This window comes from Ramlibacter sp. (assembly GCF_050250995.1).
Lineage (GTDB): Bacteria > Pseudomonadota > Gammaproteobacteria > Burkholderiales > Burkholderiaceae_C > Ramlibacter.
Genome location: NZ_JBFWNP010000039.1, coordinates 1 through 49,650, shown reverse-complemented (window position 1 = coordinate 49,650; position 49,650 = coordinate 1). Strand labels below are relative to the sequence as shown.

Annotated in this window: 49 protein-coding genes; 18 read left to right on the top strand and 31 right to left on the bottom strand. The window is 68.2% G+C overall.

Going from position 1 to position 49,650, the window contains the following annotated elements; all coding sequences use genetic code 11:
- From AB7E83_RS20785 to AB7E83_RS20745, 9 genes are all read right to left on the bottom strand, one after another.
- Window positions 1-136, bottom strand: a 136-nt coding sequence (locus tag AB7E83_RS20785; protein WP_428570107.1) for a GTP-binding protein, incomplete at its 3' end; no start/stop codon positions are given.
- A 104-nt stretch (window positions 137-240) separates the two neighbouring features.
- A complete protein-coding gene (fusA, locus tag AB7E83_RS20780; RefSeq protein WP_428572714.1) occupies window positions 241-2,343 on the bottom strand; it encodes an elongation factor G in 2,103 nt (700 codons plus the stop codon).
- A 68-nt stretch (window positions 2,344-2,411) separates the two neighbouring features.
- The gene (rpsG, locus tag AB7E83_RS20775; protein ID WP_428572713.1) at window positions 2,412-2,885 is read right to left on the bottom strand and encodes a 30S ribosomal protein S7; all 474 of its coding nucleotides are present in this window, start codon (window positions 2,883-2,885) and stop codon (window positions 2,412-2,414) included.
- A 148-nt stretch (window positions 2,886-3,033) separates the two neighbouring features.
- Window positions 3,034-3,411, bottom strand: coding sequence for a 30S ribosomal protein S12 (gene rpsL / locus AB7E83_RS20770; RefSeq protein ID WP_028249584.1), 378 nt, complete (start codon window positions 3,409-3,411; stop codon window positions 3,034-3,036).
- A 148-nt stretch (window positions 3,412-3,559) separates the two neighbouring features.
- Window positions 3,560-4,723 (bottom strand): D-alanyl-D-alanine carboxypeptidase family protein, encoded by a 1,164-nt coding sequence (locus AB7E83_RS20765; RefSeq protein WP_428572712.1) that lies wholly within the window; start codon window positions 4,721-4,723, stop codon window positions 3,560-3,562.
- A gap of 6 nt (window positions 4,724-4,729) precedes the next feature.
- Window positions 4,730-5,350, bottom strand: a complete 621-nt coding sequence (locus AB7E83_RS20760; RefSeq protein ID WP_428572711.1) for an alpha/beta hydrolase — start codon at window positions 5,348-5,350, stop codon at window positions 4,730-4,732.
- 17 nt (window positions 5,351-5,367) lie between these two features.
- Entirely contained in the window at window positions 5,368-5,697 is a 330-nt protein-coding gene (locus tag AB7E83_RS20755; protein WP_428572710.1) for a (2Fe-2S) ferredoxin domain-containing protein, read from the bottom strand.
- Window positions 5,694-6,827, bottom strand: a complete 1,134-nt coding sequence (locus AB7E83_RS20750; protein ID WP_428572709.1) for a VanZ family protein — start codon at window positions 6,825-6,827, stop codon at window positions 5,694-5,696. The genes AB7E83_RS20755 and AB7E83_RS20750 overlap by 4 nt, the downstream gene beginning before the upstream one ends.
- A 5-nt stretch (window positions 6,828-6,832) precedes the next feature.
- Entirely contained in the window at window positions 6,833-7,261 is a 429-nt protein-coding gene (locus AB7E83_RS20745) for a CopD family protein (RefSeq protein WP_428572708.1), read from the bottom strand.
- Window positions 7,262-7,544: 283 nt separating this feature from the next.
- On the opposite strand from AB7E83_RS20745, the gene hemB reads away from it, so the two are divergent.
- Both hemB and AB7E83_RS20735 read left to right on the top strand, forming a co-directional pair.
- A complete protein-coding gene (gene hemB / locus AB7E83_RS20740; protein WP_428572707.1) occupies window positions 7,545-8,546 on the top strand; it encodes a porphobilinogen synthase in 1,002 nt (333 codons plus the stop codon).
- A complete protein-coding gene (locus AB7E83_RS20735; protein ID WP_428572706.1) occupies window positions 8,543-9,640 on the top strand; it encodes a magnesium transporter CorA family protein in 1,098 nt (365 codons plus the stop codon). Before hemB ends, AB7E83_RS20735 begins: the two co-directional genes overlap by 4 nt.
- A 10-nt stretch (window positions 9,641-9,650) precedes the next feature.
- On the opposite strand, the gene AB7E83_RS20730 is transcribed toward AB7E83_RS20735, so the two are convergent.
- Genes AB7E83_RS20730 through AB7E83_RS20720 form a run of 3 tightly spaced genes read right to left on the bottom strand, consistent with a single transcriptional unit; the run spans window position 9,651 to window position 11,855 of the window.
- Window positions 9,651-10,301 carry a glutathione S-transferase family protein gene (locus AB7E83_RS20730; RefSeq protein ID WP_428572704.1) on the bottom strand — a complete coding sequence of 217 codons (651 nt, stop codon included), beginning with the start codon at window positions 10,299-10,301 and terminating at the stop codon, window positions 9,651-9,653.
- Window positions 10,301-11,182 carry an amidohydrolase family protein gene (locus AB7E83_RS20725; RefSeq protein WP_428572703.1) on the bottom strand — a complete coding sequence of 294 codons (882 nt, stop codon included), beginning with the start codon at window positions 11,180-11,182 and terminating at the stop codon, window positions 10,301-10,303. Before AB7E83_RS20725 ends, AB7E83_RS20730 begins: the two co-directional genes overlap by 1 nt.
- On the bottom strand, window positions 11,172-11,855 hold the full coding sequence (locus AB7E83_RS20720) for a dienelactone hydrolase family protein (protein ID WP_428572702.1): 684 nt from the start codon (window positions 11,853-11,855) through the stop codon (window positions 11,172-11,174). The genes AB7E83_RS20725 and AB7E83_RS20720 overlap by 11 nt, the downstream gene beginning before the upstream one ends.
- Before the next feature lie 86 nt (window positions 11,856-11,941).
- Here AB7E83_RS20720 and AB7E83_RS20715 point away from each other — a divergent pair, with 86 nt between their 5' ends.
- Window positions 11,942-12,688 (top strand): SDR family oxidoreductase, encoded by a 747-nt coding sequence (locus tag AB7E83_RS20715; RefSeq protein ID WP_428572701.1) that lies wholly within the window; start codon window positions 11,942-11,944, stop codon window positions 12,686-12,688.
- Between the two features lie 13 nt (window positions 12,689-12,701).
- Here AB7E83_RS20715 and AB7E83_RS20710 read toward each other — a convergent pair whose 3' ends face one another.
- Genes AB7E83_RS20710 through AB7E83_RS20690 form a run of 5 tightly spaced genes read right to left on the bottom strand, consistent with a single transcriptional unit; the run spans window position 12,702 to window position 16,820 of the window.
- Window positions 12,702-13,253, bottom strand: a complete 552-nt coding sequence (locus AB7E83_RS20710; protein WP_428572700.1) for a Crp/Fnr family transcriptional regulator — start codon at window positions 13,251-13,253, stop codon at window positions 12,702-12,704.
- A gap of 4 nt (window positions 13,254-13,257) precedes the next feature.
- Window positions 13,258-13,884: an ABC-type transport auxiliary lipoprotein family protein gene (locus AB7E83_RS20705; RefSeq protein WP_428572699.1), complete on the bottom strand. Its 627-nt coding sequence runs from the start codon at window positions 13,882-13,884 to the stop codon at window positions 13,258-13,260.
- Window positions 13,881-14,858 (bottom strand): MlaD family protein, encoded by a 978-nt coding sequence (locus AB7E83_RS20700; protein WP_428572698.1) that lies wholly within the window; start codon window positions 14,856-14,858, stop codon window positions 13,881-13,883. Before AB7E83_RS20700 ends, AB7E83_RS20705 begins: the two co-directional genes overlap by 4 nt.
- An 18-nt stretch (window positions 14,859-14,876) precedes the next feature.
- Complete coding sequence (locus tag AB7E83_RS20695; RefSeq protein WP_428572715.1) at window positions 14,877-15,653, bottom strand: ABC transporter ATP-binding protein; 777 nt, start codon at window positions 15,651-15,653, stop codon at window positions 14,877-14,879.
- 48 nt (window positions 15,654-15,701) lie between these two features.
- Window positions 15,702-16,820, bottom strand: coding sequence for an MlaE family ABC transporter permease (locus tag AB7E83_RS20690; protein ID WP_428572697.1), 1,119 nt, complete (start codon window positions 16,818-16,820; stop codon window positions 15,702-15,704).
- A gap of 119 nt (window positions 16,821-16,939) precedes the next feature.
- Between AB7E83_RS20690 and AB7E83_RS20685 the strand changes: the two genes are divergently transcribed.
- Entirely contained in the window at window positions 16,940-18,481 is a 1,542-nt protein-coding gene (locus AB7E83_RS20685; protein WP_428572696.1) for a CoA-acylating methylmalonate-semialdehyde dehydrogenase, read from the top strand.
- Window positions 18,482-18,494: 13 nt separating this feature from the next.
- Window positions 18,495-20,120 carry a GMC family oxidoreductase gene (locus AB7E83_RS20680; RefSeq protein ID WP_428572695.1) on the top strand — a complete coding sequence of 542 codons (1,626 nt, stop codon included), beginning with the start codon at window positions 18,495-18,497 and terminating at the stop codon, window positions 20,118-20,120.
- Between the two features lie 12 nt (window positions 20,121-20,132).
- On the opposite strand, the gene AB7E83_RS20675 is transcribed toward AB7E83_RS20680, so the two are convergent.
- From AB7E83_RS20675 to AB7E83_RS20660, 4 genes are all read right to left on the bottom strand, one after another.
- The gene (locus tag AB7E83_RS20675; protein ID WP_428572694.1) at window positions 20,133-20,459 is read right to left on the bottom strand and encodes a hypothetical protein; all 327 of its coding nucleotides are present in this window, start codon (window positions 20,457-20,459) and stop codon (window positions 20,133-20,135) included.
- Between the two features lie 30 nt (window positions 20,460-20,489).
- Window positions 20,490-21,743: an ammonium transporter gene (locus tag AB7E83_RS20670; RefSeq protein ID WP_428572693.1), complete on the bottom strand. Its 1,254-nt coding sequence runs from the start codon at window positions 21,741-21,743 to the stop codon at window positions 20,490-20,492.
- Between the two features lie 240 nt (window positions 21,744-21,983).
- Window positions 21,984-26,588, bottom strand: a complete 4,605-nt coding sequence (locus tag AB7E83_RS20665; protein ID WP_428572692.1) for a tetratricopeptide repeat protein — start codon at window positions 26,586-26,588, stop codon at window positions 21,984-21,986.
- 9 nt (window positions 26,589-26,597) lie between these two features.
- Entirely contained in the window at window positions 26,598-27,956 is a 1,359-nt protein-coding gene (locus AB7E83_RS20660; protein WP_428572691.1) for a tetratricopeptide repeat protein, read from the bottom strand.
- Between the two features lie 160 nt (window positions 27,957-28,116).
- Here AB7E83_RS20660 and AB7E83_RS20655 point away from each other — a divergent pair, with 160 nt between their 5' ends.
- Window positions 28,117-28,290 carry a hypothetical protein gene (locus AB7E83_RS20655; protein WP_428572690.1) on the top strand — a complete coding sequence of 58 codons (174 nt, stop codon included), beginning with the start codon at window positions 28,117-28,119 and terminating at the stop codon, window positions 28,288-28,290.
- A gap of 9 nt (window positions 28,291-28,299) precedes the next feature.
- Here the strand turns inward: AB7E83_RS20655 and AB7E83_RS20650 are convergent, their stop codons facing one another.
- Window positions 28,300-28,782: a MaoC family dehydratase gene (locus AB7E83_RS20650; RefSeq protein WP_428572689.1), complete on the bottom strand. Its 483-nt coding sequence runs from the start codon at window positions 28,780-28,782 to the stop codon at window positions 28,300-28,302.
- 207 nt (window positions 28,783-28,989) lie between these two features.
- On the opposite strand from AB7E83_RS20650, the gene AB7E83_RS20645 reads away from it, so the two are divergent.
- Window positions 28,990-29,745 (top strand): hypothetical protein, encoded by a 756-nt coding sequence (locus AB7E83_RS20645; RefSeq protein WP_428572688.1) that lies wholly within the window; start codon window positions 28,990-28,992, stop codon window positions 29,743-29,745.
- 83 nt (window positions 29,746-29,828) lie between these two features.
- Here the strand turns inward: AB7E83_RS20645 and AB7E83_RS20640 are convergent, their stop codons facing one another.
- Window positions 29,829-30,650: an outer membrane beta-barrel protein gene (locus AB7E83_RS20640; protein WP_428572687.1), complete on the bottom strand. Its 822-nt coding sequence runs from the start codon at window positions 30,648-30,650 to the stop codon at window positions 29,829-29,831.
- 187 nt (window positions 30,651-30,837) lie between these two features.
- On the opposite strand from AB7E83_RS20640, the gene AB7E83_RS20635 reads away from it, so the two are divergent.
- From AB7E83_RS20635 to AB7E83_RS20595, 9 genes are all read left to right on the top strand, one after another.
- Entirely contained in the window at window positions 30,838-31,089 is a 252-nt protein-coding gene (locus tag AB7E83_RS20635) for a type II toxin-antitoxin system ParD family antitoxin (protein ID WP_428572686.1), read from the top strand.
- A complete protein-coding gene (locus tag AB7E83_RS20630) occupies window positions 31,086-31,406 on the top strand; it encodes a type II toxin-antitoxin system RelE/ParE family toxin (protein WP_428572685.1) in 321 nt (106 codons plus the stop codon). The genes AB7E83_RS20635 and AB7E83_RS20630 overlap by 4 nt, the downstream gene beginning before the upstream one ends.
- A 203-nt stretch (window positions 31,407-31,609) precedes the next feature.
- Window positions 31,610-31,957 (top strand): nucleotide pyrophosphohydrolase, encoded by a 348-nt coding sequence (locus tag AB7E83_RS20625; protein WP_428572684.1) that lies wholly within the window; start codon window positions 31,610-31,612, stop codon window positions 31,955-31,957.
- Between the two features lie 329 nt (window positions 31,958-32,286).
- A complete protein-coding gene (locus tag AB7E83_RS20620) occupies window positions 32,287-34,356 on the top strand; it encodes a DNA/RNA helicase domain-containing protein (protein WP_428572683.1) in 2,070 nt (689 codons plus the stop codon).
- Window positions 34,357-34,510: 154 nt separating this feature from the next.
- Window positions 34,511-35,752, top strand: a complete 1,242-nt coding sequence (locus tag AB7E83_RS20615) for a 3-isopropylmalate dehydratase large subunit (RefSeq protein WP_428572682.1) — start codon at window positions 34,511-34,513, stop codon at window positions 35,750-35,752.
- Between the two features lie 14 nt (window positions 35,753-35,766).
- A complete protein-coding gene (locus AB7E83_RS20610; RefSeq protein WP_428572681.1) occupies window positions 35,767-36,279 on the top strand; it encodes a hypothetical protein in 513 nt (170 codons plus the stop codon).
- A gap of 26 nt (window positions 36,280-36,305) precedes the next feature.
- Window positions 36,306-37,298 (top strand): Bug family tripartite tricarboxylate transporter substrate binding protein, encoded by a 993-nt coding sequence (locus AB7E83_RS20605; protein WP_428572680.1) that lies wholly within the window; start codon window positions 36,306-36,308, stop codon window positions 37,296-37,298.
- A 1-nt stretch (window position 37,299) separates the two neighbouring features.
- Window positions 37,300-38,175 (top strand): isocitrate lyase/PEP mutase family protein, encoded by an 876-nt coding sequence (locus AB7E83_RS20600; protein WP_428572679.1) that lies wholly within the window; start codon window positions 37,300-37,302, stop codon window positions 38,173-38,175.
- A gap of 49 nt (window positions 38,176-38,224) precedes the next feature.
- The gene (locus AB7E83_RS20595; protein WP_428572678.1) at window positions 38,225-39,958 is read left to right on the top strand and encodes a sensor histidine kinase; all 1,734 of its coding nucleotides are present in this window, start codon (window positions 38,225-38,227) and stop codon (window positions 39,956-39,958) included.
- Window position 39,959: 1 nt separating this feature from the next.
- Here the strand turns inward: AB7E83_RS20595 and AB7E83_RS20590 are convergent, their stop codons facing one another.
- Window positions 39,960-40,811, bottom strand: coding sequence for an SAM-dependent methyltransferase (locus AB7E83_RS20590; protein WP_428572677.1), 852 nt, complete (start codon window positions 40,809-40,811; stop codon window positions 39,960-39,962).
- A 151-nt stretch (window positions 40,812-40,962) separates the two neighbouring features.
- Here AB7E83_RS20590 and AB7E83_RS20585 point away from each other — a divergent pair, with 151 nt between their 5' ends.
- Entirely contained in the window at window positions 40,963-41,661 is a 699-nt protein-coding gene (locus tag AB7E83_RS20585; protein WP_428572676.1) for a class I SAM-dependent methyltransferase, read from the top strand.
- Here AB7E83_RS20585 and AB7E83_RS20580 read toward each other — a convergent pair.
- From AB7E83_RS20580 to AB7E83_RS20550, 7 genes are read right to left on the bottom strand one after another with little or no spacing between them, the layout of a single operon-like run.
- Complete coding sequence (locus tag AB7E83_RS20580; protein ID WP_428572675.1) at window positions 41,618-42,829, bottom strand: FAD-dependent monooxygenase; 1,212 nt, start codon at window positions 42,827-42,829, stop codon at window positions 41,618-41,620. The genes AB7E83_RS20585 and AB7E83_RS20580 overlap by 44 nt on opposite strands.
- The gene (locus tag AB7E83_RS20575) at window positions 42,826-44,943 is read right to left on the bottom strand and encodes an acetate--CoA ligase family protein (protein ID WP_428572674.1); all 2,118 of its coding nucleotides are present in this window, start codon (window positions 44,941-44,943) and stop codon (window positions 42,826-42,828) included. The genes AB7E83_RS20580 and AB7E83_RS20575 overlap by 4 nt, the downstream gene beginning before the upstream one ends.
- A 3-nt stretch (window positions 44,944-44,946) precedes the next feature.
- On the bottom strand, window positions 44,947-45,867 hold the full coding sequence (locus AB7E83_RS20570; protein WP_428572673.1) for an HpcH/HpaI aldolase/citrate lyase family protein: 921 nt from the start codon (window positions 45,865-45,867) through the stop codon (window positions 44,947-44,949).
- A gap of 20 nt (window positions 45,868-45,887) precedes the next feature.
- On the bottom strand, window positions 45,888-46,541 hold the full coding sequence (locus AB7E83_RS20565; RefSeq protein ID WP_428572672.1) for an RraA family protein: 654 nt from the start codon (window positions 46,539-46,541) through the stop codon (window positions 45,888-45,890).
- Window positions 46,542-46,543: 2 nt separating this feature from the next.
- Window positions 46,544-47,533: a Bug family tripartite tricarboxylate transporter substrate binding protein gene (locus tag AB7E83_RS20560; protein WP_428572671.1), complete on the bottom strand. Its 990-nt coding sequence runs from the start codon at window positions 47,531-47,533 to the stop codon at window positions 46,544-46,546.
- 35 nt (window positions 47,534-47,568) lie between these two features.
- On the bottom strand, window positions 47,569-48,573 hold the full coding sequence (locus AB7E83_RS20555; protein ID WP_428572670.1) for a D-2-hydroxyacid dehydrogenase family protein: 1,005 nt from the start codon (window positions 48,571-48,573) through the stop codon (window positions 47,569-47,571).
- Window positions 48,574-48,604: 31 nt separating this feature from the next.
- Window positions 48,605-49,024 (bottom strand): VOC family protein, encoded by a 420-nt coding sequence (locus tag AB7E83_RS20550; RefSeq protein WP_428572669.1) that lies wholly within the window; start codon window positions 49,022-49,024, stop codon window positions 48,605-48,607.
- A gap of 115 nt (window positions 49,025-49,139) precedes the next feature.
- On the opposite strand from AB7E83_RS20550, the gene AB7E83_RS20545 reads away from it, so the two are divergent.
- A partial coding sequence (locus tag AB7E83_RS20545) for a TetR/AcrR family transcriptional regulator (RefSeq protein ID WP_428572668.1) occupies window positions 49,140-49,650 on the top strand: 511 nt, incomplete at its 3' end.

The following is a 49,650-nucleotide window of genomic DNA, read 5'->3' as shown; positions in this document are numbered from 1 at the left end:
CCTTGGCTTCGCCGCCGAACTTGGTCGCCAGCACCGAGGTGATTGCCGCCGTGAGCGTCGTCTTGCCATGGTCCACGTGACCGATGGTGCCCACGTTCATGTGCGGCTTGGTCCGCTCGAATTTACCTTTTGCCATTTCAGATCCTTGAAAAAGAGCATTACCCGTGTCTGTTTAACGTCTCCGGCACGACCTCGCCACGGGCAGCGGGTCACCCCATAGGGCGCCGAAGACGAATCCAACTACTTCGTGCGAGCCGAGATGATGGCTTCGGCGACGTTCTTCGGAGCTTCGCTGTAGTGCTTGAACTCCATCGTGTACGTCGCGCGGCCCTGCGACATGGAGCGCAGGGTCGTCGAATAGCCGAACATTTCGGACAGCGGCACTTCCGCCTTGATGGCCTTGCCGCCGCCGGGCATGTCTTCCATGCCCTGCACCATGCCGCGACGGGACGACAGGTCGCCCATCACGTTGCCGGCGTAATCCTCGGGCGTCTCGACTTCCACCGCCATCATCGGCTCGAGGATGACCGGGTTCGCCTTGCGGCAGCCTTCCTTGAAGCCGAAGATGGCCGCCATCTTGAACGCGTTTTCGTTCGAGTCCACCTCGTGGTACGAGCCGAAGGTCAGGGTGACCTTGACGTCGACCACCGGATAGCCCGCCATCACGCCGGTATTGAGCGCCTCGACGACGCCCTTCTCCACCGCGGGGATGAACTCGCGCGGCACCACGCCGCCCTTGATGGCGTCGACGAATTCGAAGCCCTTGCCGGTTTCCTGCGGCTCGACCGTGAAAACGACGTGGCCGTACTGGCCCTTGCCGCCCGACTGGCGAACGAACTTGCCTTCGACGTCCGTGACCTTCTTGCGAATGGTTTCGCGGTAGGCGACCTGCGGCTTGCCCACGTTGGCTTCCACGCCGAACTCGCGCTTCATGCGGTCGACGATGATTTCCAGGTGCAGCTCGCCCATGCCGGCGATGATGGTCTGGCCCGACTCCTCGTCGGTCTTGACGCGGAAGGACGGGTCTTCGGCGGCCAGGCGGTTGAGCGCGATGCCCATCTTCTCCTGGTCCATCTTGGTCTTGGGCTCCACCGCCTGCGCGATCACGGGCTCGGGGAAGACCATGCGCTCGAGCATCACGATCGAGTTGGGGTCGCACAGCGTCTCGCCCGTCGTGACGTCCTTCAGGCCCACGCACGCGGCGATGTCGCCGGCACGGATCTCGTCGACTTCCAGGCGGTTGTTGGCGTGCATCTGCACGATCCGGCCGATGCGCTCCTTCTTGCCGCGAATCGGGTTGTAGACGCTGTCGCCCTTGGACAGCACGCCCGAGTAGACGCGCACGAACGTGAGCTGGCCCACGAACGGGTCGGTCATGAGCTTGAACGCCAGCGCCGAGAACTTCTCGTTGTCGTCGGCCTTGCGGCTGACTTCCTGCTCGTCCTCGTCCATGCCCTTCACCGGGGGGATGTCGATCGGGGACGGCATCAGTTCGATGACGGCGTCGAGCATGCGCTGCACGCCCTTGTTCTTGAAGGCGGTGCCGCACAGCATCGGCTGGATCTCGCCGGCGATCGTGCGCGTGCGCAGGCCGAGCGTGATTTCTTCCTCGGTGAGGTCGCCCTCTTCGAGGTACTTGTTCATCAGCTCTTCGTTGGCCTCGGCAGCCGCCTCGACCATCTTCTCGCGCCACTCCTTGGCCAGCTCCACCAGGTCGGCGGGGATGTCCTCGAAGGTGAACTTCATGCCCTGGGATGCTTCGTCCCAGACGATGGCCTTCATCTTGCGCAGGTCGACCACGCCGGTGAACTTCTCCTCGGCGCCGATCGGGATGACGATGGGCACGGGGTTCGCCTTCAGGCGCGCCTTCATCTGGTCGTAGACCTTGTAGAAGTTGGCGCCGGTGCGGTCCATCTTGTTGACGAACGCAAGGCGGGGCACGCGGTACTTGTTGGCCTGGCGCCAGACCGTCTCGGACTGGGGCTGCACGCCGCCCACGGCGCAGTACACCATGCAGGCGCCGTCGAGCACGCGCATGGAACGCTCCACCTCGATCGTGAAGTCCACGTGGCCGGGGGTGTCGATGATGTTGATGCGGTGCTCGGGGAAGGAAAGATCCATGCCCTTCCAGAAGCACGTCGTCGCGGCGGACGTGATCGTGATGCCGCGCTCCTGCTCCTGCTCCATCCAGTCCATCGTGGCGGCGCCGTCATGCACCTCGCCGATCTTGTGGTTCACGCCGGTATAGAACAGGATGCGCTCGGTCGTCGTCGTCTTGCCGGCGTCGATGTGCGCCGAGATGCCGATGTTGCGATAGCGCTCGATTGGCGTTTTGCGGGCCATGGTGATCTTTCGTTAAAAGCGGGAAAGGCCCGCTCGTGGCGGGCCCGTTCTCCAAGTGGGGACGGTTCTTAGAAGCGGAAGTGGCTGAAGGCCTTGTTGGCCTCGGCCATGCGGTGGACTTCGTCCCGCTTCTTCATCGCGCCGCCACGGCCTTCCGTGGCTTCCATCAGTTCGTTGGCCAGGCGCATGGCCATCGACTTCTCGCCGCGCTTCTTGGCGGCTTCCTTGATCCAGCGCATGGACAGCGCGAGCCGGCGCACGGGTCGGACTTCGACCGGCACCTGGTAGTTCGCGCCGCCGACGCGGCGGGACTTCACTTCGACCATCGGCTTCACGTTGTTGATGGCCATGGTGAACGCCTCGACCACATCGCGGCCGGGGTTCTTCTTCTCGATCTGCTCGAGCGCGCCGTAGACGATGCGCTCGGCGATCGCCTTCTTGCCGCCTTGCATGATCACGTTCATGAACTTGGCGAGCTCGACATTGCCGTACTTGGGATCCGGCAGGATTTCACGCTTAGGGACTTCGCGACGACGTGGCATTTCTATTCACCTCTCAATTTGCTTCAGCTGGCTCTCTCTCGGAGCCCAGGCAGCCATTCAGGCTGAACCGCTTACTCGACCCGACAGTGGGTCACTACGCTCGAACCGCCCTGCCGAGGCGATCAAGCACCGACAAAACGAACAACTCTTAGGCCTTCTTCGGCCGCTTCGCGCCGTACTTGGAGCGCGACTGCTTGCGGTCTTTCACGCCTTGCAGGTCGAGCGATCCGCGCACGATGTGGTAACGCACGCCGGGCAGATCCTTGACGCGTCCGCCGCGCACGAGCACCACCGAGTGCTCCTGCAGGTTGTGGCCTTCGCCGCCGATGTACGAGATGACCTCGAAACCGTTGGTCAGGCGCACCTTGGCGACCTTGCGAAGCGCGGAGTTCGGCTTCTTCGGCGTCGTGGTGTAGACCCGGGTACAAACGCCCCGGCGCTGGGGGCTGTTCTGCATCGCGGGGGACTTGGATTTGATCTTCTCGACCTCCCGCCCCTGACGCACAAGCTGATTGATGGTTGGCATTCAACGTCCCTAAACGTTCAAAATGAAAATGAAAAAGCTTCCCCGCCCCAAATCGCGGGAAAGCCCTCGAGTATATCCCGGGTGGTGAAATCCCGCTACCGCGGATCCTGCGGCACTGGCTGCACAGCGTCGCCGGGCGTTTCGCCCGTCATTTCACCCAGAGCCGCACCGCGTCCCAGGCGCGGCTCAGCACGCCGGCCTGTTCGACCGGCTCCAGCGCCACGAGGGGCACTTCACGAAGCACCTGCTCGCCGGACGTCACCTTGAGGGTGCCGATCTGCTGGCCCCGGTTGAAGGGCGCGATCAGCGGGTCCGCGCGGACGACCTGCGTCCTGACCCGGGACGCCGTGCCGGCGGGCACCGCGATGACGATGGGCATGGCCTGGCCGAGCTTCACGGTCTTGCGCGCGCCCTTCCACACCGGGGGCTCGACCACCGCCTGGTTCGCGTCGAAAAGCTTCAGGCCCTCGAAGGCGGTGTAGCCCCAGTTCAGCAGCTTCTGCGCCTCGTTGGCTCGCGCGGTCTCGCTGTTCGCGCCGAGGACGACGGCCAGCAGCCGGCGACCCTGCATATTGGGAAAGTCGCGTTTGGCCGTCGCGACCAGGCAATAGCCCGCCGCCGCCGTATGGCCGGTCTTCAGCCCATCCACGGTCGGGTCGCGGAACAGCAAGGTGTTCCGGTTGGTATCGTTGGCGGTCGGCGTCCCCTCCAGCCGGTACTTTCGGATCGAAAAGAAGTGCATGTACTCCGGGAATTCCCGGATCAGGCGCACGGACAGGAGGCTCAGATCGCGCGCGGTGGTGGTGTGGCCCGGGGCGGTCAGGCCCTCCGGGTTGCGATAGCCCGTGTTCCTGAGGCCCAGCGCCTTCGCCTGCTGGTTCATCAGTTCCACGAATCGTTCGGCGGTGCCGCCGACGCCTTCGGCCAGCGCCATCGTCGCGTCGTTGCCCGACTGCACGATCATTCCCTTGATGAGCTCCTCGACCGGAACGCGCATCTTCGGGTCGATGAACATGCGCGAGCCCTCCATCTTCCAGGCGCGTTCGCTCACCGGCAGCGCCTGCTTCAGGTCGATCTTCTTCGCCCGCAGCGCATCGAAGACCAGGTAGGCCGTCATCAACTTGGTGAGCGATGCGGGCTCGACCGCGGAGTCGATGTCCTTTTCCGCCAGGATCTGGTTGGCGCCGACGTCCATCAACAGATAGCTTCTGGCCGCGATCTCGGGCGGCTGCGGCGACTGGGCGTGGGCCGTGAAGCACAGCCAGAGGAACGCGGACGCCAGCAGCGTTCGCACGATGCGCAAGGGATTCATCGGACTTCAGCGAAGGTGGCGAAGCACCAGCGATTTGAGGAGCGGCAACTGCCCGTGGAAGAAATGACCGCCGCCGGGAACGACGGTGACGGGCAGCGACTGCGGCCGCGCCCAGTCCATCACGGAGGCGAGCGGCACGGTGTCGTCCTGCTCGCCGTGGACCACGAGCGTCCGTTCGTGGAGTTCGGCCGCGATGGTGGCGACACCGAAGCGCGAGGTCGCCGTGCCCACGAGCACGATGCGCTGCAGATCCCGCGTCGCGGCCAGGGGTTCGACGAGCTTCGAGGCGACGAAGGCGCCGAAGGAAAACCCGGCCAGGGCCAGCGGACCCTCGGGCGCTTGCGAGCGCACCACCTCGAGCATGTCGTCGGCCTCGCCGCGGCCTTCGTCATGGACGCCTTCGCTCGTGCCGACCCCGCGGAAGTTGAATCGCACCGCCGACCAGCCCGACTGGACGAACGCCCGGGCCATCGTCTGCACGACCTTGTTGTCCATCGTGCCGCCGAAGAGCGGATGCGGATGCGCGATGACCGCCACGCCTCTCGGCGCGCCCTCGGGCGAGTCGTGCAGCACCTGGATCCGGCCCGCGGCTCCGGCGATGTCCAAGCGGCGCGTGTACGAATTCATCGCAGGCGCAGGGCCGGTCAACGCCCCACGTGCGGCGGCGTGAGCAGCCGCTCGACGACCTGCCCGTTCTTCAGGTGCGACTCGACGATTTCGTCGATGTCGTGCGCGTCGACGTAGGTGTACCAGACGGCCTCGGGGTAGACGACGGCGATGGGGCCGCCCGCGCAACGGTCGAGGCAGCCCGCCTTGTTCACGCGGACCTGGCCCGGCCCCGCGAGGCCCTGCGCCTTGACCTGCGACTTGCAGCGCGCGAAGGCGGCGTCCGCGTCGTGGTCGGCGCAGCATGCCTCGCCGTTGTCGCGCTTGTTGAGGCAGAAGAAGATGTGCCGCTGGTAATACGAACTCATAGCGAGATTCTAGGATGCGGGTCGCGGCGGGAGACGCGAAGCAGCACGTAGGCCAGGGTCGCGTAGGGCCACAGCCAGCCCAGCCACTGGGCGAGGCCGTGGAAGTGGATGAAGCGGCCCTGCTCCCAGGTCTGCAGGGTCTGCGCGAAGTAGGCGCTGGTCGGCGCCTGGTTGAGCACGCTCAGGTGCAGCACCAGCCCGACGAGCCCGAGGGCCGCGCACCCCCGGCGCGGCACGGGCAGCACCATCAGGGCCAGCAGCAGGCCGAGGCCGAAGCCATAGCGCACCGGCGGCGTCACCCAGGCCCACGCATGAACCGGCCCCCAGCTCAGCGCGGCCGACAGGGCCGTCGCGGCCGCCCCCACGAGCACCACCACGAAGGCCACCGCCGCGCGCCGCCCGGTCGAGGCGATGATCGAATAGGCGAGCAGGCATGGCGCCAGTACGCCCAGCGTCACGCACATCAGCTCCGCGGCGGGCACCAGCGGCTGCAGTTCCATGTCGCGCATTGGCAGCCATTCGAGAAATGGCGTGTCGGCGAGCCATTCCGCGAGGGACTCTTCCAGCCGCTCGAGCACCTGCCCCAGGCCGAGCGGCACGGCCGCGGGGAAGAGAAGCGCGAACGGCCACAGGGCCAGCAGCACCAGCGCGCCGCGCGCATGTTCGACGAACCAGCGCACGCGAAAGCGGCTCCAGCGGTCGATGAGTCCCGCGAGTTCGAGCCCTGCCGCGAGGATCGCGCCGAGCAGCGCGCCGCCGATGTTGAGCAGCAGGTCCAGGTTGGACGCCACCCGGTAGGGCAGGTAGGTCTGCAGCGCCTCCATCGTGAACGACAGGGCGCCCGCCACCACGGTTGCCACGACCACCGCGGCGGTATTGGTCCGGGGGGCGAAACGGAGGCTGTCGCCGCGCCGCAGGAAGCTCAGTGCGAGCAGCACGCCCAGCGGCGCGTAGCCCGCGAGGTTGGCCATGACGTCGAAGCCCGTCCAGTACTTCGGGGGCAGCGGACTGCGGAGGAACGCCAGCGGACTGATCCCCTGGTCGTGCCAGCCGGAGAACGGATACAGGCTCGCGTAGACAACCAGGGCGGCGTACGCCAGCGACAGGGGCCAGGCGGAGGTCTTGTGCATCCGGCTCAGAACGGCTTGAGCACGACGAGCAGAACCGCTGCCGTCAGGAAGAACACCGGCAGCTCGTTGAAGCCGCGGTACCACCGATGCGAACGCAGGTTGGCGCCGGCCTCGAATCGCTTCAGCAGCCGCGCGCAGGCATGGTGATAGCCGATCGTGAGCGCCACGACGACCAGCTTCGCATGCATCCAGCCCGCGCCGCGACCCATGCCCCCGCCCAGCCACAGCCACAGGCCGAGCAGGACCGCCGGCACGGCGAGGATTGTCGTGAAGCGCAACAGTTTGCGGGCCATGAGAAGCAGCCGGTCGCGCTCGGCGACGGAAGACGCCTCGACCATTGCGAGGTTCACGAAGATGCGGGGCAGGTAGAACAGCCCGGCGAACCAGCTCGCCACGAAGACGATGTGGAATGCCTTGACCCACGGATACACCATGGATGCCAAGTGTAGACAAGCCCGGGCGTGCGCCGGACGCCTGCGGCAGGTCAAAAAAAACCCCGGCCATCGGGCCGGGGTCGGAAGCCTTTTTGCTGTCACACATCAAGGCACCCGCTCAGGGAGGAAAAGCGGGGAGCGGCAAGCCGCCCGGGCGTAATTTAACAAACCGGACGGTCGGTTTCAAGCTTGAGCCAGACGATCGGCTGGTATCCGGCGAAGGACATCTCATACAACTCATGCAGACTGGCCGGCGCGGTGGGGCCGGGGCACAATTTGCCCCATGACCCTTTTTGCCGCCTATCCGCACGGCCGCCCTCGCCGCCTGCGCCGGGACGAGTTCACCCGCAACCTGGTGCGCGAGCACGCACTCACGGCCCACGACCTGATCTACCCGGTCTTCGTGCTCGACGGGACTGGAAAAACCGAGCCCGTCCCGTCGATGCCGGGCGTCCAGCGGATGAGCCTCGACCGCCTCCTGCCAGTGGCCGAGGAGTGCGTGGAACTCGGCATTCCCGTGATGGCCTTGTTCCCCGTGATCGACGCGTCGCTGAAAACCGACGACGGTCGGGAGGCGTGGAACGGCAAGGGGCTCGTGCCCCGCGTCGTCGCCGAACTGAAGAAGCGCGTGCCGCAGCTCGGGGTGATGACGGACGTGGCGCTCGACCCCTTCACGTCGCACGGCCAGGACGGCCTGCTCGACGAGACCGGCTACATCGTCAACGACGAGACCGTGGCGGTGCTGGTGAAACAGGCGTTGACGCAGGCCGAGGCCGGCGTCGACATCGTCGCCCCCTCGGACATGATGGACGGGCGCATCGGCGCGATCCGGCAGGCCCTGGAGTCGAAAGGCCACATCCACACGCGCATCATGGCGTACAGCGCGAAGTACGCGAGCGCCTTCTACGGACCGTTCCGCGACGCCGTCGGCTCCGCGTCCAACCTCGGCAAGAGCAACAAGAAGGTCTACCAGATGGACCCCGGGAACACCGACGAAGCCTTGCGCGAAGTCGCGATGGACATCGCCGAGGGCGCCGACATGGTGATGGTGAAGCCGGGAATGCCCTACCTCGACGTGGTACGGCGCGTGAAGGACGAATTCCGCGTGCCGACCTTCGCCTACCAGGTGTCCGGCGAGTACGCGATGCTGAAGGCGGCCGCCCAGAACGGCTGGCTGGACCACGACGCGGTGATGATGGAAAGCCTGCTGGCGTTCAAGCGTGCCGGCGCGGACGGCGTGCTGACCTATTTCGCCCTCGAGGCGGCGCGAAAACTGCGGGCGTGAAGATCGTCGAGTTCGCCCCCGGCACCCTGCGCTTCCTCGACGCGGCGCCCCAACGCGCGCCGGAGTCCGGCTTCATCTGGATCTGGGTCGAGCGCGACTCGCTGGAGACCGATCTGCCCCGCCTGCAGGCCGCGGCGCTCGCGATCGGAGGCTCCGCGCTGCTCGACCTGCATGTCAAGGATCTCGCCAACCGGGCGCATCCTTCCCACTACGACTACACGTCGGTCTACGACATGGTCACTTTCCGCCGGCTCGCGACCGAGCCGGAAGTGCGCGCCGAACTCGGCCACGCCCCGTCGCCCGACACGCCCCTGGGCGCCTTCGCCCGCATCCGCACGCGGGCGGTGGGCTTCGTCGTCTTCGACCGCCTGCTGATCACCGTGCATCCCGACGGCTGCTACGCGGCGCAGGCCTTCATCCAGCGCTACCTGTCCGACGCCGTGCAGGCCGAAGGCATCGCCGGCGCCACCGCACGCAGCCGTCTGCCGTCGAACCCGGCCGACCTCATGCTGCGCATGCTGAACATGATGGTGGACAGCTACCTCGACCTGCGCAAGGACCTGAGCGCCGGCCTCGACGACTGGCAGCAGCAGCTGCTCGCGCCCAAGTCGCGCGACGCGAACTGGGGCGCCCTGCTCACCGCGCGCAACGCGCTGCACGCGCTCGAAGACCTGTGCGAGGAGCAGAAAGACGCCATGCAGGAGTGGCTGGACAGCCAGCACGAGCAGCCCGCGCCCTGGGCGTCGCAAAGCGACCGCGACGGCCTGCTCGCACGCGCGCGCGACGTGGTGGAACACATCGAGCGCGTCGTCCACCACGTGCGGCGCATGGCGCAGGGCGCGGAGACGGCGGTGCAGATCCATTTCTCGGCGATGGGCCACCGCACCAACGAGGTCATGCGCACGCTCACCGCGCTCACCGCGATCTTCCTGCCGCTGAACCTCATCGCCGGCATCTTCGGCATGAACTTCGAAGGCCTCCCGCTCATTCACGCGGCCGCGGCCTTCTGGTGGGTCGTCGGAGCCATGGGCCTCATCGCGGCGACGCTCGCCTTGGTGTTCTGGCGCAAGCGCTATCTCGCGCGAACACGCTGAATATCGCCACTCAGAAGTAAGGCGCCGCGATCTGCTCGATGGCGAACACGCGCTGCACCGCCGGGCGGGCGTGGACGCGTTGCAGGTACGGACCGAGGTTCGCCCGATCGCGCGCGCGGCCCTCGCCGAAGTTGCGCGTCCAGCGGCACAGCGTGAACACGTACGCGTCGAGCGCCGTGAAGCGCTCGCCGAGAAACCACGGGCCGCCGTTCTTCGCGAGTTCGGCCTCGATCTGGTCGAGCAAGCCGGCGATACGCGCGTGCGCATGCGACCTGACCTGCTTCGCGCCTTCGGCATTGCCCTCGTCCACCCAGCGCTCCGGGTAGAAGTACGCGATGAGCGTCGCCTGCAAGGTGTTCGTGAGCCACGCCAGCCACTTGTAGAAGTGCGCGCGTTCGGCCGTGCCCACGGCCGGCGCGAGACGCGCGTCCGGATGCGTGTCGCAGAGATGCAGCACGATGGCGGCGGTCTCGTAGAGAACGAGGCCGCCGTCCGTGTACGCCGGAATGAGCCCGTTGGGATTGAGCTTCAGATAGTCCGGACGCTTGTGCTCGCCCGCCGCCCGATCGACGAGCACGCGTTCGTAGGGCGCGCCGATTTCCTCCAGCACGATGTGCGGAATCATCGAGGCGGTGCTCGGGTAGTAGTGCAGGGTCGGCATCAAGGGGCCTTCAGTCCGAAAAGATCCGCCGCGTTGTCCCACGCGACGCGCCGGGCCTGCTGCGGCGGCAGGTCGCCGAGCCACACGCGGTAGCCCTTCATCAGCTCGTCGTAATACTGCCAGCGCTGGTTGACCCAGGTGTCCGAGCCGATGAGAAAGCGGGTCGGGTACTTCAGGATCAGCCGACGCCACTCTGCGCAAAGCTTGCCGCCTTCACACGTGAGCCCCGGGCGATACGAAAGCTCACCCATCAGCAGCGGATAGCGCGCCAGCAACTCGTCCACGCGAGCCGACGGCGCGCCGCCGATGCCCGTGTGTGCCCAGATCAGTCGCGACTTCCGGCCTTTCGAGGGCGCATGCGCCATCAGCTTGTCGATGGCAACGTCGTCGACGTGGGCCAGCACCACGAGGTTTCTTTCCTCCGCCAGCGCCATCAGCTTGCGTGCGACCGGACCGTCCGCATTCGCGCTGTCGTACAGATGGAATTCCCCGAGGCCGCGGTACGGCCCCGAAGCCGTCCCGCGTGCGAGCTCGGTCAGCACCATCTCGTGGATCGTCTCGTCGCGGAACCAGTTCGTGTAGTCGGCACGGTTGCGGTACAGCCGCACGAAAGGCACCACCGTCACGCCCGCGCGGGCGGTCTCGGGCGACGCCGCGAGGCTCTTCGTGCCGTCGTTCGGCCGCGAGTTCGCGACGATCGCGCGCACGCCGTTGCGCTGCATGCGCGCCAGCACGTCGGGGATCGGGTGCGGGCCGGCACGGCCGTCCCAGGCTTCTTCGTTGTAGTGCAGGTGCGCGTCGAACAGCGGCCCCGCGTAGTCCGCCGCATGCGCGCCGACGGCCGCGCATGCGAACAGGACGGCGGCGAGCCTAGCCCACATGCTTGGCGAAGAACGCCAGCGTGCGCTCGAGCGCGAGCTTCGCGGCGGGGGCGTCGAACGAGCCGCGATGATCGCAATTGAAGCCGTGGTCGGCCTCGTAGATGTGGACCTCGACCTCGGGGTGCGCCTTCTTCAGCGCCTCGACGCTCTCGACGGAGATGTGCTTGTCCTTGTCGCCGTAGTGCGCCATGACCGGCACCTTGGGCTTGCGCGCGATCTCGTCGGGCGTGGTCGTGCCGCCGCCGTAGTAGGGCACCGCGGCGCTCAGGCCGTCGGCCAGTGCGGCGGCGCGCCAGGTCAGCAGCCCACCCCAGCAATAGCCGACGATGCCGACCTTGCCGGCCTGCGCCGCATGGTCGATCGCGGCCTGGATGTCGGCCATCACGCCCGGCGCGGGCAGCGCTTCCACCGCGGCCTTGAGCGCCATCCCGGCGCCCATGTCGTCCATCGTGTAGCCGAGTTCCACGCCCTGCTTCACGCGATGGAAGGTCGCGGGCGCCACGGCGAGGTAACCGGCGGCCGCGTAGCCGTCGGCCACCGCGCGGATGTGCGAATTGACGCCGAAGATTTCCTGCAGAACCACGATGCCGCCCTTCGGCTTGCCCGCGGGCTGCGCCACGTAGGCGGGAAAGGTGAAGCCGTCGGCGGCCTTGAGATCGACGATATTGCCCATGCCTGGAAACTCCTTCGGGTGAAAAGCGAAATGCGAATAATGGGCATTGTCGCGCGACCGCGCAAGCGTGATGAGGAGAGCGTTCCGTGAAGCAGGTGATGCTGGTGACCGGCGGCAGCCGGGGGATCGGTGCGGCGACGTCGCGCCTGGCCGCGCGGCGGGGCTATGCCGTGGCGGTGAACTACACGAGCAACGAAGGCGCGGCGAACGATGTCGTCGGCGCGATCCGTGAGGCGGGCGGCACGGCCATCGCCGTGCGGGGCGACGTCGCGAACGAGGACGACGTCCTCGCGCTCTTTCGCGAAGTCGACGCGCGGCTCGGACGCCTCACCGCGCTCGTGAACAACGCGGGCGTGGTCGACGTGTCCCAGCGGGTCGACGAGATGAGCTACGCACGCCTCAAGCGCATGTTCGACATCAACGTGATCGGCTCGCTGCTGTGCGCGCGCGAGGCGGTCAGGCGGATGAGCACGCGCCATGGCGGCGCGGGCGGCGGCATCGTCAACGTGTCGAGCGCGGCGTCGCGCCTCGGCTCGCCCGGTCAGTACGTCGACTATGCGGCGGCCAAGGGCGCCATCGACGCCTTCACCATCGGCCTGGCCAAGGAGGTCGGCGGCGAAGGCATTCGCGTGAACGCGGTGCGCCCCGGTCTCATCGAGACGGACATCCATGCCTCCGGCGGCCTGCCGGATCGCGTGCGCGATCTGGCGCACCAGGTGCCCATGAAGCGCGGCGGGCAGGCGGAGGAAGTGGCGCACGCGATCCTCTGGCTGCTGTCCGACGAGGCGAGCTACGCCACGATGTCGCTGCTCGACGTCTCGGGCGGCCGCTGAAACGCGACGCGCCTCAACGCGAGCGCAACACCTTGATCAACTGGTTGCTCGTGTTGCGCAGCCGCCGCGACAGCACCTGCGTCAGTTTCACGAGCAGCTTCGCGCCGACGCCGGGATGGCGCAGGATCAGCCCGCGCACCGCGCCGCGGCTCAGCACCGCGGCCTCCACCGCGCTGAGTGCCGTGCAGCTTGCATAGCGCGGCTCGCCGTCGAACATCGACATCTCGCCGAGGACCGAGCCCTCGCGAACGACCGCGATGCGCTCCGGCGCTTCCGTGTCGTCGGTGAGGGGCACGAAATCGACCTTGCGCTTGCCGACGTCGACGGTGCCCGCCAGCAGCAGCATCAGCCAGTCGCTCGTGTCGCCCTCGACGATCAGCGGCTGGCCCGCCTGCGCGCGCACCAGCAGCATCGAGTTGCCCAGGATGTCGGCTTCGGCCGCGGTGAAGTCGTCCAGCAGTTCAGAGCGCTCGAGCAGGCCCTCGCGCTGCGAGAGCCGTTCGCACGGGCCCACGACCTCGAAGCCGGCGTCGCGCATCACCTCCTCGAGCGTACGCACGGTCATGCGGTCACCGCTGCTGCGCGACCCAGGCCGCGATCTCCTCGCCGGCCGCGTCGATGGCGGCGGTGAGCGCGCGCACGCCGCCCGGCGCGTCCGCGCTCGGCGCGGCCCGCTCGTAGGCGAAGCTGCGCTGCGCGAGCAGCCGCTCGCCGCCCGCGGAATTCTCCAGCAGCGTGCAGCGCAGGCGCAGCAGGCCCGAACTCTGCGCCGTCGACTGGAAGTAGTGCGAGAACTCCTCGAGCTCCACGCGCAGGATGCGCGGGCGGTTCGGTCCGCTGCGCGCCAGCAGGGCCGCGTCGGCATCGTCGAGCACCATGCGATCGCGCGACAGCCGCTCGCGCAGGCGCTGCCGGACCAGCTGCGCCGGCTGCGCGCTCCAGCGGGCGAGCGAATACGGCCGCAGCTGGTGCGAGTCGGAATAGCCGAGGCGGTAGAGCACCGCCGAGCTGTCGAACGAGCCCGAGGCGCCGACATCCGCGAGCACGAGCGGCGGCAGCGTCGTCGAGACGGGCACGTTCGTCCCCGCGCGGTCCATCGGCCCGAAGTCGTAGAGCACCGGGCGCACGGGCTTGTCGGGCAGTGCGCTGCAGCCGGCGAGCGCCAGCGCGAGGATCAGCAATCCGACGGCTCTCACGGCGCGGCCCTCGGCGCCGTGAAGCCCGGCTCGCCCGGCCCCGGGCGAGCCTCGCCGCCGCCGAAGATGAGCGACTGCGGGTTGTCGTTGATGTTGTTCATGGTCCGCCCGAGCTGCCGCACCGCACGCCCCGCGTCCTCGGTCACGCGGTTGATGCGCGGCAGGGTCGCCGAGTTGAACGATTCCGCCGCGTGCGACAGGGCCTGCGTGCCTTCGGCCAGCCGGTCGATCGGTCCATCCTTCTCGTTGAGCCGCTTCGCCATGGCGCCGAAATCGGCCGCCGTCTTGCCGATCTCGTCGGAGCTGCCCTTGACCGAGCGCAGCGTGGTCGTGGCCTCCGACAGCGTCGAGGTGGCCTGCGTGAGCGCGGGATCGAGCTTCTGCACGACGGTCGTGTCCAGGCGCTTGGCGAGCTGCGCAGCGCCATCGGCGGCTTCGCCGATGTTCACGATGGCCGCGGTGATCTTCTGCTGGTTCTCCGCGTTCATGATCTGGCTCAGCCGCTCGACCACCTCGGATGCGCGCTCCATGATCACGACCCCGCGCTCCTCGAGCTTGGCAAGCAGGCCCTGGCGCAGCGGCAAGCGCGGCGGCGACGCATCGTTGGGCTCCACGCGCACCTTGCTCGTGCCGTCGTCGTCGAGCTGCACGAAGGCCAGGCCGGTCACGCCCTGGAAGCTCAGCGTGGCGTAGGTCGAGCGCGTGACGGGCGCGTCGTGGTCCACGAGCAGGCGGATCAGCACGTTGCCCTGCACCTTGGGGTCGAACGAAATCGCCGAGACCTTGCCGACGTCGACGCCGCGAAAGCGCACCGGCGCCTGCTCCTGCAGGCCCGTGACCGTCTGGCCGGTGGAGATCTCGTAGACGTCGCGCACGCCGGTCTCGCGCGTGAGCCAGGCGCCCAAGCCCAGCAGCAGGGCGATGAGCGCGACCATGAAGATGCCGGCAGCGAGTGCGTGGGCTTTGTTTTCCATGAGGTGTTTTTAACCGCTTTAGATCGCGAACGGGTACTCGCGCAGGAGCTCCATCGCGCGCTGGCCGCGCTCCCCGAGGAAGAAGTCGTGGATGAAGGGGTGCGGGAAGGCGATCACTTCCTTCGGCGGTCCCGAAACGATGACCTTCTGCTCGGCCAGCACGGCAATGCGGGTCGACAGTTCGAACAAGGTGTCGAGATCGTGCGTGACCATGATGACGGTGAGCTCCAGGTCGCGGTGCAGCGAGCGCAGCAGCGAGACGAAGCTGTCGGAGCTGTCGGGGTCCAGCCCGGCCGTCGGCTCGTCGAGCAGCAGCAGCGGCGGGTCCATGATGAGCGCACGGGCCAGCGCGGCGCGCTTGATCATGCCGCCCGACAGCTCGGCCGGCATCTTGTCCGCGTCGGCGGGCTTCAGGCCGACCATCTGCAGCTTCACCATGGCGGCCTCGCGCACCAGGGCGGGCGGAAGCGTCTTCAGCTCGCGCAGCGGGAACGCGATGTTCTCCAGCACGGTGAAGGCCGAGAACAGCGCGCCATGCTGGAAGAGCATGCCGATGCGCCCCGAGGCCCCCTTGCGCGTCAGCCGCTCGCGCGGCTGGCCATGCACCAGGATCTCGCCGGACGCGGGCGTCTCGAGCCCGAGCACCTGCCTCAGCAGCACGGTCTTGCCGGTGCCCGAGCCGCCGACGATCGACACGATCTCGCCGCGCCGCACGGACATGTCGAGGTCGCGGTGGATGACGATGCGCCGCTCCGGCGTCTGGAACACCGACCACAGCTTGCGGATCTCCACCATCGGCACGTCGTCCGGGGGCTGAAGTGGCTTCGTGGCTTCCAAGGCGCGTCAGACCCCGACGTTGCTGAAGAGGATGGCGAAAAGCGCATCGACGAGGATCACCACCGTGATCGATGTCACCACCGACGCCGTGGTGCCTTGCCCGAGGCTCTGCGTGTTCGGCTTCACGCGCAGGCCGAAGTGGCAGCCGACCAGGGCGATCAGGATGCCGAAAAACACGGACTTGACACTGCCGAGCATCAGGTTGTGGACATGCACCGCATCGGGCAGCGCCTTCAGGAAGAAGAGCGGCGTGATGCCGAGCGACAGGTCGGCCGCGAGCATGCCGCCGGCCAGTCCCGCGACCGTCGTCCATGCGCTGATCAGCGGCATGGCGATGGCGAGCGCGATCGCGCGCGGCATCACGAGCCGGAAGCTGTGCGAGATGCCCATCACGCGCATCGCGTCGAGCTCCTCGTTCACGCGCATCACGCCGATCTGCGCCGTGATGGCGGAGCCGGAGCGTCCCGCGATGAGGATGGCCGCGAGCATCGGACCCAGCTCGCGCACCAGCGCGATGCCGAGGATGTTGACGATGTACGCGTCCGCGCCGAACTGCCGCAACTGCTGCGAGGTCAGGTAGGCGAGCACCACGCCGATCAGGAAACCCACGAGCGCCGTGATCGGCAATGCCTTGGCGCCCATGCGGTACAGATGCCCGGAAAGGTCGCGCCAGGGCGCTTCGTGCGGCGCACGGATGAGCTGGCCGAGATTGATCGTGAGCTGGCCGATGAGCCGCACGAAGCCGCGGATCTGGCCGAACGCCCGCAGCAGGGCCCCGCCGAAGGCGAGGTAGAGGTCGTTGAACCCCTGGGAGGGGCGCTTCGGCGGATCGATGGTGTACTGCGCCACGCGCTCCAGCACCGCGCGCTGCGCCGTCGTCAGCTCGAGCTGCGCCGGCCACTGCCGCTTCCAGTGATCCCAGATCAATTGCGCGCCGATGTGGTCGATCTGCCCCGCCTCGCGCAGGTCCCACGACTGCGCGGCGCTCACGGGCGGCAATGCGCCCTGCAAAGTGCGCACGACCAGCGGCTGCGAGAACTGCGCGGCCGTCCAGTCCCCGCGCAGGCGCGCGACGCCGCCGTCGCCGGCGGGCTGCTGCTCGATTCGGGGGGTGGCTTCGGCCATCGACCCTGATCCTAACGGCTGCCGCGCATTCGCAGCGTCGTGCGCAACCAGGCGTCACAGGCGCCGGCAGCGCCTGCAACGGCTCGGAGTAGACTGCCCCGTCTCCCAAGGAAGTCCCAATGAACGCACCCGAGAAATCCCCGCAGGGCGCTGCCCTCGCCTCGATCGAACACTGGATCGGCGGACGCATCGTCCCCGGCGCAAGCGGCCGCCGCGCCGACGTCTTCAATCCCGCCACCGGCCGGGTGACCGGCCGCGTCGCCCTGGCGAACGCGAGCGAGGTGGATGCCGCCGTGCGCGCCGCGCAAGCCGCCTTTCCCGCCTGGGCCGACACGCCGCCGATCCGCCGCGCGCGCGTGATGTTCAAGTTCCTCGAGTTGCTGAACCAGCGCCGCGACGAACTCGCGCACGCGATCACCGCCGAACACGGCAAGGTGTTCACCGACGCGCAGGGCGAAGTCACGCGCGGCATCGACATCGTCGAATTCGCCTGCGGCATTCCGCAGTTGCTCAAGGGCGACTACACCGACCAGGTCTCCACCGGCATCGACAACTGGACGATGCGCCAGCCCCTCGGCGTGGTGGCCGGCATCACGCCCTTCAACTTTCCGGTGATGGTGCCGATGTGGATGTACCCCGTGGCGCTGGCCGCGGGCAACTGCTTCGTCCTCAAGCCGAGCCCGCTCGACCCGAGCGCTTCGATCCTGATGGCCGAGCTGCTGAAGGAAGCGGGCCTGCCCGACGGCGTGTTCAACGTCGTGCAGGGCGACAAGGACGCGGTCGATGCGCTGCTCGAACATCCCGACGTGAAGGCGCTGTCCTTCGTCGGCTCGACCGCCATCGCGCAGAAGATCTACGAAACCGGCGCGCGGCACGGCAAGCGCGTGCAGGCGCTGGGGGGCGCGAAGAACCACATGGTGGTGATGCCCGACGCCGACCTCGACCAGGCCGTCGACGCGCTGATCGGCTCGGCCTTCGGCTCGGCGGGCGAGCGCTGCATGGCGATCTCGCTGGGGGTGCTGGTGGGCGACGCGGCCGACAAGATCCTGCCGATGCTGGCGGAGCGCACGAAGACGCTCAAGATCAAGAATGGCGTCGAGCTCGATGCCGAGATGGGCCCGATCGTGAGCAAGGCCGCGCAGGAGCGCATCGCTGGCTACATCGGCCATGGCGAGACCGAGGGCGCGAAGCTCGTGGTCGACGGCCGCCGCTTCGAGGGCAAGGTGGCGGGCGCCGGTTGCGACGATGGTTTCTGGATCGGCGGCTCGCTCTTCGACAACGTGACGCCCGACATGAAGATCTACAAGGAAGAGATCTTCGGCCCGGTGCTCGGCTGCATGCGCGTGAAGGATCTGGCGGCGGCGGTGGACCTGGTCAACTCGCACGAGTACGGCAACGGCGTGTCGCTCTTCACGCGCGACGGCAACACGGCGCGCGAGTTCTCGCGGCGCGTGCAGGTCGGCATGGTGGGCGTGAACGTGCCCATTCCCGTGCCCATGGCCTGGCACGGCTTCGGCGGCTGGAAGAAGAGCCTGTTCGGCGACATGCATGCGTACGGCGAGGAAGGCGTGCGCTTCTACACGAAGCAGAAGTCGATCATGCAGCGCTGGCCCGAGAGCATCGGCAAGGGCGCCGAGTTCGCGATGCCCACGGCCAAGTGAAGTCGCGAGCCCCGTGAGCGAGACGACGTTCGACTACGTCATCGTCGGCGCGGGCACCGCGGGGTGCCTGCTGGCCAACCGCCTCTCGAAGGACAAGACGAAGCGCGTGCTGCTGATCGAGGCGGGCCGCAAGGACGACTACCACTGGATCCACATTCCGGTGGGCTACCTCTACTGCATCGGCAATGCGCGCACCGACTGGCTCTACCAGACCGAGGCGGACGCGGGCTTGAACGGCCGCACGCTGCGCTATCCGCGCGGCAAGACGCTGGGCGGCTGCTCGAGCATCAACGGGATGATCTACATGCGCGGGCAGTCGCGCGACTACGACGGCTGGGCGCGCCTCACCGGCGACGCGAACTGGTCGTGGGACAACTGCCTGCCCTATTTCAAGAAGCACGAGGACCACTACAAGGGCGCCGACGCGATGCACGGCGCAGGCGGCGAATGGCGCGTCGAGCGCCAGCGGCTGCGCTGGGATGTGCTCGATGCGTTCGCGCTCGCCGCGCAGGAAGCGGGCATCCCGCACAGCGAGGACTTCAATCGCGGCAGCAACGAGGGCGTCGGCTACTTCCAGGTGAACCAGAAGGACGGCTGGCGCTGGAACACGGCCAAGGCCTTCCTGCGGCCCACCTGCTACGGCCGCCCCAACTTCGAGCTGTGGACGAGCGCGCAGGTCGCGAAGCTCGTGATCGAGACGCGGGACGGCCGCAAGCGCTGCACCGGCGTGCAGGTCTGGACAGGCACCGAGAAGGTGACCGCGTATGCCACCGGCGAAGTGCTGCTGTGCGCGGGCAGCATCGGCTCGCCGCAGATCCTGCAGCTCTCGGGCATCGGCCCGGCCGAACTGCTGCGCACGCACGGCCTGCCCGTCGTGCATGAGCTGCCCGGCGTCGGCGAGAACCTGCAGGACCACCTGCAGATCCGCGCCGTGTACAAGGTCGACGGCGTCGCGACGCTCAACACCCTGTCGGCGAACTGGTGGGGGAAGATGAAGATCGGCCTCGAGTACGCCATGAAGCGCACCGGGCCCATGAGCATGGCGCCTTCGCAGCTCGGCGCGTTCACGCGCAGCTCGCCGGACCGCGCGTGGCCGAACATCGAATACCACGTGCAGCCGCTCAGCCTCGACGCGTTCGGCGAGCCGCTGCACGGCTTCAACGCGTTCACCGCGAGCGTGTGCAATCTCAATCCCACGAGCCGGGGCTCGGTGCGCATCCGCTCGCCGCGCTTCGAGGACGCGCCCCTGATCGCGCCGAACTACCTGAGCTCCGACGAGGACCGGCGGGTGGCCGCCGAGTCGCTGCGCGTCACGCGGCGCATCGTCGCGCAGCCGGCGCTCGCGAAGTACGGGCCGGTGGAGTGGAAGCCGGGGCCGCAGTACGAGACCGACGAGGACCTCGCGCGCCTGGCGGGCGACATCGCGACGACAATCTTCCATCCCGTCGGCACCACGAAGATGGGCGCGGACGACGATGCGATGGCGGTGCTCGATTCGCAGCTGCGCGTGCGCGGCATCGACGGCCTGCGCGTGGTCGATGGCGGCGCGATGCCCACGATCACCAGTGGCAACACGAACTCGCCGATCCTCATGATGGCCGAGAAGGCCGCCGAGTGGATCGGGCGGGCGGCGCAATGACGCGCCCTTCCCCTAACGTATCCGCCCCACGTACTGCGGCGCCGCGGGCGCCGTGGGCGGCGCCTGCGGCCGCTCGATGAGCATCTGCACGGCCGCCTGAACGAGCGGACGCGACGGCGGCGCGGGCGACGCTTCGTCGAGCGCGCGCTCCAGCTTGTCCGCCCATTCCGCCAGATCGGCGTGGCCGTCCTCGGTCGCCTTCAGGCGCGAGAAGCGGATGACCTCCATCGCGTACTCGCGGTTCTCCGCCATCCACTCCGTGTCCGTCACGCGGCCGGTCTTGCGCCGCAGCAGCACGTGCAGGTGCGCCGCGATGGCGAGCTTCTGGCTGGCTTGCATGGTGGCCTCCTTCGTGTGCCGATTCGTCCTTCAGGCGCCGAGCCGCTCGCGGTGCTCGCCGATGTCGAGGCCCGCGCTCTCCACGTGATCGTCCACGCGCAGTCCGACGAGCAGCATCGTCACGAGCAGCAGCACCGCCGTGCAGACGAACGCGTAGGCGAAGACCGCGCCGATGCCGATCAGCTGCGCGACCATGCTGCCCTCGACGCCGCCGACCGACTTCACCGCCAGCGCGCCCGTCAGCAGCGAGCCCACGATTCCGCCCACCGCATGGACGCCGAAGACGTCGAGCGAATCGTCGGCGCGCAGCAGGCGCTTGAGCCCCGTCGCGCCCCAATAGCAGGCGATGCCCGCGATCGCACCGATCAGAAGCGCCGAGCGCAGCGTGACGTAGCCCGCGGCCGGCGTGATCGCCACCAGGCCGGCCACGAGGCCGGAGCACAGGCCGAGCAGGGATGGCCGTCCGCGCAGCAGCCACTCGCCGAACATCCAGGTGAGCGCACCCGCCGCCGCCGCGATGTGCGTCACCGCCATCGCGAGACCCGCGCGGCCATCCGCCGCCACGGCGGAGCCGGCATTGAAGCCGAACCAGCCGACCCACAGGAGCCCCGCCCCGGCCATGGTGAGGCCGAGGTTGAAGGGCTCGAAGGCCTCGCGCCCGAAGCCGCGGCGCGGGCCGAGGAAATAGGCGCACACGAGACCCGTCACGCCCGCATTGATATGCACGACGGAGCCGCCCGCGAAGTCGAGCGCACCGAGTTGCGCGAGCCAGCCGCCCGGCTCCCACACCCAGTGCGCGATGGGCGCATAGACGAACAGCGACCACAGGCCGATGAACACGAGCATCGACGAGAACTTCATGCGTTCGACGAACGCGCCCACGACCAGCGCCGCGGTGATGATCGCGAAGCTCAGCTGGAACATCGCGTAGACCGACTCCGGCACGTTCGGGGCGACGTGGCTCACCATCACCTGCCCCGCGTCCTTGAGGTAGTCAAGCCCCGAGAAACCCATGCGGCTGCCGTTGCCGATGAAGCCGTTGCCCGGCGTGAACGCGAGCGAATAGCCCGCCGCGAACCAGAGGATGCTCACCAGCGCCGCGATCGCCACGACGCTCGCCATCGTGTTGATCACGCTCTTCCTGCGAACCATGCCCGCGTAGAACAGCGCGATGCCGGGCAGCGTCATCAGCAGCACGAGCACGGTGGACGTGAGCATCCATGCGGTGTCGGCGCCATTGAGGGTGTCCTGCGCGACGAGCGCGGGGGCGATGGGTGCAGCCATTGATTCGGGTCCTCCGGGGATACGGCGACCGCAACGCATAAGCCATGCCACGCGCCCAGGCAGTGCAGGGAAAGTCCCGATGCACTCGGCAGGTGCGCGCGATACAGTCTTTTTCACTCGCATTCGCCCTCTCAGGGGGCGGCTGGGGGCGAGGGACCGAGGAGACAAACCGAACAACCCGAATACCAACCGCCCGAAGGGTTTCGTCCTTTCGTTGAAGCGCCGCCGAAATGGGGCGCTTTATTTTTTGCGGGGTGACTTCGCGGTATTCATCGCTGCACGGCGGCCCGCACGCAATCCTTCGAGCGCCGCGCGCAGGCGTTCGAGCAGCCCCGGCCAGGCGGCATCCTCGCCCTGGCGGAACAACCTGGCCGTCGGGTACCACGGGCTGTCTTCACGCTCGAGATGCCAGCGCCAGTCGGGCACGTAGGGCAACAGGATCCACGTCGGCCGGCCCAGCGCCGCGGCCAGATGCGCGACCGAAGTGTCCACGCAAACGACGACGTCCATGAGCGCGCAGACGGCCGCGGTGTCGCCGAAGTCGGCGAACTCCCCGCCGAGCGGCTGCACGCCGCCATGCGCTTCGAGCGCGGACGCCTCGGCAGCATCCAGGTCTTTCTGCAAGCTGAAATACGCATGCCGCGCGGGAAGCGCCGAAAGCAGCAATGCGAGCGGAAGGCTGCGCTTGGCGTCGTCGGCATGCCCGGCCGCGCCGCGCCACACCAGGCCCACCCGCAGCTTCTTCGAGGTGCCGAGCCGTTGCGTCCACGCAGCGATGCGCGCATCGTCCGCGCGCAGGTAGGCGACCGGCGCCGGCACGGTGTCGATGCGCGTGCCGAACGCGAGCGGCAGGCTCAGCAGGGGCGCATGCATGTCGAACTCGTGGGCTGCGGGCATGCCCGTCGTGACCTCCGCGACGCCCTGCAGGCTGCGCATGAGGCCGAGCAACGGCGCCTGCACGTTCAGCAGGACCGTCGCTCCGCGCGCGGCAAGCAGCGTGACGTACCGCGAGAACTGGATCGTGTCGCCATAGCCCTGCTCCGCATAGACGAAGATGCGCCGCCGGTCCACGGCTTCGCTGCCTGTCCATTCACGGTGCGGCAGCTGCGGCTTGCGGCCGCCGTTGGCCACCTGCCAGCGGCCTTCGTAGAGCGGCAGGCCCGTCGCGTAGTCGCCCTTGAGGAGATAGAGGAATGCCTTGTTGAACGCAGCGTCGCCGTAGCCGGGGCGCAGGCGCAGCGCCTCGTCGTAATCGGCGATGGCCTCGTCGTAGCGACCGAGTTCCTTGCGCGCCATGGCGCGCTGGAAGTGCAATGAGGCCGACGGCGGGCGCACTGCGATGGCACGGTCGAGGCAAGCCGCCGCCTCGGCGAAACGCCTGAGCCGGCGCAGCGCGCCGGCATGGCGCAGCAGCGCCTGCATGTTGTTCGGGTCGAGCTCGAACGTCCGCGCGAAACCCGCGGCCGCCTCGGCCAGCCGGCCCAGGGCCAGCAGCACATTCGCCTGATTCAGATGGAAAGCGACGACATCCGGCTTGAGCGCGATGGCCCGCGCGATGCTCGCGACGGCGGATTCCTGCTCCTCGCCCTGCGCCTGCGCTACCCCCAGCAGATGCCAGGCGTCGCAGTTGGACGGCTCGACGGCGATCACCGCTTCGTAGCGCGCCTGCGCAAGCATCCGCTCGCCGCGGCCATGGGCCGCAAGCGCCTCCTCGATTACCTGCGTCATCGTCGCGCCCTGCCACTGGCGCAAAGCGACGTGCAGACGCCCGAGTACGCCGGGCCACCCGGTGCCGGACTGCTGCCGCAGGATCCGCATCGTCGGGTACCAGGGACTGTCTTCCCGGTCGCGCAGCCAGCGCCATTCGCCGGGCGTTGCCAGGAGCAGCCAGGTGGGCCGGCCCATCGCCGCCGCGAGATGAACGACGCTCGTGTCGACGCTCACCACCAGGTCCACCAGTTCGCACAGCGCGGCGGTGTCCGCCAGATCGCCCAGCGCGTCCCCGAAATGCGGCACCCCTGCCGCGTCGAGCAGTTCGCGGTCGCCATCGCGCAGATCCTTCTGCAGGCTCACGTACGCGAGTCCGGACGGAAGCTGCGCCAGCAGGTCCCGCAGGGCGATGCTTCGCTTCGCATCGAAAGGATGGTCGCGGCTGCCGGCCCACACGAGTCCCACGCGCCCGCCCGCAGCGGGTCCCAGGCGAGCGCGCCACGCGGCCACGACCTCAGGGACCGCGCGCAGATAGCTCACGGGCGCGGGAATGGTCGACACCCGCGTGCCGAGAATGCCCGGCAGGCTCATCGCCGGCACGTACAGGTCGAACGGCGGCATGGGGTCGCCATCGGCCACCACATCGGCCACGCCATCGACGCCGCGCAGCACGCGTAGCAGGGGCCGATGCACATACAGCAACACCCGCGCGCCATCGGCGGCGAGGCGCGCCGCATAACGGCAGAACTGAATCCCATCGCCAAGGCCCTGTTCGCACCAGAGCATCAGGGTGCGCCCTCGCAGCGGTTCGCGGCCATCCCAGCGGGGCTGAGGCCACGGCGGAAGGCGCATGCCGACGGCCGGCGCTTTCCATCGCCATTCGAACAGCGGCCAGCCGGCCTCGTAGTCGCCGATGAGCAGCAGCGCGAGCCCCTTGTTCCAGGAGGCATCCGGGTGCCCGGGAAAGCGCGCGAGCACGCGATCGAACGCCGCGATCGCTTCGACCGGACGGTTGGCGAGCGTCAGCGCGGCCGCCAGCTTGCCGAGCACCTTGTCGTTGCCGGGCTCGACGGAAAGCGCGCGCTCGTAGTCGAGAATGGCCTCGCTCTCGCGCCCCAGCGAGCGCAGCAGCGCGGCGCGCTGCACGAGGACGTCGACCGACGCGGGCAGCAGCGCCACCGCGCGGTCGAGATCGCCGAGCGCCTCGTCCCGCCGCCCCAGCTCCGTCAGCGCACGGGCGCGGTTGAGGTGGAACACGGCTTCGCCCGGCTTCAGTTCGATGGCCCGCGCGAAGTGCGCCAGGGCTGCCTCGTGCTCCCGGGCCATCGCGAGCGAAACACCGAGCAGGTGCCAGGCATCGGGCTGATCCGGCTGCATGCGCAGCACGACCCGATAACGCGCGGCGGCCTGCGCGTGCTTCCCCTCGCCGTGCAGAGCCAGCCCCTCCTGGAGAAGCACGAACGCGTCCACGCCCGCCCAAGCGGCCAGTTCGGCGCCCACGCGCGACAGCACCGGCTCCCAGCGACCTTCCTTCGGCTGGCGCAGCAGCCGCACGGTCGGGTACCAGGGGCTGTCCTCCCGATCGAGCAGCCAGCGCCAGTCGGGCACGGCCGTGACCATGATCCACGTGGGGCGTCCCAGGGCCCCGGCGAGGTGGCCGACGCTCGTGTCGACCGTGACCACCAGGTCCAGGAGCTCGCACAGCGCCGCGGTCTCGCTGAAGTCGGCGAGATCCGATTCGAAGCGGCGCACGCCGGCCGCGTCGAGAAGCGCACCGTCGTCCGGCCTCGTGTCCTTCTGAAGGCTCACGTATTCGATGCCGGGCGGCAAGGTCGCGAGCAACTCTGCGAGCGGCACGCTGCGCCAGCGGTCGTTGACGTGCTGCGTGCTGCCGCCCCAAACGATGCCGACGCGGCGGCCCCGCGCGGGGCCGAGCCGCTCGCGCCAGCGCGCGAGGCGCGCGCCATCGGCCTTCAGGTACGCCGGCCGGGCGGGAATGGTGTCCAGGCGCGTGCCGAAAGCCATCGGCGCGCTGAGGAGGGAGCAGTAGAGATCGAAGGGCGGCACGGGCCGTCCTCGATGCGTGACCTCCGCCACGCCTTCCACGCCGCGCAGCAATTCGACGAGTTCCACCTGGACCAGCAGCACCACGCGCGCGCCCGCCCGAGCCGCGAGCGTGGCGTAGCGCGCGAACTGGATCGTGTCGCCGAACCCCTGCTCCGATGCCATGAGCAGCGTGCGCCCTTCGATCGGCTCGCGACCGTTCCAGATCTTCCGGGCCCAGCGGGGATGGCGCGGTGCGGGCAGCGGCTTGCGGAACCGCCACTCGTAGGCCGCGAAGCCCGCCTCGAGGTCGCCCATCGCAAGCAAGGCGAGCGCCCGGTTCCAGCGCGCATCGGCATGGTCCGGGTCCGCCTCGACGGCGCGGTCGTACGCCTCCAGGGCCTCCGCATGCCGGCCCAGGCGCAGGAGCTCGTTGCCCAGGTTGTACTGCGCGAACTTCATGTCGGGCCAGATCGCGACGGCACGGCGGTAACTCTCGACGGCCTCCTCGTGGCGCTCGAGCTCGGCCAGCACCTTGCCCCGGTTGTAGAGAACGTCGACGTAGTCGGGGCTGAGCGCCAGCGCGCGGTCGAAGGCCGCCAGCGCCTGCGGAAAGCGGCGCAGCTCCGCATGCAGCACGCCGAGGTCGCACAGGGCCTCGATCCAGTCCGGCCGGAGCTTCAGCGCCTGTTCGAGATCGGCCTGCGCCTCGTCATTGCGACCCATCGCCTTCAGCGTGTGCGCCCGGGTGTAGTGCGCCTCGGAGTAGGCCGGCCGCAGCTCGAGTGCCCGCGTATCGCCCGCCATGGCCGCCTCGAAGTCGCCGAGCAAGCGCTGCACTCCGGCCAGATGGTGATGAATCGCCGCATCGCCGTCCTTCAGCGCAAGGGCTCGCGTCATCAGTTCGGCTGCGCCCTTCGCATCGCCCCGCTCCCTCACGATCAGGCCGAGGTAGTGCAGCGCGTCGGGGTTGGAAGGCTCGGCCCGGCACACCTCTTCGTAGAGGGCGCCGGCCTCGGTCAATTCTCCGGCCTGGTGCAGTGCCACCGCCTTGCGCAGCAAGGTCTTCGCGTCCTCGGAGTTGAGCGCCATCGGTCGAGTTTAGGAGATGGCGCTTCGTGCCCACGCTTCGAGCTTCGCGCGAAGCTGCGAAAGCGCGCCGTGCCAGTCGTCGCGGGAAGACTGGCGCAGGAGCTCGAAGCTCGGATACCACGGACTGTCGGTGCGCCCCGTGAGCCAGCGCCAGTCGGCCGAGAACGGCAGCAGCAACCAGGTCGGCCGGCCCAGTGCGCCGGCCAGATGCGCGACGCCGGTGTCGACGCTGACGACCGCATCCACCGCTTCGGCAAGCGCGGCGGTCTCGGCGAAGTCGGTGAGCTCGTCGCCGACGAACACAAGGTGCGGCGCGGCGACGCGCTCCTGGGGGGACACGTCCTTCTGGAGGCAGACGTACTCGATGCCCGACGGAAGCCACGGCAGCAATCGCGCAAGCTCGAGTTCCCGCCGCGAGGCTCCGCGCCAGACCAGCCCGAGCCGGGGTGCATGCCGCGGCCCGAGCCGCCGCCGCCAGTGCGCGACGCGTTCGGGATCGGCACGCAGGTAGGGGAAAGTCGACGGAATCGTTTCCAGGGTCGTTCCGAAGGCGAGGGGCAAGCTCAGCAGCGGGCACTGCAGGTCGAACGCCGGCAGGGGGGTGCCACGCGCGACGACCTCGTGCACGCCGTCGAGCGACGACAGGAGACGCACGAGCGGCGCCGCCACTTCCGCGATCACGCGGGCCCCCCGTCCTGCGAGCAAGGGGAGATAACGGCAGAACTGGATCGTGTCGCCCAGGCCCTGCTCGTCATGCACGAGCAGCGTGCGGCCTTCGATGTCTTCGACGCCGAGCCACAGGGGCTGCGCCAGCTCGCGCCGATGGTGCGCCGTCGAGGGGTTGCGCCAGCGCCACTCGTAGAGCGGCCAGCCGCGCTCGTAGTCGCCCGCCGCCAGCAGGGCGAGCGCCCGGTTCCAGTGCGCCTCGGGATAGGTCGGCTGCGCATCGATCGCCGCTCCGTAGGCCGCCGCCGCCTCGGCCGGGCGATTCAGCAGGGCCAGCGCGCGTGCGCGGTTGTAGTGCGCCTCGGCGAAGGCGGGACGGGCCGCCACCGCCCGCTCCTCCGCGGCCAGTACGGCTTCGACGTGGCCGAGCATGGCGTGCGTGGTGGCAAGGTTGTGGTTCGCGCCCGGATCGTCGGGCTTCAGGGACAGCGCACGCTCGATCAGCTCGACAGCCTGCGCGTGGCGCCCTTGCTGGTTGGCGATGACGCCGAGCAGATGCAGCGCATCGAAATTGCGGGCGTCCTCGGCCAGCAGTTCCTCGTACACCGAACGGGCCGTATCGAGCTGCCCCGCGCGATGCGCGGCGGCGGCCTGAAGGAGACGCTGGCGGGGACCGGGAGCCGGAGCAGGGGCGGAGCTCATCCGCCGATTATCCGAAGCCGGCGCGGCTTGCCGGCCGACGGCGCCCGAGACCCGGCGTACGCCACGCGTGCCTTCCGGCCTGCGCCCGCGCGCAGAGGCGGCCTACAGGCCGGCCGCGCAGGACCGGCCACCATTGCGTCATTGGAAATCGAGACTTGCCATGTTCGACCACAAACAAGACCCGCAACATTCGAGCGCCCTGCGGCGCCGCCTGAACGACTACCGCCTGGCCCTGCAACCGTGGGGGCGCAGCATCATCAATTACCGTGAGGAATTGCGCCGGGCGGTCGGCAACATCGAGGAGCGCCGCCTGGTGCGCATGCGCAGCTACTGATCGGCTGCGTTAGGGAATCTGGATGCCGCTGCGGTCGAGGCCGGGGGGCAGCAGCATCATGAGGCCCGCGCGATCGGTCGTGAGGACGACCTCGTCCTTCTGATTGATGCCGTAGTGCCGGAAGTAGACGATGCCCGAGTCGGTCCGCTTCGCCGACTTGCGCTTGCCGGTGATCTCCGTGCGGGCGCGGATGGTGTCTCCAATGTAGACCGGCTTCACGAACTTCGTGTTCTCGAAACCGAGGTTGCCGAGGGTGGTGCCGAGCGTCATGTCGGGCACGGGCACGCCGCAGACGAAGCCGAAGACGAACAGGTTGTTGATCGTCCGGGCGCCATAGATGGACGACTTCGCGTATTCCTCGTCGATCAGCAGCGGCTGCGACGCGTACGTCATCGCGCACACCATCACGTTGTCGGCCTCGGTCATCGTGCGGCGGGTGGCGTGGTCGAAGATCTGGCCTTCGCGGAATTCTTCGAAATAAAGACCTGGCATGGCCGTCTCGATTCAACAAAATTGGGATGGACGAAGATACAACGTCCCGCTCGTGCCTCGATTCGAATTTCGTCAACCGAAGCTTTCCCGCATTCGCGAAACAAGAACGTTGCCTGTAGGCGCGCATCGGCCGCGTGAAGCTTCGCGCTCCTACGCGGCGCGGGCCGGATAACGCTGAGACTTCCTGGGGTCAGGGAGGTCGAAGAAATGCGAATCGCAAACGCGGGCCGTCATGCCCGAAAGGGTCTCGTAGCCGTCGCGGCCTGGGCACTGGCCACGGCCTGTCTCGCCGGCTCGGCGGGCTTGCCGGCAACGACGTCATGGACGACGACGGGCGCCCCGTCGCCCACGTTCAAGGCAGCGGGCCTCGCCGGCGATGCCATGTCCGAGGACGTCCGCCACGTCGCGACCTGGGCGGTGCATTCGGGCGACCATGGCGCCCTGCCCTTCGTGGTGGTCGACAAGGAGAACGGCCAGCTCTACGTCTTCGATGGCGCGGGCCGGATGCGCGGCACGGCGCCCGCGCTCGTCGGCGCGGCGCGCGGCGACCACACCGTGCCGGGCATCGGCAACCGCAAGATCTCGAGCATTCTTCCCGAGGAGCGCACCACGCCCGCGGGCCGCTTCCTTGCCCGCATGGGCACCGGGCCCAGCGGGGAAGACCTGCTGTGGGTCGACTACGAAGGCGCGGTCGCCATCCATCGCGTGGTCACGAACGTGCCGAAGGAGCGCCGCCTGCAGCGGCTCGAAAGCCGGGTTGCGCGCGACCGCCGCATCACCTACGGCTGCATCAACGTGCCGGTGAAGTTCTACGAAGCCGTGATCGCGCCCATGTTCCGGGAAGCGGGCGGCGTCGTCTACGTGTTGCCGGAAACGCGCCCCGCGCAGGAGGTCTTCGGGTCGTACGAGGTGCGGGAATCGGTGACGACACGCGCGCCTTCGCTGCTGCCCGTGTCGCAATAGACGCGCACGTCCGTCCCGACGGCGCGCCTCGTGCCCTCATGAAAAAACCCGCCGAGGCGGGTTTTTTCATGTTCCGGATCGCGTCAGTTGCGCGCGGGCCGGGGGGGCAGCGGAGCCGGGACCGGCGCCGGCGGCGGGGGCGGCGGAGGAGGCGGCGGCATCACCATCGGCGGCGGCGGCGGGGGCGCCGGCCGCACGATGGGAGCGGGAGGCGGCGGCGGCGGGGGCGGCGGCGGGGGCGACACCACGCGGATCGGCTGCGGCGGGGGCGCGCCGAATCGGTAGACCAGGCCGACCGAGGCCATGTCGATGTCGCCGCGGCGGCGCACCGGATCGCTCACGCGATAACGCTCGAGTTCGCCGCGAATCGACAGCGCCTGCGTGATCGCGTATTCCACGCCGAGGCCGACCTTCACGCCGAGGTCGTTGTCGCGGCGCGAGCCGCCGAACGCCGGCACGGTGCCGGTGCTCGCGAACGAGGAGTTGGCGCGCGTATGGATGAGGCCCACGCGGCCCAAGACCGTGAAGCGCTCCGACAGCGGCATCATGCCGACCAGGTCGAGGTTCAGGCCGCGGAAGCGCGTGCTGCCGCTGAAGGCGCCGAGCGGCACGGGGCCGGCGGTGTAGCCGTAGTCGTAGCGGCCGAGGTCGAAATAGCCGGCCTCCACCGCGAAGTTGCGGTTCACCTGATAGCCGCCGAAGAGCTTGCCGCCCGTATCGCGGTCATCGTCGCGCACGCTGGTCACGGCGCCGGGGGGCACGGTGTACATCGGCGCGTGATCGAAATCGGACTGCGTGGCGCCGATGCTGCCGCCGATATACCAGCCCGGCGGTGCGTCGGCCAGCGCGAGGCCGCCCATGGTGGTGCCGAGCAGCGCGAGGCTCGCGGCGGTGAGTGTGTGCAATCTCAAAACGTAGCTCCCTGAAGGTTGACCGCTCCGAGTATGCGGAGTGCGGGAAAACCCGTGGGGCGCTCTGGCGCAAATACAACTGAGCCTTGGACTTTTACTTCCGTGTACAGACGCGGCGCGCGGAAGTGTGGAAAGGGCGCGCCGGTTTGACAACTATTCATAACTTCGGGGATCATCCGGCATGAGCAAGAGCACCATGAGCTTCGCGCTTCCGGAACCGATGCGCGACTATGTCGACAGTCGCGTGCAGTCGGGCGAATATGGCAACACGAGCGAGTACATCCGCGAGTTGATCCGGCGCGACCAGCAGGAGCAGGCGAAGCGGCGCCTGCGCGCCTTGATCGAAGAGGGGCTCCAGTCCGGGCCCTCGCGCCAGTTGACGCCCAAGGTCGCCGCCGAACTCAGGAAACGCGCGTTCGGCGCGGGCCATTGAAGCCCGCGCGCCTGCGGCCACGCGCCGAGCTCGACCTGGTGGAGATGGCGAGCTATTACACGAAGGTCTCGGGCCGCCCGCTGGCTCAGCGGGCGTTCGATACGGCGCTCCAGGCGCTGGAACTCGTCCAGAGACAACCGAAGTCGGGCTCGCCCCGCCTGGGTCTGATATGCGAAATCCCGTCGTTGCGTGCGCGGCGTGTTCCGGGTTTCCCGCTTCAATGGTTCTACTTCGAACGCCAGGATCACCTCGACGTCGTCAGACTTCTCGGGGACCGCCAGGACATTGTCGGGATTCTGGAAGAGGGTTCGGACTGAGAGATCGATCCGCGTCGACACCTCGACCGGCCTCCGCGATAGCCTGTGCCATGATTCGAACGACTGCATCGTTGGCGTTCTCAAGGAGATTTGCGTGAGCAGACTGATCGTTGCGGCAGCCCTGCCATATTCTCAGGGCGCCTGGTTTCTCCCGCGCTCGGGCAGCCCGGTCGGCGGCGTGCTGACGAAGGACAGATAACGCCGTGTCTTCTCTTCAGGACCTGACAGCCAAGGTCGTCGCCTTTCGCGACGCGCGCGAATGGAAGCAATTCCACAACCCGAAGGACTGCGCTCTGTCGCTCGTGCTCGAAGCCGGCGAACTCCTCGAGATCTTCCAGTGGAAGAACGGCGATGAGATCGACGCGACCGCAGTCGCACGCCGGCAGGATGTCGCCGACGAACTCGCCGACATCTTCAACTGGCTCCTTCTGATCGCCCATGACCAGGGCATCGACCTCGCGCAGGCCCTGACCGACAAGATCGCGGTGAACGATCGGAAATACCCTGCGGACAAGGCCAAGGGCACGAGCAGGAAGTACACGGAGCTGTAGCGGTGATCATCTACCAGGAAGAGAAAGGCAAATTCCTGGAGCACGTCCAGCGGCACGACATCGAGGAAGTCGTGAGCGAATCGTTTTCGCGCCGCACCGGGCGCAAGGTGGGGCGGGAGGAAGTGCGTTCCTGGGCGAACTCCCTCGCTTACATGGGAAAGGTACTGGACGATCCCGCCATTCCCGACGATTGCGGCGTCGGCATCGAGTACGGCATCCCGCAGACCTCCAAACGCATCGACTTTCTCCTGACCGGACGCAACGCAGTCAGCAGCGCCTGTGTCGTCATCGTCGAATTGAAGCAGTGGGAGTCCGTTCGCAAGACCGACATGGACGGCGTGGTGCGCGCGCGCTTCCTGCGCGGCGAAGCGGACGTCAGCCACCCTTCGTACCAGGCTTGGTCCTATTCGGCGCTCCTCGAGGGCTTCAACGAAGCCATCTACAACGAGCCCATCGAACTGCGGCCGTGTGCGTACCTGCACAATCACCCGCCGCCCGGCGGCGACATCGTCGATCCGTTCTATGCGGATCATCTGGAGCGCGCGCCGGTTTTCCTGAAGGGCGACGATCAACGCCAGCGGCTGCGGGATTTCATCTCGAAGCACGTCAGGACCGGCGACAAGGGTCAAGCGCTCTACCGCATCGAGGGCGGCCGCATCAGGCCGTCCAGAAGCTTGGCGGACGCGCTCGCTGCCCTGCTGAAAGGCAACCGGGAATTCGTGCTCGTGGACGATCAGAAGTTGGTCTATGAGCGAGCCATGCGCGAAGCGGCGAGAGCGCGCGAAACGTCGACGAAGCGCGTGCTCATCGTCGAGGGCGGGCCAGGGACCGGAAAGTCGGTGGTTGCCGTGAACCTGCTGGTGGGACTGACCGAGGCCGGCATGACGGCCAAGTACGTCACGAAGAACGCTGCGCCGCGCGCGGTGTACGAAGCGAAATTGACGGGCCACATGCGCCGCAGCCGCATCTCGTGGCTGTTCAGCGGATCGGGCGGATTCACCGACTCCGAGCCGGATGCGTTCGACGCGCTCATTGTCGACGAGGCCCATCGGCTCAACGAGAAGTCGGGCCTTTATGCGAACCTCGGTGAAAACCAGGTCAAAGAGATCATCAGCGCAGCGCGGCTCTCGGTCTTCTTCATCGACGAATCGCAGCGCGTGACCCTGCGCGACATCGGTGACAAGGTGACGATCCGGAAATGGGCGCGGCATTTCGGCGCGGAGGTGAGCGAGATGCCGCTCGCGTCGCAGTTCCGTTGCAACGGATCGGACGGCTACCTGGCCTGGCTCGACAATACGCTGCAGGTACGCGACACCGCCAACACGCGGCTTGCGCCAGGCGAGTTCGACTTCCGCGTCGTCGACACGCCGACCGAACTGCGCGAAATGATCGTGGCAGCCAATGCCGAGCGCAACCGCGCTCGCATGGTGGCCGGCTATTGCTGGAAGTGGGTCAGCAAGAGATCTCCCGGCGCGCACGACATCGTGATGCCGGAGCACGGATTTCGTGCACGCTGGAATCTTTCGCAGGACGGGGGACTCTGGATGATTTCCCCGGGTTCGATCTCCGAGATCGGCTGCATCCACACCGCCCAAGGCCTGGAAGTCGACTACATCGGCGTGATCGTGGGAGACGATTTCGTGGTGCGCGATGGGAAGGTCGTCACGAATCCCTCCGCGCGAGCGACGACGGACAAGTCGCTGAGCGGACTTCGAAACATCGCCAAGGCCGATCCGGCCCGGGCCGCGGGCGTCGCCGCAGCAATCATCAAGAACACGTACCGCACGCTGATGACGCGAGGCATGAAGGGCTGCTACGTCTACTTCACCGATGCGCAGACGCGTGAATACTTCCGCTCCTCCATCGGTCATGTCCCCGAGGCCTCGGCGGCGCCTGACGCGCCTGCGGAGAACATCATTCCATTCCGGCGCCGCAAGCGCCGGGATGTCACTCCGTATGTCGACGCAATCCCGGTCCTGCCACTGAAGATCGCGGCCGGAGCTTTTTCCCCCGGTTCGACCCAAAGCCTCGACGACGTGGATTGGGCGACGCCGGAAGACATTCGAATCGCGCCGGGAATGTTCCTCGCGCAAGTGGTCGGCGAGTCGATGAACAAGCGGATTCCGAACGGGGCGTGGTGCGTATTCCGGGCGCAGCCGACCGGCTCGAGGCAGGGGAAGATCGTGCTCGCACAGCATCGATCCATCGACGACCCGGACACGGGCGGAAGCTACACGGTGAAGATGTACTCGAGCGAGAAGCGCGTGGAAGGCGATGGGTGGGTGCATTCGAAGATCGTGCTGTCGCCACTCTCCAGCGATCCAAGGTATCTGCCGATCGAGCTGACGGATGAGGGCGACTTCGCGGTCGTGGCAGAGCTGGTGGTCGTCCTCGCCTGACGGCCCTGTGCCCCGACAGCGCGCCTCCAATGTTCGAAAGTCCTGAAGAAGCCGGGTTTCCCCTCCGACGCCTCCGCCCGCGAATCTGACACGCTCCTCTGCGCGTCCCGCCGCGCCGGGACGACCTAGGAGTACAAGCCCCATGGGAATGACGATGGTCGAGAAGATCCTCGCCCGGTCCGGTCATCAGGCATCCGTCGCGCCCGGCGACGTGGTGACCGTCGATGTCGAGACGTGCGTGGTGATCGACAACAACTTCATGCACAACCGCATGAGGGAACCGAAGAAGGTGTGGGACCCGGACAAGGTCACCATCATGCTCGACCACATCGCGCCGGCCGACACGGTGATGCGCGCGAGCATGCACCGCGCGGCGCGGCGCTTCGCGGACAAGCAGGGCATCAAGCGCTTCCACGACGTCGGCTCCGGCCAGGGCATCGCGCACCAGCTCGTCGCCGATCAAGGCCTCGCGCTGCCGGGGACCGTGCTCGCCTGCGTGGACTCGCACACCTGCAGCGCAGGCGCCTTCAACTGCGCCGCGCGCGGGGTCGGCCATCCGGAGATGACCTACATCCTCGCGACGGGGCAAACGTGGTTCCCGGTCGTCGAGACGGTGCGCTACGAGCTCGAGGGCGAACTCTCGCCGCTGCTCAACGGCAAGGACGTCATCCTGCAGATCGCGAATGCATACGGCGACCACGCAATGCAGAACGTGGAGTTCGCGGGCCCCGGCGTGCGCACGATGAGCATGAATGCGCGCCGCACGCTGGCTACGATGTGCGCCGAGATCAGCGCGGAGTTCGCGGTGTTCGAGGCCGACGATCGATGCGTGGACCACGTGCGCGAGCGCAATCCCGGCGCGAATTTCGAGCCCCAGTTCGCGGATGCCGATGCGAACTACGCCGCGCGCCGCACGGTGGACCTGAGCGCCATCGAGCCGCTCGTGGCGTACCCCGACACCATCGTGCGCAACTCCCGGCCCGTGCGCGAGGCCGACGGCATCCGGGTCGACCAGGCCTTCATCGGTTCGTGCGCGAACGGCACGCTGGACGATTTCGAGATTGCGGCGCGCATCCTGAAGGGCAAGCAGGTCGCGCGCGGCACGCGCCTGATCGTCACGCCGGGTTCGCAATCGGTGTTCCTCGAGGCCGTGAAGCTCGGCTACGTCGAGACGCTGATGACCGCGGGTGCGGTGGTGACGGCCTCGTCCTGCGGCGCCTGCTGGGGCGGCAGCAACGGCGTGCTCGCGCCCGGCGAGGTATGCATCACCGCCAGTACGCGCAACTACAAGGGACGCATGGGCAGTGCCGAGGCGGCGATCTATCTCGCCTCGCCCGCCACCGTGGCCGCGAGCGCGCTGCGCGGCACCATCACCGACCCGCGCGAACTGCTGTAAGGAGGGACACACCGATGCGATTCAAGGCAAAGACCTGGAAGTTCGGCGACAACATCAACACCGACCTGATCCTGCCCGGTCACGCGATGATGAAGCCCTTCGACGAGCAGCCGCGCTACACCTTCTCGGCCAACCGCCCGGGCTGGGTGGACCAGGTGCAGCAGGGCGACATTCTCATCGCGGGCTCCAACTTCGGCACGGGCTCGGGACGGCCCGGCTCCCGCTCGCTCAAGGTGTGCGGCATCTCGTGCATGGTGGCCGATTCGATCAACGGCCTCTTCTTCCGCAACAGCGTGAACTACGGGCTGCACTCGATGGAGTGCCCCGGCGTCGCCGCCGCATTCGATGAGGGCGACGTCGCCGAAGTCGACTTCGGCAACTTCACCGTGACGAACGCGCGCACCGGCGTCGTGCTGCAAGGGCGGCGCTTTCCGCAGATGCTGCTGGACATCATGAACGCCGGAGGCATCTATCCGCTGATGGATGCCCGCGGCTTGCTGGAACCCGCCAACCCACTCACCGCGTGAACACCATGACATCACCCCGGACTCCAATGCTCCCGCGCGCCGCCCGCCGGCGCGATGTCTTCAGGCTCGGCGCCGCGGCGGTCGCGTCGGTGGCCCTGCCGAGCGTCTTCGCGCAAGGCGACGCGTTTCCCACCAAGACGATTCGCCTCATCCTTCCCGCCGCGGCCGGGGGCACCGCCGACGCGGTGAGCCGCATGCTCGGCGACCCGTTGGCCAAGCGCCTCGGGCAGAACGTCGTGATCGACAACCGCACCGGCGCGGCCGGCATCCTCGGCACCGAGATCGCGATGAACGCGCCGCCCGATGGCCACACGCTGCTGGTGGGCACGGCCGGCGCGATGGCCGTGAACCCGAGCCTGTACCGCAAGCTGCCCTACGACCCGGTCAGGAGCTTCGAGCCGGTGGCGATCCTCGCGTATTCGCCGCTGCTGCTCGTGGCGCATCCGTCCATCCCCGCGAAGACCATCGGCGAACTCGTCACCTACGTGAAGGGCAAGCCCGGCGTCGCCTACGCTTCGGCCGGCAGCGGCAGCACGCCGCACCTCGCGGGCGAGTTGTTCCGGTTGATGACGGGCGCGGACGTGATGCACGTTCCGTACAAGGGCAGCGCGCCCGGCGTCACGGCGGTGATGGCCGGCGAAGTCGGCTACATGTTCACCGGCATCTCTTCGGTGCTGGGACAGGTGAAGGCCGGCAAGCTGCGCGCGCTGTCGCTCGGCGCGACGCGCCGTTCGGCCGCGCTCCCGGACGTGCCGATCGCGTCCGAGTCGGGCCTGCCGGATTTCGTCACGGACTTCTGGTACGGCCTCTTCGCGCCGGCCCAGACGCCCCGGCGCATCGTCGCGCAGATCAACGCCGCGCTCAACGACGTGCTGAAGGACCCCGAGGTGCGCGACAAGCTGGTGGGCCAGGGCTCCGAGGCCGCCGGCGGCACGCCCGAGCAACTGGCGGCCTTGCTGCGCAAGGACATGGACCGCTGGGCCGGCGTGGTGAAAGCCTCCAACATGAAAGTCGATTGAAATGCCGAAGACCACCATGCCGGCGCGGCTGCGCGAACTCCTCGCGCGCCCCGGCATCCTGACCCTGCCGGGCACGTACGACTGCATCGGCTCGCGCCTCATCGCCTCCGAAGGCTTCGAGGCCTTCTACATGACCGGCGCGGGCACCGCGGCGGCGCGCACCGGACGGCCCGACGTGGGCCTGATCACCGTGAGCGAGATGGCGGACAACGCCGCGCGCATGGCGGGCTGCGTGGACATCCCCTTGATCACCGATGCGGACACCGGCTACGGCAACGTGCTGAACATGATGCGCACGGTCGAACTGTTCGAGCGCGCGGGCGTTGCCGGCATCCAGATCGAAGACCAGGTGTTTCCCAAGAAGTGCGGGCACTACGAGGGCAAGCAGATCGTGTCCGCCGACGAGATGGTGCAGAAGATCAAGGTGGCGGTGGACACGCGGCGCGACGCCGACCTGGTGGTGATCGCGCGCACCGACGCCATTGCCGTGACCGGCTTCGAGGATGCGCTGGAGCGCGCGCATCGCTACGAGGAAGCCGGGGCCGATGTCCTCTTCGTCGAGGCGCCCCGCACGATGGAGCAGTTGCGCACGCTCGGCAAGTCGTTCGGCAAGCCCCTGCTCTACAACATGGCGATCAGCGGCAAGACGCCCTTCCTCTCGGCACCCGAGATGGAGGCGCTCGGCTTCAAGATCGCGCTTTTCGCGGGCTCGCCCATGTACATGTACGCGCACGTGACGCAGGAGCTGCTGCGCGGCCTGAAGCAGGGCGCGAACCTGGAGAGCTACAAGGAGCGGATGCTGCCTTTCGCGGATTTCTGGAAGTTGATGGGGATGGACGACATCGCGAAGTTCGAGGGAAAGTACGGCGCGTCCTGAGCGCGCGAGGGCCCTCGCGCGCTGCCGGGGCGGTGTATAAGCCTTGGGGATGGGGCACGACACATCGAGAACGCAACGCCTGTCGCTCGTCGACAAGCTGGTGGGTTCGGCCCGGTGGTCGCGTCGCATCCTGGTCGCGGGCACGGCTCTCATCCTCGTCCTCGCCTGGTCGGTCTGGTTCGTCTTCACGCAGCACGAGCGGGAGGAAGCGATCGAGGCGGCCACGCGCCGCCAGAGCAATCTCATCCTGGTCGTCAGCCACTATCTGGCGCGGTCCCTGAGCAACTCCACGGCGCTGGCCCAGTACCTGGCGCGGGCACGCGACACGGAAGCCGACTTCACCGCGACCCTCGTCGAGCGTGCGGCGGCCAACGAATTGTTCAGCGAACTCCTGTATTGCGGCGCCGACCGGTACGCAGCGAGCAGCCGGCCCGCGGACGCAGACTCCACCTCCCACTGTGCCGCCTGGCTCGCGTCGGCGCCGCCGGGCGCCCGGGCGCATGCGGCGGCGCCCATCGCCACACGGAATGGCACGCACGTTCCCCTGCTCACGTACGTCCCCGCGGGCGCTGCGCGCTCCGAAGGGGTGCTGGTGCTGCTCATCGAGCTCCCGCGCCTCCTCGGCCTTCTGCAGGGGTACAAGGTTCCCGACGAGACCACGGTGCTCGTCCTGGCCCCCGACGGCGGCCTTCGCGCGCGGTGGCACAGCAGCAAATTCACGAGCGATCAACGAGCGCCCGAGGCAGCATTGCTCCCCACGGTTCTTTCGCGAGGGCAGCCCGGACAGTTCCATGCCATCGAGGGCCGGCCGAAGATCATGACGGCGCGCCGCGCGGAGCCCAGCACGCTCTACGTCCTGATCGCCACCGACCTCGGTGCGACGCTCGACACGCCTCGAAGGCGCTCCCTCTACATGGCCCTCGGCAACGGCGTGGCCACGCTGCTGCTGCCGCTCTTCGCCTTCATCGTCCTTCGGCTGCAGGCGCGCATCGTCGACGTCGGCACGGCGCTGGGCGACGCGCAGAAGCAGCTGGAGCAGATGAACGAGCGCCTCGAGGGCGAGGTGGCGGCCCGCACCGCGCAGTTGGAGCGTGCGTACGGCGACCTCGAGACATTCACCTATTCCGTGGCCCATGACGTGCGTGCGCCCATCGGCGCGATCAAGGGCTTCGCCGATGTACTGAAGGCAACCGTGGCCGCCAGCGGCAACGAGAAGTCGATTCACTACCTGCAGCGGATCATCGCCAATGCGTCGCAGATGGACGATCTGACCGAGTCCCTGCTGGCGCTCGGCAAGATATCGCGGGCGCCGCTGTCGCTGGCCGCGGTCGACCTGCAGGCGATCGCCTCCGATGTCCTCTACGCGCTGCGCGAACGCGACCCCGGCGCGCGCATCGTCCTCACGACGATCGAGGGCGACCTTCGCGTGATGGCGGACCGGGTGCTCATGCGGCAGGTCATGGAGAACCTGCTCGGGAACGCCTGGAAGTTCACCTCGCGACGGGAGACGGCCGAGATCTCGGTCACCGGCCAGTCGAACGAGGACTCCGGCGAAACGACGATCTGCGTGCGCGACAACGGCGAGGGCTTCGATGCGTCGTCGGTCGCGAAGCTGTTCAAGCCGTTTCAGCGCATGCACTCCGCCAGCGAATTTCCGGGCACGGGCGTCGGGCTCGCGACCGTGGAGCGGATCGTGGCGAAGCATGGCGGCCGGGTGTGGCTCGAATCGAGCCCGCAGGCGGGAACCTCCGTGTTCTTCACCCTGCCGCGCGCCGCGGACTGACTCAGTTGCGCGTTCCCGCGATGTCGTAGAGCGGCGAATTCTCCATCACCTTGCCCGCGAACGAATTGCCCTTCACGGTGACTTCGGCCGCTCGGGACTGGCCCTTCGGGTCGAGGAAGCTGAACTTCAGGCGGTCGCCGGTCAGGGTGGGGCCGAGGATGATCTGCTCCTTGCCGTCGATCGTCAGCGTGCCGCCCACTCGCTGGTAGCGCTGGACGAGATTGAGGGTCGCCGACGTGGCGCCGTCGATGCCGCTCACGTTCCACTTGCCGGCCGCATCGGCGGGAACGACATAGTAGAACCCGCTGGGATAGGTGGTGCCGATGAACGCATCGGGCTCCCAGTCGCCCATGTTGAACGAGTTCGTGACGACCCGCGTGCCCGGCCGCATCTTCAGGATGGTGGGGCGCAGCTTCAGGTTCAGGTGCGGCAGGAGATACATCGTGAGGACCGTCGCATTCGAGAAGTCCTCGATGAAGATGTCGCCGTGGATGATGCGGACCTTGTCGCCGACGCCGGCGCGCACGACGTTGCGCGCGGCGAGGTCCGCCATCTCCTTGTTGTATTCGATGCCGACCGCGTTGGCGCCGAACTTCTTCGCCGCGGCGATGGCGATCTTGCCGTCGCCCGCGCCCAGGTCGAACACGAGATCGGTCGGCTTCACGTCCGCCATCCTGAGCATCGATTCGGCCATCGCGTCGCTCGTAGGCACCCAGACCACGTCCTTGCCGGATTGGCCGACCGTCGGCTGGTATTGCGCATCGCCGTGCTGCGGGGCGGCGGGCGGCGGCGGGGGTTCGACCGTGGCGCAGGCGGTGAGGGCCAGGGCGATCGCGAACGGAAGAAAGCGCATTGCGGACCTTTATGTGCGGGGGTGGAAACGAGGGCGGGACGAGGACGGATCGCAGCATACGCGAGCGGCACCGCGGCGTGAATCTGGGGCAACCCCTGTACCGCCGCGCATGTTAGGGTCCGCATCGTGGCCCCCAATGGAGGATGCGACGATGACCGTGGAACTCGAGGACTATTACGCCGCGCGCGCGTCGGAGTACGACCGCATCTATGCGAAGCCGGAACGGCAGGACGACCTTCGGGCCGTCGAGCGATGGCTCGCGCAGGCGTTCGCCGGAAAGTCCGTGATCGAAATTGCGTGCGGCACGGGGTATTGGACGCAGTTCATCGCGCCGGACTCTGGCAGCGTCCTTGCCCTCGACGCGTCGCATGAGGTGCTGGCCATTGCGCGGTCGCGCGTGACGGCGCCGCACGTGTCGTTCGTCATCGGCGATGCGTATCGGCCGCCCGAAGGTACGGCGCCGTTCGAGTCCGCGTTCGCGGGGTTCTGGTTGTCGCATGTACCCAAGGCGAGGCTCGGCGAATTCCTCGAAGGGCTGCACCGCACGCTCGCGCCGGGGGCGAAGGTGGTGCTCCTCGACAACCTCTACGTGGAGGGCAGCAGCACGCCGATTTCGGAGGAGGACGCGCAAGGCAACACGTACCAGGCGCGCAAACTCGACGACGGCTCGGTCCATCGCGTGCTGAAGAACTTTCCTTCGGAACACGACTTGCGCGAGATGGTGGCGGGCATCGCGACCGACGTCGTCTATCGCCGCTGGCGCTACTTCTGGGCGCTGGAATACGCTTGCAGCCGGGAAGCGCCCTTTACCGATTCTCCAGCAGCATCTCCCACGACGGCCGCGAGGTGAAGCGCTCCGGCGGTACGCGGCCCGCGACGAGTGCGTTGCCCAGTTCCCGGTTGAGCGCGATGTAGCGGCGGCCGAGCGCCAGCCGCGCTTCTTCCCACCGTGCGAGCGCCGCGTCGACTTCCCCGCGCCCGATGTTCGACAGCGCCTCCGCGAGCGTCCACGCATCGTCGGCCGCCTTCGCCGTGCCCGCGCCGAGATGCGGCCGTCCGCTGAAGGCCGCATCGCCGATGACGCACACGCGGCCGCGCACCATGCGGGGCGTCTCGACGTCCACGATGACCTGGATGAAGGGCTGCGCAGTCCGCAGGACCACCTCCCGTGCAACGGCGGGGAGTTCGTCGCGGGCGTACGAATGCAGCATCTCCGTGACACGCGGGCTCAACCACCCGGCCGGCACCGACCAGTCGCGCTGCTTGCCGTCCTTGTCCACGAGCAGCTGCGGCAGCTCCGGCTCGCTCACGGGCCGATACCACACGATCGCATACGCGATGCCGCCCGACTTCTGGGGGATCGGGTAGATGCTCATGTGACTGCCTTCCGGCAGGATGTACAGGCCATCGCCGTCGAGCATCTCGCGCGCCTCGCGCGAAAGCTCGCCTTCCTGTACGACGCCGCGCCAGCACACGTAGCCGGCATAGCGCGGCCCCGAACCCGGCACAAGCCATTCGCGAACGCCCGAGGACTGGCCGTCCGCGGCGACCACCAGGTCCACGTCCACCGGCGCGCCATCGGAGAAATGCACGCGCGTGCCGCCGTCGATCGGCTCCAGGCGCGCGACGTTCGCGTCGAGGTGGTAGCGCTCCCGCTCCACCGCGCCCAGCAGCATGTCGTACAGGCGCATCCACGAGCTGTACGTGATCTGCGTGCGCTCTTCGTAGACGATCCGGTTGTCTGCGCCGACGAAACGGAACCGGTCCGACGAGCGCGTGTTCGTGCTGGCATCGACATCGATGTCGACGCCCAGCAGCCGGTTGCGCAGATCCTGCTGCACGCGCAAGCCCGCGCCCCGGTCCTGGAGCGTCGTCCTGCTGCGCTCGTAGACGTGGACATCGAAGCCCGCGCGCCGCAGCGCCAGCGCGGCCATGAGTCCGCCGAGCGAGCCGCCGATGATGGCCACCCGCAGGGGCGTCTGCGCGGCAACGCCCGCGTTCGTGTGTTCAGTGGTCATGTGCGTACGCCCTCCACGCCCGCCGCCGCGCGCAGGGTGAGCACGCCGTCCAGGGCCACGAGCCTCGGCGGCGTGCCTGCGAGCAGCTTCACCGGATTGACTTCGAGAACGTCGAGCCGGTCGCCCAGCGCCTGCGCGACGGCGGCGAGGCGCGAGACGAAGATGCGAACCGCATCTTCGACGGCCTCGTCCTCGAGGTTCAGGAAGAAGCGGCGAACCAGCTCGCGTGCGCCATTCCCGTCGAGCGGCAGCAGCGCGGTGACCGCGCCTCGCAAGGAGTTCGTCCACGCGCCGCCGAAGCCCAGCGTCAGCAGCGTCCCGTAGCGCGCGTCGCGCTTGATGCCCACCAGCAGCTCGAGCCCTCCGGCGATCATCTCCTCGACGAGATAACCGTCGACGCGGGCGCCGGCGGCGCGCTCCGCGACGTCCTCCGCCATCCGGTCCACGGCCCCGCGCAAGCGCGACGGATCGAAGACCATCGCGACGCCGCCGACCGCGGCCTTGTGCAGGATGTCGCGACTCGCGACTTTCAGTACCGCGGGAAACGCAACGCCGAGATCCGCCGGAATCGATTCACCCGCGGGCAGCAGGCGGGCGGCGGGAATCTCGATGCCCGCAGCGGCAAGAATCGCCTTCGTGTCCGGTTCGCTGAGCGTCGTCGCGCCGCTGTCCAAGGCAGCATCGATCGATGCGTGCGCCGCGGCCGGCAAGGCGTCTTCGGCGGCAGCGAGTCGCTTGCCGGCGCGCTGCCCGTGCGCCACCCGCTTGCCGAGTGCCTGCACCAGCAGCGCGTAATCCGTCATCACGGGCAGGCCGGCGTCGAGCAGGGCGTCGTAGCCTTCCTGCGCGCGCGTCGTGCCCTGCCAGATCGGGATGAGCAGCTTCCTCGTTTTCCGCGCGGCGTCGATGATGGCCGCGGCACGTCGCGCGCCCATCGCGCCGACGGCGCCGCCCATGGGAACCACCAGCACCTCCACGGCGGCGTCCGCGAGCATGGTGCCGATGGCCGTGCTGAAGATCTCCTGCGACGACGCGCCGAAGCCCGTGATGTCCATCGGGTTGCCGGGGCTCGACTGCGGGATCAGCGCCTGCAGCGCGTCTTTCGTCGCCTGCCCGATCTCCGGCAGGTCGAGTCCATGTCGAACGAGTTCGTCCACGATCAGGACGGCGGTGCCGCCCGAAGGCGTGAGGACGCCGACGCCGGGACCGAACGTCCGCGTCGCCGTCGCATGCATCAGCGCCGCGAGCACCTTCAGCTCCTCGATCGAATCGGCGCGAATCGCGTTGTGATGCGCGAGCATCGCCTGCAGCGCCATGTCGTCGTCGACCAGGGCGCCCGTGTGCGTGGCGGCGACTTCCGCGGAGCGCGCGGTGCGCCCGCCTTTCAGGATCGCGACGGGCTTGCCGAGTTCGTTCGCACGCCGCAGCGCCTCGATCGTGCGCGCCGGATCGCGAATGGCCTCGACGAACGCGATCACGGCGCTCGTGTCGGGCTGCTCGATCGCATGCCCGATGAATTCGGCCGCCGTCGTCACCGCTTCGTTGCCGATCGACGCCACCGAGCAGATCACGCGGCTGCACCCTTGGTAGAGCATGGCCGCGATGGACCCGCTGCCGGAGACGAGTGCCACGGTGCCCCCGCCCGCCTTCTCCTGGTCGAGGTTCGACATGAAGCTCATCGCCGCGCCGCTGCGCACGTCGAAGACCCCGGTGCCGTTGGGTCCGCACATCACCGCGCCGGCTTCGCGGCACAGGTCGACCATGCGCTGCTGCAGCGCGGCGCCCTCCGCACCGGCTTCGGCGAATCCGCCGCTGAACACGACAAAGGCGCGGATGCCGCAGGCAAGGCATTGCTCCAGCTCCGCGATGACATGCGCCGCGGGACGCGCGATCACCGCCGCGTCCACCGGCTCGGGAATGTCGCCCGGCGAGCGATAGCACCGGTAGCCTGCGATCTCCTCGGCCTGCGGATTCACCGGGTAGACGCGCCCCGTGTACCCCAGGGCGCGCAGGTAGGCGAGCGGCCGGCCCGAGAACTTGGCCGGGTCGGAGGAAGCGCCGAGGACGGCGATGGAGCGCGGCCGCATGAGCCGCGCGAGTGGCCCCTCGTCCATCGCTCAGTACGCGACGTCCGCGCGGTCCAGCACGCGCATGGCTTTCCAGATCATCGGGCCGTCGATCATCCCGTCGCCCACCATGTACACGCCCGCACCGCGCTTCTGCGCATCGCGATAGCCGGCGACCACCTCCTTCGCGTAGGCGACCTCCTCCGCGCTGGGGCTGAAGACTTCGTGCAGCACGGGAATGTGGCGCGGCGTCGGGCACGTGCGGCCGGTGAACCCGAGCTGCTTGGAATACTCGCTGCTCGCGCGCAGACCTTCCATGTCGTGGACGACGATGTGCATCACGTTGATCGGCTCCAGCCCCGACGCGCGCGCCGCCGAGACGACGCGGCTCATCGCGTACAGGGTCTCCAGCTGCTGCGGCGTGCGGGTGGCGCCGATGCTGTGGGTGTAGTCCTCCGCGCCGAAGTGCAGGTTTGCCATCCGCGGGTGCGCGGCGGCGATCTCGTACACGTTGCGCATCGCCTCCGCGGTCTCGATGTACGCGGAGAGCAGGATCCCGCCCACCGGCAGGTTGTTGCGGATCTCCAGCGTCTGCAGCACGCGCGCCACCACGCGCACGTCCTCCGGCGTCTTCACCTTCGTGATGATGAAGCCCGTCGGCGGCGAGTGCTTCGTGAAGTACTCGAGATCGTCCAGCCAGAACTCGGTGTCGGGTCCGTTGATGCGGATGAAGCGTTCCTTGTCGCCGTAGGCATGCGAGTTGAGCGCCTCGGCGGCGATGCGGCGGCCTTCCGCCTTGCGCTCGGGCAGCACGGCGTCCTCGATGCAGATGATGCAGGCGTCGGCCCCGCTCGACGCCTGCTTGCGCAGCAGATCGGCGTTGTCGGCGGGCGCCATGAGGAAGGAGCGGCGCCGGCCGCGGGCACGACCCGCAACCCCGGCGGCGCCGGTGGCGGAGATATTCGTAGTCAAGTCATTCCTTTCGTTCGCTGTCACTTGTGCTTGCTCCAGAGCTCGGGCATGGATTCGCCGCGCGCCATTCCGTCGCGCACCTGCCGGTCGCTCTCGCCGATGCTCCGGGCCTGTTCGAGAATCGCTTCGCGGTCGTTCCACGGCGCCGCGATCACGCCGCCCCTGCAGCCGGCCACGAGGTCGCCGCTGTCGATGCGGATGCCGTTGAGGTAGACGGTGCTGCCCACGTCGATGATTCGCGCATTGCCCGCGACGGTGGAGATCGCGGTGCCGAGGGCGAAGACGGCCAGGTCCAGGTCGAGGGTCTCGAGCTGCTCCACATCGCGCACGCAGCCGTTGAGCACCACGCCGACGGCGCCGCGCCGCACGAGATGCGCGAATGCGAGCTCGCCCATCGCGCTGAGCATCAGGCCGCCCGCGTCGAGCACGATCACGTCGCCCGGCTTCGCGTGCTCGCGCAGCTGCGCGCCGCCGTACTCCTTGACCGGGATGCTCCTGTGCGGCTCGTATTGAATGCGTGCCGTGAGTGCGCGGCCGACGAACGTGGTCCGGCGGCCCTGCGGCTTGAAGGCATGCAGCACGCCCCCCGTCTGCGCGCGCCGCGCGGAGTCGCCCAGCGTATAGCCGTCGAATCCGCGCAGCTCGGCGAGGACGGGATCGATCGCTTCGCTCAATCTCAGTCCTTCAGGTCGAGCGTCTTCACGAGCACGCTGAACCGGTCGAGTTCGCGATTGATGAACTGCCCCATGGCTTCGGGCGAATCCGCGACGACTTCGTGGCTCTGGCCGTTGAGCACCTTCGTGACGGCGGGGTCCCTCAGCACCGAGACCACGACCGAGTTGACGCGGTCGACGATCGGCCGGGGCGTGCCGGCGCGCGTGATCAGGCCAAGCCACTCGTAGCTTTCGAGCTGCGAAAAGCCCTCGTCCGCCATGTTCGGCAGGTTCGGGAAGCCCACGGGATTGCGGCTGCCGGTGGAGGCGAGCGCGTTCAGCTTGCCGGCCTCGATGAACTGCTTCACCCCCGGCGGCGCGACGATCATCATCTGGATGCGGCCCGCGACGAGTTCGAGGGCGGCGGGGCCGGCGCCCTTGAACACGACCGGCGTCACCTTGAGCCCCGCTTCGTGCTTGAACCGCTCCATCATCACGTGGCCGTTGCTCAGGCCGCCGGCGATGCCGTAGAAATACTTGTCCGGGTTCTGCTTGACCAGCGCGACGAGCTCGCGGACGTTGCGCGCGGGAACCGAGGGATGCACCACGAGCACGCTCGACAGCCGCGTGAGCGTCGTGACCGGCGCGAAGTCGGCGCGCACGTTGTAGCCGATGTCCTTGTTCACGAACGGGTTCACCACGTGCGAGCTGGAGACCAGGCCGAACGTGTAGCCGTCGGCCGGCGCCCGCGCGACCTCGGCCGTGCCGATGGCGCCGTTGGCGCCCGGCCTGTTGTCGATGACCACCGGCTGGCCGAGCACGTCGGCCATCTTCGTCGCGAGCAGGCGGCCGATCGCATCCGTCGCCCCGCCCGTGCCGTAGGGAATGACGAGACGGATCGGCTTGGTGGGCCAGCCGGCCGGATTCGCTCCCTGCGCATGCGCGAACGAAGCGGCCAGCAGGCCGCCCGCCGCGGTGACGATGCGTCGCCGCGAAATGTCGATGCTGTTCATGTGCCTTGTCTCCATCGTTGTGGTGTGGCCGTGATTCAGGCCGGGGGCGCGCTCTCGGCCATGCGCTGCTTGGCTTCGAGCGAATAGGGGGCGGTCATGACGCGGATCGGCGAGCCCGCGAGGTACGCGAGGATGTTCTCCAGCGACTCGCCGTAGAACACGCGGAACTGCTCGTCGGTGATGTAGCCGGTGTGCGGCGTGAGGACGACGTTGTCCAGACTGCGCAGGGGATGTTGCTTCGGCAGGGGCTCCACGTCGAACACGTCGAGGCCCGCGCCCCCGATGCGCCCCTCTTGCAGCGCGGCGACGAGCGCCTGCTCCTGCACGATGGGGCCGCGCGAGGTATTCACGAGAAATGCGCCGGGCTTCATGAGACGAAGCTCCCGGTCGCCCAGGAGTCCGCGCGTGCGGTCGCTCAGCACGAGCTGGATCGTGACGACGTCGGAGCTCGCGAGCAATTCATCAAGCGCCACCCGGCGCGTGCCCGCCGCCTCGGCCGCTTCGCTCGTGAGGTTCTGGCTCCATGCCACCGTCTTCATGCGGAAAGCGTGCGCGATGTCCAGCATGCGCTTGCCGGCGATGCCGAGCCCGAGGATGCCCAGCGTCTTGCCCTGCAGGGGCACGGTCGGCCGCGTCTGCCATCCGCCCGCCTTGATCGCGCGGTCGTCGCGCACGATGCCTCGCGTCAGGGCGAGGATCAGGCCCCAGGCGAGTTCGGGCATCGCCGCCATCACGGACGCCGTGTTGCACACCGTGATGCCCTGGCGGCGGGTCGCGTCGAAGTCGACGGCCCAGTTGTCCGTGCCCGTCACGCACAGCAGTTTCAGCTTCGGCAGCCGCGCGAGCAGCGAGGCCGTGAAATGCGTGCGCTCGCGCTCCGACACGACGATGTCGAAGGGCGCGAGGCGCTCGGCGATCGCGTCCTCGGTGTCCAGGTGATCGTGGAAGAAAGTGACTTCGGCCTCGCGCCCGAGGCGAGACCAGTCGGCGACCTCGCGCACGATGCGCATGTAGTCGTTGATCACCGCAACGCGCAGCATGGTGCCGTCCTCGCGCCGTGCGCTTTCCGGCTCAGGCGAGCCGGAAGTTCAGTTCGACCGTCACGCCGTTCGGGTCGGTGACGAACAGCTGCTTCAGCGAAAGCTGGGGGACGTCCCGCTCGACGTAGGCGATGCCCAGGCGCTGCAGATGCGCGAGCGCGCCGTCGAAGTCGGGGCCGTCGAACGCCACGTGGTCGATCGCGCCGCCGCCTGTGAGCGTGGACACGTCCTTCGCGCCGAGATGCGCCTCCAGCTCCTTCATGGCCTGCGGGTTCGTGGCGTCGACGCCGCTCACATGCACGACCGGAATGTCCGCGCGGTCGTACAGCCAGGCGCCGGGACGCGTGCTCGGCCGCGGCCCCACGCGCAGCCCGAGCACCTCGGTGTAGAAGTCGATCGTCTCCTGCATCTTCGGGGTGCGGAGGTTGTAGTGGTCGAGGCGAAGCTTCATCGCAGGGGCCTTGCGGTTGATCCGTTAATGATAGGTCAATAAATTGGACGTCGCAACGGGGGACTCCTGGAGGTACCATTCCCACTCATTCGTTCGGCAGCAGGAAGAGGATTCATTGAGCGCCACCCGTTCCACCCCGGCCCGCAAGGCAGGCGCCGCCGCGGCGAAGACACCCGCGCCGAAGACGCGGCTGGCGCCGGAAGATCGCAAGCGCCACATCGTGGAGACGGCGGCGGACTTTTTCGCGGAGCACGGATTCGAGGCCGGCACGGCGGACCTTGCGCGTGCCCTGGGCGTGTCGCAGCCCCTGATGTACCGCTATTTCCCGTCGAAGCAGGACCTCATCCAGCACGCGTACGAGCACGCTTTTCCCTCGGCCAATTACTACGCGCGCTGGCTGCGGGAGCTGGACGACCGGGACGTTCCGCTGCGCGAGCGGCTGGTCTGCTTCTACGTCGACTACACGAGCGCGCTGCTGAACCCGAAGTTCCTGCGACTGACCAGCTGGGCTCGCCTTGTGGGCAGCGACCACCTGAACGCGAAATACACCGAGATGCTGAACGCGGAGATTCTTCCCCGCATCGCGCGCGCGCTGCGGCACGAACTGCTCGGCGAGTCGAGGCCTC

Bases quoted from the DNA above. Each gene is read 5' to 3' on its own strand.
- fusA (WP_428572714.1), bottom strand. From the start codon at position 2,343: ATGGCCCGCAAAACGCCAATCGAGCGCTATCGCAACATCGGCATCTCG.
- rpsG (WP_428572713.1), bottom strand. From the start codon at position 2,885: ATGCCACGTCGTCGCGAAGTCCCTAAGCGTGAAATCCTGCCGGATCCC.
- rpsL (WP_028249584.1), bottom strand. From the start codon at position 3,411: ATGCCAACCATCAATCAGCTTGTGCGTCAGGGGCGGGAGGTCGAGAAG.
- AB7E83_RS20765 (WP_428572712.1), bottom strand. From the start codon at position 4,723: ATGAATCCCTTGCGCATCGTGCGAACGCTGCTGGCGTCCGCGTTCCTC.
- AB7E83_RS20760 (WP_428572711.1), bottom strand. From the start codon at position 5,350: ATGAATTCGTACACGCGCCGCTTGGACATCGCCGGAGCCGCGGGCCGG.
- AB7E83_RS20755 (WP_428572710.1), bottom strand. From the start codon at position 5,697: ATGAGTTCGTATTACCAGCGGCACATCTTCTTCTGCCTCAACAAGCGC.
- AB7E83_RS20750 (WP_428572709.1), bottom strand. From the start codon at position 6,827: ATGCACAAGACCTCCGCCTGGCCCCTGTCGCTGGCGTACGCCGCCCTG.
- AB7E83_RS20745 (WP_428572708.1), bottom strand. From the start codon at position 7,261: ATGGTGTATCCGTGGGTCAAGGCATTCCACATCGTCTTCGTGGCGAGC.
- hemB (WP_428572707.1), top strand. From the start codon at position 7,545: ATGACCCTTTTTGCCGCCTATCCGCACGGCCGCCCTCGCCGCCTGCGC.
- AB7E83_RS20730 (WP_428572704.1), bottom strand. From the start codon at position 10,301: ATGCCGACCCTGCACTACTACCCGAGCACCGCCTCGATGATTCCGCAC.
- AB7E83_RS20725 (WP_428572703.1), bottom strand. From the start codon at position 11,182: ATGTGGGCTAGGCTCGCCGCCGTCCTGTTCGCATGCGCGGCCGTCGGC.
- AB7E83_RS20720 (WP_428572702.1), bottom strand. From the start codon at position 11,855: ATGGGCAATATCGTCGATCTCAAGGCCGCCGACGGCTTCACCTTTCCC.
- AB7E83_RS20710 (WP_428572700.1), bottom strand. From the start codon at position 13,253: ATGACCGTGCGTACGCTCGAGGAGGTGATGCGCGACGCCGGCTTCGAG.
- AB7E83_RS20700 (WP_428572698.1), bottom strand. From the start codon at position 14,858: ATGGAAAACAAAGCCCACGCACTCGCTGCCGGCATCTTCATGGTCGCG.
- AB7E83_RS20695 (WP_428572715.1), bottom strand. From the start codon at position 15,653: ATGGTGGAGATCCGCAAGCTGTGGTCGGTGTTCCAGACGCCGGAGCGG.
- AB7E83_RS20690 (WP_428572697.1), bottom strand. From the start codon at position 16,820: ATGGCCGAAGCCACCCCCCGAATCGAGCAGCAGCCCGCCGGCGACGGC.
- AB7E83_RS20685 (WP_428572696.1), top strand. From the start codon at position 16,940: ATGAACGCACCCGAGAAATCCCCGCAGGGCGCTGCCCTCGCCTCGATC.
- AB7E83_RS20675 (WP_428572694.1), bottom strand. From the start codon at position 20,459: ATGCAAGCCAGCCAGAAGCTCGCCATCGCGGCGCACCTGCACGTGCTG.
- AB7E83_RS20670 (WP_428572693.1), bottom strand. From the start codon at position 21,743: ATGGCTGCACCCATCGCCCCCGCGCTCGTCGCGCAGGACACCCTCAAT.
- AB7E83_RS20665 (WP_428572692.1), bottom strand. From the start codon at position 26,588: ATGGCGCTCAACTCCGAGGACGCGAAGACCTTGCTGCGCAAGGCGGTG.
- AB7E83_RS20660 (WP_428572691.1), bottom strand. From the start codon at position 27,956: ATGAGCTCCGCCCCTGCTCCGGCTCCCGGTCCCCGCCAGCGTCTCCTT.
- AB7E83_RS20655 (WP_428572690.1), top strand. From the start codon at position 28,117: ATGTTCGACCACAAACAAGACCCGCAACATTCGAGCGCCCTGCGGCGC.
- AB7E83_RS20650 (WP_428572689.1), bottom strand. From the start codon at position 28,782: ATGCCAGGTCTTTATTTCGAAGAATTCCGCGAAGGCCAGATCTTCGAC.
- AB7E83_RS20645 (WP_428572688.1), top strand. From the start codon at position 28,990: ATGCGAATCGCAAACGCGGGCCGTCATGCCCGAAAGGGTCTCGTAGCC.
- AB7E83_RS20635 (WP_428572686.1), top strand. From the start codon at position 30,838: ATGAGCAAGAGCACCATGAGCTTCGCGCTTCCGGAACCGATGCGCGAC.
- AB7E83_RS20620 (WP_428572683.1), top strand. From the start codon at position 32,287: ATGGACGGCGTGGTGCGCGCGCGCTTCCTGCGCGGCGAAGCGGACGTC.
- AB7E83_RS20615 (WP_428572682.1), top strand. From the start codon at position 34,511: ATGGTCGAGAAGATCCTCGCCCGGTCCGGTCATCAGGCATCCGTCGCG.
- AB7E83_RS20610 (WP_428572681.1), top strand. From the start codon at position 35,767: ATGCGATTCAAGGCAAAGACCTGGAAGTTCGGCGACAACATCAACACC.
- AB7E83_RS20605 (WP_428572680.1), top strand. From the start codon at position 36,306: ATGCTCCCGCGCGCCGCCCGCCGGCGCGATGTCTTCAGGCTCGGCGCC.
- AB7E83_RS20600 (WP_428572679.1), top strand. From the start codon at position 37,300: ATGCCGAAGACCACCATGCCGGCGCGGCTGCGCGAACTCCTCGCGCGC.
- AB7E83_RS20595 (WP_428572678.1), top strand. From the start codon at position 38,225: ATGGGGCACGACACATCGAGAACGCAACGCCTGTCGCTCGTCGACAAG.
- AB7E83_RS20590 (WP_428572677.1), bottom strand. From the start codon at position 40,811: ATGCGCTTTCTTCCGTTCGCGATCGCCCTGGCCCTCACCGCCTGCGCC.
- AB7E83_RS20585 (WP_428572676.1), top strand. From the start codon at position 40,963: ATGACCGTGGAACTCGAGGACTATTACGCCGCGCGCGCGTCGGAGTAC.
- AB7E83_RS20580 (WP_428572675.1), bottom strand. From the start codon at position 42,829: ATGACCACTGAACACACGAACGCGGGCGTTGCCGCGCAGACGCCCCTG.
- AB7E83_RS20575 (WP_428572674.1), bottom strand. From the start codon at position 44,943: ATGGACGAGGGGCCACTCGCGCGGCTCATGCGGCCGCGCTCCATCGCC.
- AB7E83_RS20560 (WP_428572671.1), bottom strand. From the start codon at position 47,533: ATGAACAGCATCGACATTTCGCGGCGACGCATCGTCACCGCGGCGGGC.
- AB7E83_RS20555 (WP_428572670.1), bottom strand. From the start codon at position 48,573: ATGCTGCGCGTTGCGGTGATCAACGACTACATGCGCATCGTGCGCGAG.
- AB7E83_RS20550 (WP_428572669.1), bottom strand. From the start codon at position 49,024: ATGAAGCTTCGCCTCGACCACTACAACCTCCGCACCCCGAAGATGCAG.